The sequence below is a fragment of the Burkholderia sp. Bp9004 genome (genome assembly GCF_003858025.1).
GTDB classification, from domain to species: domain Bacteria; phylum Pseudomonadota; class Gammaproteobacteria; order Burkholderiales; family Burkholderiaceae; genus Burkholderia; species Burkholderia diffusa.
The window spans coordinates 1-56,637 of sequence record NZ_QTQD01000032.1 but is presented as its reverse complement, the minus strand read 5'-3'; the positions used below and the strand labels follow the sequence as shown (position 1 = coordinate 56,637).

General features: G+C 66.7%; 53 protein-coding genes and 1 pseudogene (1 of these 54 only partly in view). 12 read left to right on the top strand and 42 right to left on the bottom strand.

Features of this window, described 5'->3' with window-relative positions:
* A protein-coding gene (gene fdnG / locus DIE08_RS28170; protein WP_148096086.1) for a formate dehydrogenase-N subunit alpha crosses the window boundary here: on the bottom strand, positions 1-726 show its start. Its footprint begins 2,346 nt before the window's first position; the window shows 726 of its 3,072 coding nt (coding positions 1-726); its start codon is at positions 724-726; the stop codon falls past the left edge of the window.
* Between the two features lie 142 nt (positions 727-868).
* Between fdnG and DIE08_RS28160 the strand changes: the two genes are divergently transcribed.
* The 3 genes from DIE08_RS28160 (at position 869) to DIE08_RS28150 (ending at position 4,313) form a co-directional block, all read left to right on the top strand.
* Entirely contained in the window at positions 869-1,789 is a 921-nt protein-coding gene (locus DIE08_RS28160; protein WP_124628458.1) for a YihY/virulence factor BrkB family protein, read from the top strand.
* Between the two features lie 424 nt (positions 1,790-2,213).
* Complete coding sequence (locus DIE08_RS28155; protein WP_124904817.1) at positions 2,214-3,371, top strand: porin; 1,158 nt, start codon at positions 2,214-2,216, stop codon at positions 3,369-3,371.
* 468 nt (positions 3,372-3,839) lie between these two features.
* Positions 3,840-4,313 carry a VOC family protein gene (locus tag DIE08_RS28150; protein ID WP_124904815.1) on the top strand — a complete coding sequence of 158 codons (474 nt, stop codon included), beginning with the start codon at positions 3,840-3,842 and terminating at the stop codon, positions 4,311-4,313.
* A gap of 304 nt (positions 4,314-4,617) precedes the next feature.
* On the opposite strand, the pseudogene DIE08_RS36325 reads toward DIE08_RS28150, so the two are convergent.
* The 3 genes and pseudogenes from DIE08_RS36325 to DIE08_RS28140 all read right to left on the bottom strand — a co-directional run.
* A pseudogene (locus tag DIE08_RS36325) lies at positions 4,618-4,698 on the bottom strand (aminoglycoside adenylyltransferase domain-containing protein); the annotation flags it as partial.
* A 15-nt stretch (positions 4,699-4,713) separates the two neighbouring features.
* The gene (locus DIE08_RS36320; protein WP_260436574.1) at positions 4,714-4,944 is read right to left on the bottom strand and encodes a hypothetical protein; all 231 of its coding nucleotides are present in this window, start codon (positions 4,942-4,944) and stop codon (positions 4,714-4,716) included.
* A gap of 174 nt (positions 4,945-5,118) precedes the next feature.
* Positions 5,119-5,568: an HU family DNA-binding protein gene (locus DIE08_RS28140; protein WP_011548077.1), complete on the bottom strand. Its 450-nt coding sequence runs from the start codon at positions 5,566-5,568 to the stop codon at positions 5,119-5,121.
* A 311-nt stretch (positions 5,569-5,879) separates the two neighbouring features.
* On the opposite strand from DIE08_RS28140, the gene DIE08_RS28130 reads away from it, so the two are divergent.
* Positions 5,880-6,998 (top strand): acyltransferase, encoded by a 1,119-nt coding sequence (locus DIE08_RS28130; protein WP_124904813.1) that lies wholly within the window; start codon positions 5,880-5,882, stop codon positions 6,996-6,998.
* A 323-nt stretch (positions 6,999-7,321) separates the two neighbouring features.
* Here DIE08_RS28130 and galU read toward each other — a convergent pair whose 3' ends face one another.
* Positions 7,322-8,209, bottom strand: coding sequence for a UTP--glucose-1-phosphate uridylyltransferase GalU (galU, locus tag DIE08_RS28125; protein ID WP_047901323.1), 888 nt, complete (start codon positions 8,207-8,209; stop codon positions 7,322-7,324).
* 228 nt (positions 8,210-8,437) lie between these two features.
* On the bottom strand, positions 8,438-8,581 hold the full coding sequence (locus DIE08_RS35770) for a hypothetical protein (RefSeq protein WP_006479318.1): 144 nt from the start codon (positions 8,579-8,581) through the stop codon (positions 8,438-8,440).
* 213 nt (positions 8,582-8,794) lie between these two features.
* Between DIE08_RS35770 and DIE08_RS28120 the strand changes: the two genes are divergently transcribed.
* Positions 8,795-9,970, top strand: coding sequence for an acyltransferase (locus DIE08_RS28120; protein ID WP_124628468.1), 1,176 nt, complete (start codon positions 8,795-8,797; stop codon positions 9,968-9,970).
* Between the two features lie 417 nt (positions 9,971-10,387).
* Here DIE08_RS28120 and DIE08_RS28115 read toward each other — a convergent pair whose 3' ends face one another.
* From DIE08_RS28115 to DIE08_RS35765, 4 genes are all read right to left on the bottom strand, one after another.
* A complete protein-coding gene (locus DIE08_RS28115) occupies positions 10,388-12,853 on the bottom strand; it encodes a glycosyltransferase family 4 protein (RefSeq protein ID WP_170296471.1) in 2,466 nt (821 codons plus the stop codon).
* Positions 12,850-14,316: a flippase gene (locus tag DIE08_RS28110; protein WP_124628472.1), complete on the bottom strand. Its 1,467-nt coding sequence runs from the start codon at positions 14,314-14,316 to the stop codon at positions 12,850-12,852. Before DIE08_RS28110 ends, DIE08_RS28115 begins: the two co-directional genes overlap by 4 nt.
* Before the next feature lie 43 nt (positions 14,317-14,359).
* Positions 14,360-16,552, bottom strand: coding sequence for a hypothetical protein (locus DIE08_RS28105; RefSeq protein ID WP_185715907.1), 2,193 nt, complete (start codon positions 16,550-16,552; stop codon positions 14,360-14,362).
* Between the two features lie 103 nt (positions 16,553-16,655).
* Complete coding sequence (locus tag DIE08_RS35765) at positions 16,656-16,859, bottom strand: hypothetical protein (RefSeq protein WP_174908127.1); 204 nt, start codon at positions 16,857-16,859, stop codon at positions 16,656-16,658.
* A gap of 185 nt (positions 16,860-17,044) precedes the next feature.
* Here DIE08_RS35765 and DIE08_RS28100 point away from each other — a divergent pair, with 185 nt between their 5' ends.
* From DIE08_RS28100 to DIE08_RS28090, 3 genes are read left to right on the top strand one after another with little or no spacing between them, the layout of a single operon-like run.
* A complete protein-coding gene (locus DIE08_RS28100; RefSeq protein WP_124904809.1) occupies positions 17,045-18,109 on the top strand; it encodes an acyltransferase in 1,065 nt (354 codons plus the stop codon).
* A 35-nt stretch (positions 18,110-18,144) separates the two neighbouring features.
* Positions 18,145-19,191 (top strand): GDP-mannose 4,6-dehydratase, encoded by a 1,047-nt coding sequence (gene gmd, locus DIE08_RS28095; RefSeq protein WP_059524769.1) that lies wholly within the window; start codon positions 18,145-18,147, stop codon positions 19,189-19,191.
* Complete coding sequence (locus DIE08_RS28090) at positions 19,178-20,152, top strand: NAD-dependent epimerase/dehydratase family protein (protein WP_124904807.1); 975 nt, start codon at positions 19,178-19,180, stop codon at positions 20,150-20,152. The genes gmd and DIE08_RS28090 overlap by 14 nt, the downstream gene beginning before the upstream one ends.
* 97 nt (positions 20,153-20,249) lie before the next feature.
* On the opposite strand, the gene DIE08_RS28085 is transcribed toward DIE08_RS28090, so the two are convergent.
* The 18 genes from DIE08_RS28085 to leuC all read right to left on the bottom strand — a co-directional run bounded on the left by DIE08_RS28085 (position 20,250) and on the right by leuC (position 38,930).
* A complete protein-coding gene (locus tag DIE08_RS28085) occupies positions 20,250-21,440 on the bottom strand; it encodes an O-succinylhomoserine sulfhydrylase (protein WP_124904805.1) in 1,191 nt (396 codons plus the stop codon).
* A gap of 258 nt (positions 21,441-21,698) precedes the next feature.
* Positions 21,699-23,231, bottom strand: coding sequence for an amidophosphoribosyltransferase (purF, locus tag DIE08_RS28075; protein ID WP_059599539.1), 1,533 nt, complete (start codon positions 23,229-23,231; stop codon positions 21,699-21,701).
* Positions 23,232-23,282: 51 nt separating this feature from the next.
* Positions 23,283-23,777, bottom strand: coding sequence for a CvpA family protein (locus tag DIE08_RS28070; RefSeq protein WP_059524763.1), 495 nt, complete (start codon positions 23,775-23,777; stop codon positions 23,283-23,285).
* Positions 23,778-23,783: 6 nt separating this feature from the next.
* A complete protein-coding gene (locus tag DIE08_RS28065) occupies positions 23,784-24,605 on the bottom strand; it encodes an SPOR domain-containing protein (RefSeq protein WP_124904801.1) in 822 nt (273 codons plus the stop codon).
* Positions 24,606-24,634: 29 nt separating this feature from the next.
* The gene (folC, locus tag DIE08_RS28060) at positions 24,635-25,945 is read right to left on the bottom strand and encodes a bifunctional tetrahydrofolate synthase/dihydrofolate synthase (protein ID WP_059599541.1); all 1,311 of its coding nucleotides are present in this window, start codon (positions 25,943-25,945) and stop codon (positions 24,635-24,637) included.
* A gap of 100 nt (positions 25,946-26,045) precedes the next feature.
* Positions 26,046-26,918 (bottom strand): acetyl-CoA carboxylase, carboxyltransferase subunit beta, encoded by an 873-nt coding sequence (gene accD, locus DIE08_RS28055; RefSeq protein ID WP_044843820.1) that lies wholly within the window; start codon positions 26,916-26,918, stop codon positions 26,046-26,048.
* Positions 26,919-26,982: 64 nt separating this feature from the next.
* Positions 26,983-27,798, bottom strand: a complete 816-nt coding sequence (gene trpA, locus DIE08_RS28050; protein ID WP_059599542.1) for a tryptophan synthase subunit alpha — start codon at positions 27,796-27,798, stop codon at positions 26,983-26,985.
* A gap of 88 nt (positions 27,799-27,886) precedes the next feature.
* Complete coding sequence (locus DIE08_RS28045; RefSeq protein WP_059524755.1) at positions 27,887-28,738, bottom strand: site-specific DNA-methyltransferase; 852 nt, start codon at positions 28,736-28,738, stop codon at positions 27,887-27,889.
* Between the two features lie 9 nt (positions 28,739-28,747).
* Positions 28,748-29,941, bottom strand: a complete 1,194-nt coding sequence (gene trpB / locus DIE08_RS28040) for a tryptophan synthase subunit beta (RefSeq protein WP_124904799.1) — start codon at positions 29,939-29,941, stop codon at positions 28,748-28,750.
* A 55-nt stretch (positions 29,942-29,996) separates the two neighbouring features.
* Complete coding sequence (locus DIE08_RS28035; protein WP_124904797.1) at positions 29,997-30,698, bottom strand: phosphoribosylanthranilate isomerase; 702 nt, start codon at positions 30,696-30,698, stop codon at positions 29,997-29,999.
* Positions 30,695-31,507, bottom strand: a complete 813-nt coding sequence (truA, locus tag DIE08_RS28030; protein WP_185715904.1) for a tRNA pseudouridine(38-40) synthase TruA — start codon at positions 31,505-31,507, stop codon at positions 30,695-30,697. Before truA ends, DIE08_RS28035 begins: the two co-directional genes overlap by 4 nt.
* A complete protein-coding gene (locus DIE08_RS28025) occupies positions 31,507-33,552 on the bottom strand; it encodes a FimV/HubP family polar landmark protein (RefSeq protein WP_124904793.1) in 2,046 nt (681 codons plus the stop codon). Before DIE08_RS28025 ends, truA begins: the two co-directional genes overlap by 1 nt.
* 513 nt (positions 33,553-34,065) lie before the next feature.
* Positions 34,066-35,187 carry an aspartate-semialdehyde dehydrogenase gene (gene asd, locus DIE08_RS28020; protein ID WP_059466419.1) on the bottom strand — a complete coding sequence of 374 codons (1,122 nt, stop codon included), beginning with the start codon at positions 35,185-35,187 and terminating at the stop codon, positions 34,066-34,068.
* An 82-nt stretch (positions 35,188-35,269) separates the two neighbouring features.
* Positions 35,270-35,389 (bottom strand): 3-isopropylmalate dehydrogenase, encoded by a 120-nt coding sequence (locus tag DIE08_RS36315; RefSeq protein WP_124628490.1) that lies wholly within the window; start codon positions 35,387-35,389, stop codon positions 35,270-35,272.
* A gap of 120 nt (positions 35,390-35,509) precedes the next feature.
* Positions 35,510-36,577: a 3-isopropylmalate dehydrogenase gene (gene leuB, locus DIE08_RS28010; RefSeq protein WP_124904791.1), complete on the bottom strand. Its 1,068-nt coding sequence runs from the start codon at positions 36,575-36,577 to the stop codon at positions 35,510-35,512.
* 77 nt (positions 36,578-36,654) lie between these two features.
* On the bottom strand, positions 36,655-37,305 hold the full coding sequence (gene leuD / locus DIE08_RS28005; RefSeq protein WP_059599548.1) for a 3-isopropylmalate dehydratase small subunit: 651 nt from the start codon (positions 37,303-37,305) through the stop codon (positions 36,655-36,657).
* 65 nt (positions 37,306-37,370) lie between these two features.
* Positions 37,371-37,517 carry an entericidin A/B family lipoprotein gene (locus tag DIE08_RS28000; RefSeq protein WP_059450800.1) on the bottom strand — a complete coding sequence of 49 codons (147 nt, stop codon included), beginning with the start codon at positions 37,515-37,517 and terminating at the stop codon, positions 37,371-37,373.
* Between the two features lie 3 nt (positions 37,518-37,520).
* Positions 37,521-38,930 carry a 3-isopropylmalate dehydratase large subunit gene (gene leuC, locus DIE08_RS27995; protein ID WP_057923944.1) on the bottom strand — a complete coding sequence of 470 codons (1,410 nt, stop codon included), beginning with the start codon at positions 38,928-38,930 and terminating at the stop codon, positions 37,521-37,523.
* A gap of 274 nt (positions 38,931-39,204) precedes the next feature.
* Between leuC and DIE08_RS27990 the strand changes: the two genes are divergently transcribed.
* Entirely contained in the window at positions 39,205-39,537 is a 333-nt protein-coding gene (locus DIE08_RS27990) for a cupin domain-containing protein (RefSeq protein ID WP_124904789.1), read from the top strand.
* Positions 39,538-39,664: 127 nt separating this feature from the next.
* Entirely contained in the window at positions 39,665-40,390 is a 726-nt protein-coding gene (locus DIE08_RS27985) for a glutathione S-transferase (RefSeq protein WP_124904787.1), read from the top strand.
* Between the two features lie 14 nt (positions 40,391-40,404).
* Here the strand turns inward: DIE08_RS27985 and DIE08_RS27980 are convergent, their stop codons facing one another.
* From DIE08_RS27980 to DIE08_RS27960, 5 genes are all read right to left on the bottom strand, one after another.
* A complete protein-coding gene (locus tag DIE08_RS27980) occupies positions 40,405-42,102 on the bottom strand; it encodes an NAD(P)/FAD-dependent oxidoreductase (RefSeq protein ID WP_124904785.1) in 1,698 nt (565 codons plus the stop codon).
* Positions 42,103-42,141: 39 nt separating this feature from the next.
* On the bottom strand, positions 42,142-42,624 hold the full coding sequence (locus DIE08_RS27975) for an aromatic-ring-hydroxylating dioxygenase subunit beta (RefSeq protein ID WP_124904783.1): 483 nt from the start codon (positions 42,622-42,624) through the stop codon (positions 42,142-42,144).
* Positions 42,602-43,948: an aromatic ring-hydroxylating dioxygenase subunit alpha gene (locus DIE08_RS27970; protein ID WP_124904781.1), complete on the bottom strand. Its 1,347-nt coding sequence runs from the start codon at positions 43,946-43,948 to the stop codon at positions 42,602-42,604. The genes DIE08_RS27975 and DIE08_RS27970 overlap by 23 nt, the downstream gene beginning before the upstream one ends.
* 156 nt (positions 43,949-44,104) lie before the next feature.
* Positions 44,105-44,503, bottom strand: coding sequence for a DUF4440 domain-containing protein (locus DIE08_RS27965; RefSeq protein ID WP_124904779.1), 399 nt, complete (start codon positions 44,501-44,503; stop codon positions 44,105-44,107).
* 8 nt (positions 44,504-44,511) lie between these two features.
* Complete coding sequence (locus DIE08_RS27960) at positions 44,512-45,894, bottom strand: MFS transporter (protein WP_124904777.1); 1,383 nt, start codon at positions 45,892-45,894, stop codon at positions 44,512-44,514.
* 138 nt (positions 45,895-46,032) lie between these two features.
* On the opposite strand from DIE08_RS27960, the gene DIE08_RS27955 reads away from it, so the two are divergent.
* A complete protein-coding gene (locus DIE08_RS27955) occupies positions 46,033-46,938 on the top strand; it encodes a LysR family transcriptional regulator (RefSeq protein WP_059524728.1) in 906 nt (301 codons plus the stop codon).
* 32 nt (positions 46,939-46,970) lie between these two features.
* Here the strand turns inward: DIE08_RS27955 and iaaH are convergent, their stop codons facing one another.
* From iaaH to DIE08_RS27925, 6 genes are all read right to left on the bottom strand, one after another.
* Positions 46,971-48,392 (bottom strand): indoleacetamide hydrolase, encoded by a 1,422-nt coding sequence (gene iaaH / locus DIE08_RS27950; RefSeq protein WP_124904775.1) that lies wholly within the window; start codon positions 48,390-48,392, stop codon positions 46,971-46,973.
* Between the two features lie 122 nt (positions 48,393-48,514).
* Positions 48,515-50,032, bottom strand: coding sequence for an amino acid permease (locus DIE08_RS27945; RefSeq protein ID WP_124904773.1), 1,518 nt, complete (start codon positions 50,030-50,032; stop codon positions 48,515-48,517).
* A 111-nt stretch (positions 50,033-50,143) separates the two neighbouring features.
* A complete protein-coding gene (locus tag DIE08_RS27940; protein WP_059524722.1) occupies positions 50,144-50,608 on the bottom strand; it encodes an Lrp/AsnC family transcriptional regulator in 465 nt (154 codons plus the stop codon).
* A gap of 101 nt (positions 50,609-50,709) precedes the next feature.
* Entirely contained in the window at positions 50,710-51,468 is a 759-nt protein-coding gene (locus tag DIE08_RS27935) for a dimethylarginine dimethylaminohydrolase family protein (RefSeq protein WP_124904771.1), read from the bottom strand.
* Between the two features lie 228 nt (positions 51,469-51,696).
* On the bottom strand, positions 51,697-52,950 hold the full coding sequence (locus DIE08_RS27930; RefSeq protein WP_124904769.1) for a DUF1479 domain-containing protein: 1,254 nt from the start codon (positions 52,948-52,950) through the stop codon (positions 51,697-51,699).
* A gap of 112 nt (positions 52,951-53,062) precedes the next feature.
* Positions 53,063-53,452: a VOC family protein gene (locus tag DIE08_RS27925; RefSeq protein ID WP_124904767.1), complete on the bottom strand. Its 390-nt coding sequence runs from the start codon at positions 53,450-53,452 to the stop codon at positions 53,063-53,065.
* 72 nt (positions 53,453-53,524) lie between these two features.
* On the opposite strand from DIE08_RS27925, the gene DIE08_RS27920 reads away from it, so the two are divergent.
* The gene (locus DIE08_RS27920) at positions 53,525-54,490 is read left to right on the top strand and encodes an AraC family transcriptional regulator (RefSeq protein WP_124904765.1); all 966 of its coding nucleotides are present in this window, start codon (positions 53,525-53,527) and stop codon (positions 54,488-54,490) included.
* 91 nt (positions 54,491-54,581) lie between these two features.
* On the opposite strand, the gene gltA is transcribed toward DIE08_RS27920, so the two are convergent.
* The 3 genes from gltA to DIE08_RS27905 all read right to left on the bottom strand — a co-directional run.
* Positions 54,582-55,883, bottom strand: coding sequence for a citrate synthase (gene gltA / locus DIE08_RS27915; protein WP_050011289.1), 1,302 nt, complete (start codon positions 55,881-55,883; stop codon positions 54,582-54,584).
* 53 nt (positions 55,884-55,936) lie between these two features.
* Positions 55,937-56,209 carry a succinate dehydrogenase assembly factor 2 gene (locus tag DIE08_RS27910; RefSeq protein WP_011355742.1) on the bottom strand — a complete coding sequence of 91 codons (273 nt, stop codon included), beginning with the start codon at positions 56,207-56,209 and terminating at the stop codon, positions 55,937-55,939.
* An 8-nt stretch (positions 56,210-56,217) separates the two neighbouring features.
* The coding region (locus DIE08_RS27905; protein WP_148096085.1) for a succinate dehydrogenase iron-sulfur subunit at positions 56,218-56,637 on the bottom strand (420 nt) is incomplete at its 5' end.

Here is a 56,637-nt window from a genome sequence, read left to right as displayed (position 1 = left end):
GAAACCGCACGGATGGGCCTCGGCTGCATTGCCGCCCATCACGAGAATCACGTCCGCGTTCTTGATGTCGACCCAATGGTTCGTCATCGCTCCACGGCCAAACGTCGGGGCAAGACCTGCCACCGTCGGGCCATGTCAGACACGCGCCTGATTGTCGAATGCGAGCATCCCCAGACTGCGGATGGTCTTGTGGGTCAGGTAGCCGACTTCGTTGCTGCCCGCCGACGCGGCCAGCATGCCGGTCGTCAGCCAGCGGTTGACCTTCGCGCCGTCTTCGGTCGTCTCGACGAAGTTCGCGTCGCGGTCGGCCTTCATCAGCTTCGCGATCCGGTCGAGCGCGTCGTTCCACGAGATCGGTTCCCACTTGTCCGAGCCGGGCGCCCGGTATTCGGGATGCGTCAGGCGGCTCGGGCTGTGGATGAAGTCGATCAGGCTCGCGCCCTTCGGGCACAGCGTGCCGCGATTGACGGGATGGTCGGGATCGCCTTCGATATGGATGATGCTCGGCTGTGCGTTCTTCGCGCCGTCACCGAGGCTGTACATCAGGATGCCGCAACCCACCGAGCAATACGGGCAGGTGTTGCGCGTTTCGACTGTGCGCGCCAGCTTGTACTGTCGGACCTCGGCGAGCGCTTCCGTCGGAGAAAAGCCCATCAGGGCAAGACTCGATCCGGCAAGCGACGTGGCCGTCACCTTCAGGAACTGGCGCCTGGACATTTGTAGCATGATGGTCTCGGCGTTTTTGTGGGGTGGGGTGAAACTGAAAGGAATTATAGACAGTTCAGGCAACTATGATCGAATCCTCGGATCAATACCGATGTGTCTGATCCCGCCGATGTCCTTGCGTCAAACGCCCAACCGAACCGTCATGAAACGACAGATTACGTCCGAAGCCACCCGTCTCGCACAACAACAGGCCAACTGGGCACTCAACGCGTTCAAGCGCTTCTCGTCCGACCGCTGCTCGGCGATGGCCGCGAGCATCGCGTTCTTCTCCGCGTTTTCGCTCGCGCCGACGCTCGTGATGGTGATCGCCGTGGCCGGCTGGTTCTACGGCGACGACGCCGCACGCGGCCAGGTATTCGAGCAGGCGCATCAGTTGATCGGCGACGACGCGGCGGCCAGCATCCAGACGATCGTGCAGAACGCCCATCGCGCGGGCCAGCGCGGCGGAATCGCGACGCTGATCTCGTTCGCCGCGCTCGCGATCGGCGCGTCGGCGACGTTCGCGTCGCTGAACACCGCGCTGAGCGTGATCTGGCCGAGCACGGAAAGCCGCTGGTCGAGCATGCTCGGGCTCGTGCGCGTGCGGCTGGTTTCGTTCGGGCTCGTGCTCGGCGTCGCGTTCCTGCTGATCGTGTCGCTGGTGCTCGACACCGCGATCACGTTCATCGGCACCTGGCTGCTCGGCGATTCGCCGTACGTCGCGATCACCAACCTGCTGCAGTTCTTCGTCGGCATCGCGGTGCTCGCGGGCGCGTTCGCCGCGCTGATGAAGTTCCTGCCCGATGCGCGCGTCGCATGGCGCGACGCGATGACCGGCGGGATCGTGTCCGCGATCCTGTTCTCGGGCGGCAAGAAGCTGTTCGCGCTGTATCTCGCGCGTGCGGGCACGGCAAGCGCATTCGGCGCGGCCGGATCGTTCGCGGTCCTGCTGATGTGGCTGTACTTCTCCGCGGCCGTGCTGCTGCTCGGCGCGGAATTCGCGGCCGCGCGCGGCGATGCGCATCGGCGCGGCGGCAGCGATGCGGCCGTGTCCGCACAGACGGATCGCGCAAGCGGCGACTGAATCCCCACGTATTGCTTCCCGCGCACCGCGCGCATCGTGTCGCCGCCCTACGCGACCGCCGCCCTTTGCGCAACCACCCGGCCCCGCCGCGCATTCCTGCACGTTGATGCGCTCATTACATAGGCAGGCGATGCGCGCTGCGAAGGCAAACGTTTGCATGCCTCGATTTCCGTGCGCGAACCCGCGAAACTTGCCCTTCTCCTGCCGGGCGCATCACCCGCTGCAACAATCGCAGCGCAGCAATTGTCAACTATTTCAAAAAGAGGAACAGTCCTTGATGTGCTTGATATATATGGACTTTTTCCCGCTGTTACCTTTTCGAGACACTTTATTTTTTAAGCTTTCTTGCATGTATGGCACTGAGCTATTCTCCAATCCGCAACAAATAACGAATGACGATTCATTTGCGTGGAGATACTCAACGATGAAGAAACTCGCACTCTCGACCCTCTCGCTCGCCCTGCTGGGCGCCGCCGGCGCTGCTCACGCTCAATCGAGCGTCACGCTGTACGGCGTGATCGATACGTCGATCGCATGGGTTCACGGCAACAACGGCGAAGCCAACAACTCGTGGCAAATGCTGTCGGGCAACCTGCAAGGCAGCCGTTGGGGCCTGAAAGGCGCTGAAGACCTCGGCGGTGGCCTGAAGGCGATCTTCCAGTTGGAAAACGGTTTTGATCCGGGCACCGGCCACCTGAACCAGGGCGGTCGCATGTTCGGTCGTCAGGCATACGTCGGCCTCGAAAGCAGCCAGTACGGCACGCTGACGCTCGGCCGCCAGTACGACCCGCTGGTCGACCTGGTCCAGGCAGTCACGGCTGACAACTACTTCGGCAGCGTGATGGCAACGCCGGGCGACGTCGACAACAACGACAACTCGCTGCGCGTCAGCAACGCAATCAAGTACACGTCGCCGGTCTGGGCAGGCTTCCAGGTCGAAGGCATGTACGCCCTCGGCGGCGTTGCAGGCAAGACGGGTTCGGGCCAGACGTGGTCGGTCGCAGCTGCATACAACAACGGCCCGGTCGGCGTTGCAGCAGGCTACTTCTACGCAGCCAACCCGTCGCCGACGACGGCTGTCGGCCGCGCAGGCTGGGGTTCGACGACGTCCGACGCGATCTTCGACGGCCCGATCAACTCGGGTTACGCAACGGCCAAGTCGATCGCCATCGCGCAAGTCGCAGGCCAGTATGCTCTCGGCCCGGTGACGTTCGGCCTCGGCTACAGCAACGCACAGTACAAGCCGGACGCATTCTCGGGCTTCGGTTCGACCGAAAAGTACAACACGGGCCGCGCGTTCGTGACGTACCAGGTCACGCCGCCGCTGCTGCTGGGCCTCGGCTACTCGTACACGAAGGCGAGCGGCGACACGTCGGCGAAGTACCACCAAGTCGGCGTTGGCGCAGACTACTCGCTGTCGAAGCGCACGGACGTCTACCTGGTTGGCGCATACCAGCACGCGAGCGGTACGCAGCTCGTCGACGGCGTGCAGCAGAGCGCGCAAGCGTCGATCGCTTCGTACGGCTTCGCCGGCAAGAGCTCGGCCGAGCTGGTCGCGGTCGGCATTCGCCACAAGTTCTAAGAAGTACGTTTCCGGTGTGCATGGCGTCTCCGACGCCATGCCGCCGAACTGCAAAACCAGTCACCGGCTTCGGCCATGGCTGGTTTTTTTTCGTCCGTTGCCGGCGGCGCCGTGGCGGGCGATGGCCGCGGTCGGCACTCTGGGTACGGCAACCGGCCGGGAGCGGTTCCTGAGCCGCCTGTCGCGCGCTGGAAGCCTGTCCGGAGGCATCCGGACACCCCTCGCTGTCCGACGGCTGCATACGGCCGGTCAGGCGCGCGTCACCACGCGGACCATCCCATATCCCTCTTGACGCGTGACAACGGGATCCGGCATCGCAACGGATGCTTGTCCGTGCCCAGCCGATTTCGATGCCGTGACGCGAAGCACTATGCTTCGACGTGTCGATTTCGACGGCCTTCGCCCGTCGTATCGATGGCGGCACGCAGATTGCGCCGTCCCTCATCGACATCCGACAGGAGACGCTCCATGACGATTCAGAAGATCACGCCGTTCCTCTGGTACGCGACGGAAGCCGAAGAAGCCGCGGCCTTCTACGCCGGCATTTTCCCGAACTCGCGCGTCGTGCGCGTCACGGCGGTAGCCGGCACCAGCGGCACCCGGATGGTCGAATTCGAGCTGTTCGGCCAGCCGTTCATCGCGATGAGCCACCCGCGCACCGAGACGTTCAACCACGCGATCTCGCTGATGGTCAGTTGCGCCGACCAGACGGAACTCGACCGCTACTGGAACGCGCTGCTCGACAACGGCGGCACGGCCGACGGCTGCGGCTGGCTGCGTGACCGCTTCGGCGTCTCATGGCAGATCGTGCCCGACGCGCTGATCCCGATGATGGCCGACCGCGACGAGGCCAAGGCGGCGCGCGTGGCCGCGGCCATGATGCAGATGACGAAGTTCGACGTCGCCACGCTGAAGGCCGCCTACGCCGGCACGGCGGGCTGACGAAGCACGGGCGCTGCGGCCTCCTTCGCGCGGGCATCGGCACGCCTGTGGAGCGCGTGCGATACGCGCATGATCGCGGTCGTCGACGCGGTTGCCTCGCACCGCGATGCAATCGCGGGCTGCGGCCGTTCGCGCGCTGCTACGCCGACAACATGGCTTCGACGATCCGTCGCACGGAACGCACGAATGCGGCGACCGGTTCGCCCGACAACAGCGTGTCGGCACCCTCACCGCCGCCGCGCAGATAGACGGTGCGCGCGGCCGACAGGACGGGCCGGTACGTGTCGGGCAGGCGCGCCGGCGCTCACGTCGCGGCGACATCCTTCGACGCGATCCCGCCGGTTGCGGCGCTGTACCAGATGCGTGCGATCGCGAGCACGACGTTGCATTCGTCGCCGCACTAGTCCGGCTCGGCATCCCACTGCGCAACCGTGAAGTCGCTTGCGGGCACCGCGTCGAACCATGCGGCCGCGCGCGACCCGCGCAGCGCAACGTCGTGCTGCCGCACCTTGGTCAACAGAATCGCCAGATCGTGATCGACGCACGCCGGCTCGACGATACCCGCGCGACACACGCACAACGCGTGGCGATGCACGGCCGCGCGCCGGCACGAACACGACGATCCGGCCATCCGTGCAAGCGGCCCGCAACACCGGATGCGCATCACGTCATGCCGTATCCGCGCCATGCGATGCCGACGCGGCGGCGCGATTTGCGCGGCGCAATAAAAATCCCCGCACGCTTTCGCGTACGGGGACCGTCGGACATCGCAACGGCCGCCGCATTCGGCGACCGTTACGCGGCATTACGCAGCCGCGTCCTTCAGCTTCTTCAGCGCACGTGCCTTCACGCGCACGCTGGCCGGCTTTGCCGGGAACCAGCGCTCTTCGCCCGTGAACGGATCCTTGCCGAAGCGCTTCTTCTTCGCCGGCACGACTTGCGCCGTGATCTTCAGCAGACCCGGCAGCGTGAACTCGCCTGCGCCCTTCTTGTGAACCGAGCCCAGCACGACGTTCTCGAGTGCGACGAGCACTGCCTTGACCGCCTTCACTTCGACAGCTGCGCGCTCAGCGATGTGCGTTGCGAGCGATGCCTTCGTGAACTTGTCCTTCAGCGGCGTCGGAGCAGCCGGTGCTGCCTTCGCGACAGCCTTCTTGGCCACTACTTTCTTCGCGGGCGCAGCCTTTTTGGCAGCCACTTTCTTGGTGGCCGGTGCGGCAGCCTTCTTGGCCACCTTTTTTGCGGAAGTCGCCATGTTTCTCCTACCAGGTGTGGTCGTTGGATACACGAAGCGTGCAACGCGCGCGCTTCAACGCCGGATTCTACAAGCGCCTTGACGCTTCGTGGAGTACTTTTATGCGTTTTCGCGGGGTTTCCCGCAGGTTTTGTTGCGCGCGACCGACTTCGACGGCACGCCAGGGTCTGTTTACGCCTGGAACGCGCATGCGCAAACAGACCCTGGCATCGAAAAACGCCTTCACGTATACGTCCAAACGCGTCCGATCGCGAATTACGTTCGATATTTGCGCACCTATACTGACTTCGCTCAGTGCCCCGGATGCCTTCATGCGCGAAGTCAGATACGTCAAAGGACTCGACGGCCTGCGAGCCATCGCCGTCATCCTCGTTTTCCTGTCCCACAAGGGCCACGTCCTCGCTGTCGACGTGGGCAAGCTCGGTGTGTGGACGTTCTTCTTCATCAGCGGATTCCTGATCGTCGGCGAACTGCATCGCAATCGTCAGGCGATCGAGTGCGGCGCGATGACGCGCCGCCATGCGCTGGCGCTGTTTCTCGCGAAGCGCGCGCTGCGGATCTTTCCCGTCTACTACCTGCTGCTCGCCGCGCTCGCGATCGCGCACGCGCTGTTCTACCAGCGCGGCGTCGATCTCGGGCTCGCGTGGCACGCCACGTTCCTGTCGAATTACTGGATCGGTGCCGTCAAGGACGGCTGGCCGGGCTCCACGTCGCACTTCTGGAGCCTCGCGGTTGAGCAGCAGTTCTATCTGATTGCGCCGCTCACGCTGCTCGCGGTGCCGGCCGCACGCCACGTCGTGCTCGGCGTCGCGGCCGTCGCGCTCTGCGCGTTCGCGCATCTCGCGCTCTACGCGGTCGACGCATCGCCGGTGCTGATCTACGCGTTTTCCCCGTGGAATTTCGCGCTGATCGCGCTGGGTGGCGTCGGTGCGATGGCGCTCGCCGATCGCGGCCAGGACGTCGTCCGCCGCATTCCGCCCGGCTGGCTAGGCGCCGCCGGCGTCGTGTTCTTCCTCGCACTGCCCGCGTTCACGATGCTGCCGGACGTCGTCACGGGGCTCGCGGATCTCGGCCTGTCCGCGTCACTCGGCGCGCTGATGCTGTGGATCGTCACCGAACCCGACCATCCGGCCGTGGCACTGCTCGACTGGGCACCGCTCGTCTATCTCGGCACGATCAGCTACGGCTTCTATCTGTTCCACAACCTGATTCCGGCACGTTTCGGGGAGATGCCCGCGCTGTTCGCGCACGTGCCGATGCCCGCAATCGTCCGGGACGTGCTGCCCGAACTGCTGCAGTTCGCGCTCGCCGTGCTGCTTGCCCATCTGTCGTGGCGCTATCTGGAAAAGCGCCTGCTCGACTTCAAGAAGCCGATCGCCGCGATGCTGGACCGGTACTTCGTCGCGCGGCCGAGCACGTCGCCGCGCTGAGCGTGATACCGGCACGGACGCGACGCAGCCGGTAAGCAACCGTCGCTCATCAGGCCGCAAGCGACCGGCGCTTCGGCACCGGTTTCATCACCGCGATGTCCCGCATCCGGCGCACCGTGCAACGCGCTCGAGCCGACGTCGCCGTCTGGCGGCATACCAGAATCGTCGCGCACGCACCCGCTGGAATGCGCCCGAAATCAGTATCGCCGCTCACCCACCGCCGCACGCCCGCGCTTCGTCCACACGCAAAAAAGCCCCGACGCACGAGGCAGCCGGGGCCAACGGAACAACCACCACCTGAAACAACGGAGCAGCGCGACTGCTTATGCGACAGCAGCCAGCGCGGGCAGACAGGTACGCAGGTACGCCTCGAATTCGCGGCTCACTTCCGGATGCTGGAGCGCGAGTTCGACGGTCGCCTTGAGGTAGCCGATCTTGCTGCCGCAATCGAAACGCGTGCCGTAGTAGCGATACGCGAGCACCTGTTCGTTCGCGAGCAGCGTCTGGACCGCGTCGGTCAGCTGCAACTCGCCGCCGGCGCCCGGCTTGAGCTTGCGCAGGTGATCGAAGATCGTCGGCATGAACACGTAGCGGCCGACCACGCCGAGGTTCGACGGCGCGTCTTCCGGCGCCGGCTTCTCGATGATGCCCGACAGCTTGATGATGTCCTCTTCCCACTCGCGGCCTTCGACGACACCGTACGAGCGGCTGTCCTCGCGCGGGATCGTCTCGACCCCGATCACCGAGCTGTGATAGTGGTCGAACACGTCGACGAGCTGCTTGAGCACCGGCTGTTCGCCGTGCAGCAGGTCGTCGGCGAGAATCACCGCGAACGGCTCGCCGTGCACGAGCTTTTCCGCGCACAGCACCGCGTGGCCGAGACCGAGCGCTTCCGGCTGGCGCACGTAGAAGCAGTTCACATTGCTCGGCTTGATGCCGCGCACGAGTTCGAGCAGCTTTTCCTTGCCGCGCGCCTCGAGTTCGGCCTCGATCTCGTACGACTTGTCGAAGTGATCCTCGATCGCGCGCTTGCTGCGCCCGGTCACGAAGATCATCTCGGTGATACCGGCGTTGATCGCTTCCTCGACCGCGTACTGGATCAGCGGCTTGTCGACGACGGGCAGCATCTCCTTCGGGCTCGCCTTCGTTGCCGGGAGGAACCGCGTGCCGAGACCGGCGACGGGGAACACGGCCTTGGTGACTTTCAACATGTTCGCATCCTGGTTGCGTTGACTGCGCCGCGTCACTGGACGACCCGGCGCGATTGTTTTTCGAACGGCATATCGAGAACCGCAGGCACGGCCAATTCCACTCCGCTCATTTTCGATATGGACCTATTGCCCATGTTTCCGGAAAATGGATAATCCGCGCACCCGGTCGATATTGCCGAACCCAGCGCCGAAACATAAACAAATTACCGATTTTCCGGATACAAATTCTTACGATTCGAATTCCTCGATATACGGGACGCCGCCCCGCTCGAGGCCCGGGCGAATCGGCTCGTTCTTCAGCGCCTCGCGGTACGCCGACAGCACGGCCATGACCAGCAGTACTGCCGCGCTCGCGATCCAATGCATGTCCATCTTGCCGCTCCTTGCATCAATCAACTGGAGCTTCAAACTATCAGAAAAAAATCGGCAAATAATTGTGGCGGCGACGGAACCGCTTTCAGACCGGAATAAAACCACCATCTGAAACATCATTATTTCCCGGCGAGATTTTTTTATTCATTCGATCGAATTCTTGCGCATTACGATTGGACCATCCCCTTCATCCGTCGCAAGGAATCGAATCGCATGCAAGCTTTCAGCGGATCGTCTTTGACCGCGCCACCCGTCGCCGACCACAAGGAACACGTGATCGACGCGATGCGCGGGTTCGCGGCGCTGCTCGTCGCCTATTTCCACTGCCGCCAGGTCGTCTGGGTCGGCATGCAGAGCTTCCATCACGCTTACGGTCATGCGCTGAACCCGAGCGTGATCGCCGGCTACCTGACCTTCCCGTTCGCGTGGGGCTCCGCCGGCGTGCCGATCTTCTTCGTGATCAGCGGCTACTGCATCCACCGCAACGCGGCGCTCAAGCTCGCGGCCAACCCGGCGTACCGGCTCGACGCGCCGAACTTCTGGGCGCGCCGCTTCGCGCGCATCTACCCGGTGCTGCTCGCCGCGCTGCTGTTCACGCTCGCGATGGACGCGGTCAGCCTGCAGATCGCGCCGGTCAGCCACAAGATCCGCGACGTGGGCCTCACCGCGTTCCTCGTGAACCTGTTCTCGCTGCAGGGCGTCGCCGGCTACACGTACGGGTCGAACGGCGCGCTCTGGACGCTGTCGCTCGAAGTGCAGTTCTATGCGATCTACCCGCTGCTGTTCGCGCTGCGCCGCAGGATCGGCATGCCGGCCATCGTGGCGGCCGTCGCGCTCGTCAACGTCGCGTCGGCGTGGCTGCTCGAACGGCACGACCTGCAGTTCTTCACGTCCTACTGGCTGTCCTGGACGGTCGGCGCGTGGATCGCCGACCTGCGCGCGCAGCCGGCGCGCGGCACGGCCGCCGTGCCGTCGCGCGCCTGGTATCTCGCGGCCGCCGCGCTGCTGGCCGCGGGCTGCGGCGCGTTCCATTTCGGCCAGTACGGCGCGTTCCAGCTGTGGGCTGCCGGCTTCGCGTGCTTCCTGTACCGCGCGCTCGCCTGCCCGCCGCGCCCGACGCCGCTCTTGCGCGTGCTCGGCTGGTTCGGCGACTTCAGCTACTCGCTGTACCTGATCCATCTGCCGCTGTTCGTCTGCCTCGGCTCGGTGCTGTTCCACTCCGAACTGCAACTGTCGATCTGGCCGTCGATCGCGTTCATGGCCGCCGCGATTCCGGTCGCCTACGTGTTCTACCGGCTGTTCGAACGCCCCGCGATGATGTGGTCGGCCAGCCTGAAGCCGACGCGCGCGGCCCGCGTCGTGGCACCGGCACCCGAACGGGCTGTCTGAGCGCGCCATTACCGGCGCTCCCTGCCCCCGCGCGGCCTCAAGTCGTGCGGGGGCATTTTCATGGGCGTGACGCGCGCGGGGGATGCATTTGCGCGCCAGGTGCGGCTGGTATGACGCACCGAAGTGCACATACGGCGTCACACGCCGCCCGGGCGGCTGCACTACCGTCGCATCGCCCGCCCCCTCGCCGGCCTCACTGCATGGCCTCACGGCGTTCCGTGAAGCAATGCCGATCCAGACGGCGAGGGTTCCCCCAAGGCCCCGTGCGCGAACGCATCACCAGCTCGCCTCCGGCAACCCGCGCCTGACGCGTATCAGGCTCCCGCCCGCCCAAAAAGCGGAACCCTCATGCAGCACACCGCCGCATGAGGGCCCGTTTCCCGGCGCATGGCGTCGATTCGCGCCGCCGCACCGCACCTACCGCTTCTTGGCCTTCGCGGCCTTCGCCGTATCCGCGAGGATCTTCTCGACCCGCTCCACATAGGTCTCGGTGCCGAACCGGCGCACCGCGGTCGCCCGCCCGCTCGCGACGAGCCGCTCGCGCAGCGCGGCGTCGTGCCTCAGCCTGCCCAGCGCATCGGCCAGCGCGGCCGCATTGCCCGGCTCGCACAGCAGCCCGTTTTCGCCGTCCTCGATGATCTCGACGACTCCGCCCGCGCGGGCCGCAACCACCGGCCGCCGTGCGAGCATGCCCTCGACGATCACGCGCCCGAACGGCTCCGGCGTGATCGACGTATGCGCGACCACGTCGACCGCCTTCATGCACGCGGCCACGTCGCGCTGGAAGCCGAGGAAGTGCACGCGATCGTCCATCCCGTGACGCGCGACGATCTCGTGCAGCTGCGCCGCATATTCGTCCTCGCCGAACAGCGGTGCGCCGACCAGCACCACGTGCATCTCGGGATGACGAGCCGCGGCCTCCAGCAGCAGGTGCTGCCCCTTCCAGTGCGCGAGGCGGCTGAACGAGCCGACCAGCCATGCGTGCTCCGGCAACCCGAAGCGCGCGCGCAGCGCGGCCTGGCTGGTCGTGTCCAGCGCGTCGAACGGTTCGGCCGAAATGCCGTTGAACACGACGTCGACGTGCTGCGGCGTGAAGCCCGTCAGCGCACGGAATGCCTGCGCGGACGCGTCGGAGTTCGCGATCACGCGCGTAACGCCGAACCGCGCGCAGTACTTGATCGCCATCAGCTGCTTGCTGCCGAAATGGTCGCCGCTGACGATGTCGCGCAGGTGCCAGACCACCGGCTTGCGCGCGAGCCGCCCGGCCAGCGCCGCGACCACCATCGCGCGCTGCGTGTTCGCGTAGATCACCTCGGCCCGGCGGGCGCGCCGTGCGACGTCCCGCACGAGTGCGAAAAGCTGCTTCAACGCGCCGGCCGACACGCCGCCCTGCTTGCGTACCCCGGCGAGCGCGCCCTGGTCGAGCACGTCGACGCGCGCGCCGATCTCGTCGAGCGCCGCGCGGAACGGGCCGTCGTCGAACAGCACCACGTCGGCGTTCGCGCGCATGTGCTTCATGATCTCCAGCAGAGACAGCTCCGCGCCGCCGAGCACACCGCTCTGGTCCAGCACGAGCGTCGCCGGGCCGCGCGCGGGCGGCATCGGCGCGACGGCCGTGCCGCGCTGCGCGGTCGAGCCTGGCAGCGCCGCCTCCACGTAGTCGAGAAAGCGCCGCCGGAACGTGTCGGCGGAGAAGCGCTCCGCATTCGCGCGGCACGCGTGCGGCGTGAAGCGCTGCGGCGCGCGTTCGAAATCGTCGACCGCCGCGACGATCGCGTGCGGCGTCTGTTCGTCGAAGAACAGCCCGGTCGGATTCGCGTGCGAGCACGGTTCGAGCACCGTCTCGAGCGCACCGCCCTTGCCGTATGCGATCACGGGGGTGCCGCATGCCTGCGCCTCGACCACCGAGATCCCGAAATCCTCCTCGGCGGCGAACACGAACGCCTTCGCGCGTCGCATCCGGTCGTGCAACACCGCGAACGGCTGATAGCCCATGATCTCGACGTTCGGGCCGGCCTTCGCGCGGATCTTCTGCATCTCGGGGCCGTCGCCGATCACCACGAGCTTGCGCTCCGGCGTGCGCGAGAACGCTTCGACGATCAGGTCGATCTTCTTGTACGGGACCATCCGCGACGCGGTCAGGTAGAAATCGTCCTTCGCCTCGTTCAGCGAGAAGCCGTCGACGTCGACCGGCGGGAAGATCACCGCCGCGTCGCGGTGATACACCTTGCGGATGCGTCGCGCGATGAACGCGGAGTTCGCGACGAAGCCGTCCACCGCATTCGCGGTGCGCGTGTCCCAGTTGCGGATGTAATGCAGGATCATCCGCGCGAGCAGCGACTTCGGCCCGTGCGTGAGGTTCGACTGTTCCAGATACTGGTGCTGCAAGTCCCACGCGTAGCGGATCGGCGAATGCACGTAGCTGATGTGCATCTGGTCCGGCCCGGTCAGCACGCCTTTCGCGACCGCATGGCTGCTGGAGATCACGAGATCGTAGTCCGACACGTCGAGCTGCTCGATCGCGAGCGGCATGAGCGGCAGGTAGCTGCGGTACTTGGTGCGCGCGAACGGCAGTTTCTGGATGAACGAGGTCGTCACCCGCTTGCCGCGCACGAACGCGCGATCGTCGAGAAAATCGACGAGGCTGAACAGGTCCGCGTCCGGAAAGCACGCGACGATCTGTTCGAGCACGCGCTCGGCGCCGGCGTACGTGACGAGCCAGTCGTGGACGATCGCCACGCGCAGCGGGCGCGACGCATCGCGTGCGCCCGCCTGTGCGGCCGGTTCGGCCCGGCGCAGCGCGGCGGTGTCGCCGGCTTCGGCCACGGCGGCACCGGCCGTGGCGAGGTTCAGGATGGCGTGTTCCGCCAGATCGCGATTCATACGGTTTTCCTCGCATTGAGACGGACGAACAGGTCGCGCACCAGCGCGCGCAGAGCCGGCGTCATCGTGAACGACCACGCAAGGTTCAGCACCAGCACGACCGCGCAGAGGCCGATCGACTCACCGAGCCCCGACCACGCTTGCGCGAGAAACAGGCTCGCGAGCAGGAAGGCGAGATGCGCGAGCATGTCGAGCACGATCGCGCGCATCCGGATCGCCGACAGGTAAAGCAGCACACCGTAATCGACCAGCGCGCGGGTCGCGACGACCACCGCCGCGCCGATCAGCCCGAAGTGATGAATGCCGAACCACAGGCCGCCGACGAAGAACGGCATCTCGACGAGCCCGGCGAACGCCGCCCGGGCCGGATTGACCTGCGACTGGATCAGGATCCGCGTGACGCTCGCCTGGCCGACGAGCCATACGCTGATCACCAGCACGCGCCCGACGGGCGCCGAATGCGCGGCGAGATCGGCGCCGACCCACAACGTGAGGAACGGCGCGAGCGCGAAGATCGCGATGATGCCGACCGGCGTGAACACGCCGTTCAGGAATTCGAGCGACTGGCGCGCGAGCGTGTCGGCATGCTCGCGGCCGACCGCCGACAGGCGCGGAAACAGCGTGCGCACCAGCGCGTTCGGCAGCATGTTCAGCCGCGTGACGAGGTTCTGCGGGACCGTGTAATAGGTGACGAACTTCGCGCCCATGCCGGCGCCGAGCATCACGCGATCGAGCGTGTCGGCAATCATGCTCGTCGTGCTCGCGATCAGCATCCAGCCGCCGAAGTTGAACAGCCCTTTCGCGGTGCCCCACTGCGGCGGATCGATGCGCCGGATCCCGAGCACCTTGATGCTTGCGTGACCGAGCATCACCGCCGCGATCAGCCGCGCGACGACGGCCGCGGCCAGCACCGTCTGCAGGTTCGGCGCGATCCACCATGCGGCGCCGAGCGGCAGCAACTGGAACAGGAACGTGCCGATCGTCTGGTTCGTGTTGAACACGCCGAACCGTTCGGCACCGTTGATCGCGCCGGCGAACACCCACGACACGTTCGCGAGCGGAATCGCGAGCGCGAGCCACGGCAACGCGAGATACACCTCGTGCTGCATCGCCGCCGACACCTTCGTGAAATACGCGGTGTAGACGAACGCGCCGAAATAGATCAGCAGGCCGCCAACGATACCGGTGCCCAGGTTCAGCCAGAACGCGCTCCAGAAGACCCGCGCGCTTTCGTCCGCGTTTCCGCTCGCGAGCGCCTTCGAGATGTGGTTCTGCGCGGCCATGCTCATCCCGAGATCGAGGATCCCGAAATAACCGATCAGCGTCCACACGAGGCTGACGACGCCGTAGCGTTCGACGCCCAGTGCGTGGATATACGCGGGCACCGTCACCAGCGACACGAAGGTCGGCAGGATCAGCCCGATGAAGTTGATCGAAACGTTCTTGAGTATGCCTTTGTCCATGCTTCTGCCTTGTGTGACGCCAACGACGACGGCGCGCCGCCCGTCACGGTTTCCAGCGATACATCAGCACCTTGCCGCGCGCGTCTTCCTCGACGAACACCAGGTATTCGCCGTTCTCGCGCCGGAACGCGCTGATGCCGAACGGCACGTCGACCCAGCCCGACGCCTTGCCGACCTCCGCGCCCGGGCTCATCACGCCGACTTCCTTGCCGGTTTCCTTGTCGTACACGTGGATCTTGCCGACCGGCTCCACCGTGAAGATGTAGCGGCCCTCGACCGTGATGCCGATCAGGTCGAGGATCGGCTTCGCGTCGAGCTGCCACGGCAGCGCGACCGTGTAGCGCACCACCGGCGAGCCGGTCGACCACTTGTCGAAGCGCACCAGCACGCGGCCGACTTCCTTGTTGATGCCCGGCTGCGGCGGCGCGTCGGCCGTGTAGCCCGTCACGTACAGCGTGTCCGTCTGCGGCTCGTAGATCGCGCGGCGCAGCTGCGTGAACGGCTGCGGCATCGGATAGGTCGTGACCTTGTCGTACGAGTAGATCGGGTTGCCGGCCTTGTCGATGCCGCCGTAACTGAAGCGGTGTATGCCGCGCACGTCGCTCGTGCGCCAGATGTCGCCCTTCGTGTCGACCCACCAGCCCCAGCCGCCCGCCTTCGCCTTGCCCGTCGTGTTGGTCGTGAACTCGTCGTCGTCGAGCCGGCCGTTGCCGTTCGCGTCGCGCCAGATCCAGTCGCCGCCCGGCGGCTTGTTCGGCACCTTGTCGACCGGCCGCGCGCGGCCCGCGATCAGGCCCGACGGAATCGCCACCTCGCCGTCGCGCTTCGCATCGAAGCGGTAGATCTTCAGGTGATCGGCGTACATGTCGGTCAGGTACAGGAACGTGCGGCCGTCGACGCGCCGCGCCATCGGCATGCCCGGATACTGGTCCGTGTGGAACACGGGGTCGTCCGGATACTTGAAGCGGTTCGACAGGAATCCGACATATTTCCAGTCCTGGCCCGGCGGCTTCGACAGGTCGAGCTCGAAGCGCTTGTTGCCCGTATACACGCTGTTCGGCCGCGCGGGGTCGAGCCACGCGCCGTCGACGAACAGCAGCCCCTGCACCTGCCAGCGGAGCTTGCCGTCCGGCGTGTAGCTTTCCAGCACCGCGCCGAGCCCCGCGCCGATCGTGTCGTGGCGCGGCCCGATCCCGTTCATCGACACATAGATGTTGCCGGCGCGATCGACGCCCACGCCCGTCAGCCCGTTGAAGCGCTGCGGCCCCGGACGGCCAGGCACCGGGCCCGCGAAGATTCCGCCGCGCTCGCCGAGCGTGCCCGACGGCGCATAGCCCTTGCCGCCTTTCGAGAAAATCAGGATCTGCTGGCGCGGCCCGTTGTCCGCGACGAGCACGCGCCCTTTTGCGTCGACCGCCACGTCCACCGCATCGGTACCTTCCGGCAGCGGCGGCGCGTCATCGAGCTTGCGGCCGTCCGCGCGCACGTGCACGAGATGCGCGGGCCCGCCGATCGTATCGGTGAGCAGCCACAACGTGCCGTCGCCGGCGAGCGCGATGCGGCCCGGCTCGTGCGCACTCCACGTGGCCTTCTTCTGCATCGTCTCGGCGTCGTACACGTCCACCGCGTCGTGCGACGGATTCGTCGCGAACAGCGTCTTGTCGTCGGCCGCGAGGCCGCCGACTTCCGCCTTCGCCTCGCCCACTTCCGACCGGGCCGGGGCCGGCACCTCGTTGACCATCATGAAGCTGGCGGCCATCCGCGCGCGACCGGCATCGGCACGCCCGCCAGGCGCGACCTGCGGCGCCGCGCGGAACGGCGCCGGCTGCTTCATGTCGCCGATCGTGCGGCGCGAAATGCCGAACCACTGCTTGCCCTTGTCCGGCCAGATGCCGGGCGACTGCAGATGGCCGCGCTCGTTGCCCACGCCGATCGCGACGTACGCATACTTGCCGTTCACCGCGACCGCGTTGCCGCCGAGGTTGCCCCAGCCGTGCGTGCCGCCGGCGAAACCGAGCATCTTCCCGTCCTGGTAGACGCTCGCCTCGGCGCCGCTCTCGTCCCACGGCGCGTTCGTATACACCTTGCCGTCGGGTGTCACCGCGATCGCGCGAATGTCGATCTGCGTCCAGCTGCCGTCGCCATAGCCGAACGTGTTGCCGATCCACGACGTGGTCGCGGGCAACACGGTTTCAGCCGGTGCGGCGCTCGCGGACAGCGCCGCGCATACCGTCATGCCAACCAGAATCAGACGTCGCAATGCGCTCTCCAGACTCGATACGGAAGCGACTGGCGCCGCGGCATGCTGCCTGGCCTGATGCCCTGTCGCTAAATAGGTTTCAAACGTCGCGATGCAGGTTACAAGCAAAAATAATCACAAGAAATTTGGAAATATTTGGGGATGTTTCGAGCTGAAATATCGAGCCGGAACAACGAGAAATTGGCCCGGCAAAGCGGAAATATCGACCGCCTTTCGCGCGGCGATCCGTAGAAAATGCCGCTCCGGCCCGCGCGCCGGGGCGCGTAGCCTGCAAACCTTTCATGTCGCGATTGAAACAACCGGCATTCGAATGTTTTCAGCCGGATAAATGACATGCGTTTTTTTGCCGATTTCTTTTCCCTAGAATCGATTTCGATTCAATATTTCATTTAAACGCATGCATTACGTTCACGCATCGGATGCGCGGCGCGCCGCGGCATCGGCCGCGCGTCGCGAAGGAGCGGCGCGATGACGGGCATTTCGCGCACCACCGACCTCGCCCCGCCGCAACACGGCCGCATCGTGCAGCTCGACGGGCTGCGCGCGATCGCCGTCGGCGCCGTGTTCCTCCAACACGCGCTGAAGGCGCCGCTATGGATGGGCGTCGACCTGTTCTTCGTGCTGAGCGGCCTGCTGATCACCGGCATCCTGCTCGATCGCAAGGCGCGCGGACAGTCGTACTTCAGCCACTTCTACGCGCGCCGCGTGCGCCGGATCCTGCCGCCGTACGTGCTGCTGCTGATCGTGTCGACGCTGCTGTTCGGCGCGAGCTGGCTGCCGCACTGGCCGTGGTTCGCGTTCTTCTCGACCAACATCGGACTGTCGCTCGGCAGCATCGGCCACGACAGCCTGAACGTGCTGTGGTCGCTCGCCGTCGAGGAGCAGTTCTACATCTTCTGGCCGTTCGTCGTGCTGTGGTGTTCGGAGCGAGCGCTGCTGTGGATCGCCGCCGCGCTGATCGTCGCGGCGCCCGTGCTGCGCGCGATCGCGACGCCGTGGTTCGATTCGTTCTGGCCGATTTACTACCTGACGCCGTTCCGCATGGACCTGCTCGCCGCGGGTGCGCTGCTCGCGATCGTGCTGCGCCGCGACCGGCGCGCGCTGGAGCCGTTCTATCCGCTCGCGATCCTCGGCGCACTCGTGTCGCTCGCGATCCTCGGCTGGCTGCACCTGTCGTTCCCGCGTTTCCGCGCGGCGAACACGCCGCTGTCGAACGCCGCGCTCTACAGCATCTCGCTGCTGCTGTGCACGTCGATCGTCGTGATCGCGCTGCGCGGACGCGGCCTCGTGCAGCGCGTGCTGACGAACCCGCTGCTCGTGTACGTCGGCACCGTCAGCTACACCGTCTACCTGATTCACCTGAGCGTGCTGTACGCGCTGTGGCCGTTGCACCTGAACCGCTTCGTCACGGCCGCGCTCGCCCTCGCCATCACGCTCGCGTACGCCACCGTGAGCTGGTACGGCTTCGAGCGGCGCCTGACGCGCGGCCCCGCACGCGCCACGGTGCCCGCCGCCGCGCGCACGACAGCCTGACTTTCTCAATCCATCGATTCGACCAGGACATTGCCATGAGCCAAACTCGCAAGAAGGCCATCATCACGGGGATCACCGGGCAGGACGGCGCCTACCTGACCAAGCTGCTGCTCGACAAGGGCTACGAAGTCACGGGCACCTACCGCCGCACCAGCTCGGTGAACTTCTGGCGCATCGCCGAGCTCGGCGTCGATACGCACCCGAACCTGTCGCTCGTCGAGCACGACCTGACGGATGCCGGCTCGAGCCTGCGGCTGCTCGAACGCACGCAGCCCGACGAGCTGTACAACCTGGCCGCGCAGAGCTTCGTCGGCGTGTCGTTCGATCAGCCGGCGACGACCGCCGAGGTCACCGGCATCGGCCCGCTGAACCTGCTCGAGGCGATCCGCGTGGTCAGCCCGAAGACGCGCTTCTACCAGGCATCGACGTCCGAGATGTTCGGCAAGGTGCAGGCGATTCCTCAAACGGAAACGACCGCGTTCTACCCGCGCAGCCCGTACGGCGTCGCGAAGCTGTACGCGCACTGGATGACCGTGAACTACCGCGAGTCCTACGACCTGTTCGGCTGCAGCGGCATCCTGTTCAACCACGAATCGCCGCTGCGCGGCCGCGAGTTCGTCACGCGCAAGATCACCGACACCGTCGCGAAGATCAAGCTCGGCAAGGCGACCAAACTCGAGCTCGGCAACCTCGACGCCAAGCGCGACTGGGGCTTCGCGCTCGAATACGTCGAAGGGATGTGGCGAATGCTGCAGGTCGACGAGCCCGACACCTACGTGCTCGCGACCAACCGCACCGAGACCGTCCGCGACTTCGTGCAGATGGCGTTCGCGGCGGCCGGCTACCAGATCGAATGGACCGGCAAGGGCGAACAGGAACGCGGCCTCGACGCGTCGAACGGCAACGTGCTCGTCGAAGTGAATCCGAAGTTCTACCGCCCTGCCGAAGTCGACCTGCTGATCGGCTGCGCGGACAAGGCCAAATCCAAGCTCGGCTGGGCGCCGGAAACGACGCTCGAGCAGCTTTGCCAGATGATGGTGGAAGCGGACCTGACGCGGAATCGTCACCATGACACGTACTGATGCCGGACGCTCGTCGCGCCGCGCATTCGTCACGGGCCTGACGGGCTTCACCGGCCGCTACATGGCGCAGCGCCTCGAGGCGGCCGGCTACGACGTGTGGGGCACCGTGGCGCCCGGCGCGGCGCGGCCCGACGATCCGGCGTTCGCGAACTGCACGCTGCTGCCGGTCGACCTGCTCGACGCGCAGGCGATGCGCGCGGCGGCCACCGATGCGCGACCCGATGCGGTCGTGCATCTGGCTGCGCGCGCGCACGTCGCGCAGGACGAGCCGTCGCAGACTTACGCGGTCAACATCGTCGGCACGCGCAACCTGCTGGCCGCGCTCGCGGGTCTCGATCGCCGCCCGTCGGCGGTGCTGCTCGCCAGCAGCGCGAACATCTATGGCAATTCGACGGCCGGCGTGCTCGACGAAACCGTCTCACCCGCCCCCGCGAACGACTATGCGGTCAGCAAGCTCGCGATGGAATACGCGGCGAAGCTGTGGGCCGACCGCCTGCCAATCGTGATCGCGCGGCCGTTCAACTACACCGGCGTCGGCCAGGACGAGGCGTATCTGCTGCCGAAACTCGTGTCGCACTATGCGCACAATGCGCCGCGCATCTCGCTCGGCAATCTCGACGTGAGCCGCGATTTCTCCGACGTGCGCGACGTGACGACCGCCTATCTGAAGCTGCTCGAAACCGCGCCGGCCGGCGAGACGTTCAACGTCTGCTCGGAGCGCGCGTATTCGCTGAAGGAAGTGCTGGCGATGCTGTCGCGGATCGCCGGCTACGTGATCGACGTGACGATCGATCCACGTTTCGTCCGGCACAACGAAGTGAAGCGCCTGAGCGGGTCGCGCGACAAGCTGCGGCGCGCGGTGGGCGAGCTTCCGGTGACGCCGCTCGACGACACGCTGCGCTGGATGATGGAAGCGATGCGTGACGTGGATCGGCCCGCCCAGGCCGGGCACGCCGGCTGATTGCGTCAACGCGCGCGGCGCCTGCAAAAAGACGACGGGCCGCTCGATCAGATCGAGCGGCCCGTCGTCATGTCGGCCCTGTAACCTGCCGCCGCGCTCAGCCCGCGAGACCGCGCGCGAGATCGTTGCGCAGGTCGCTCGCGTTTTCCAGGCCGACCGCGAGGCGGATCAGGCCTTCGGTGATCCCCGCGGCCGCACGCGCTTCCGGCGTGATGCGGGCATGCGTCGTCGTCGCCGGATGCGTGATCGTCGTGCGCGTGTCACCGAGGTTGCCGGTGATCGAGATCAGCTTCGTGCTGTCGATCACGCGCCACGCATTCGCGCGCTGCTGCTCCGGCGTGTCGCCCTTCAGCTCGAACGACACGATCGCGCCGCCCGCCTTCTGCTGGCGCTTCGCGAGTTCGTGCTGCGGATGCGATTCGAGCCCGGGATAAAACACGCGCGCGACGGCCGGATGCGAATCGAGCCAGCGCGCGATTTCCAGCGCGTTCGCCGACTGCTTCTCGACGCGCAGCGACAGCGTCTCCATCCCCTTCAGCAGCACCCACGCGTTGAACGCCGACAGCGTCGGCCCCGCGCTGCGCACGAACGGGAACACCTTGCCCATGATGAATTCCTTCGAGCCGACCAGCGCGCCGCCGAGCACGCGGCCCTGCCCGTCGAGGAACTTCGTCGCCGAGTGCATCACGACGTCCGCGCCGAGTTTCAGCGGCTGCTGCAGCACCGGGCTGCAGAAACAGTTGTCGACGACGAACAGCGCGTTCGCGGCCTTCGCGATCTTGCCGATCGCCTCGATATCGGCGAGTTCGGTCAACGGGTTCGACGGCGTTTCGAGGAAGAACATCTTCGTCTCGGGCCGTACCGCTTCCTGCCATGCGTTCAGGTCGGTCGGATCGACGAAGGTCGTCGTGATGCCGAACTTGCTGAAGATCTGCGAGAACATCCCGAGCGTCGAGCCGAACAGGCTGCGCGAGCTGACGAGGTGATCGCCCGCCTGCAGGGCGGACATCACGACCGACATGATCGCGGCCATGCCCGACGCCGTCGCGATGCAGGCCTCGCCGCCTTCGAGCGCGGCGAGACGATCCTGGAACATGGTGACGGTCGGGTTCGTGAAGCGCGAATAGGTGAAATAGTCTTCCGAATTCGCGAAGCGCTCGGCCGCCTCGGCCGCGCTCGTGAAGCAGAAGCTCGACGTGAGGAACAGCGCTTCCGAATGCTCGTTGAAGTTGCTGCGCAACGTGCCCGCGCGCACGGCGAGCGTGTCGAAGTTGAGGGAGTCGTCCATGTTCCGTTTTCCGTATTCGAGGGTCGCGCCGCTGGTCATGCTTCGGGCGCGAACCCAGCCACAAAATCAGGCCAAAACAAAAAGCCCGCTATGCGTCGGCATCAGCGGGCTTCGGTGCGGTACGACAGCGATCGACTCGGGCCGACTGCCGCCGGCCTTCGCTTTAGCTGTTTTGGGAAGTCGCCCCGCGTCCGCAAGCTGAATCAAATCGACGCACGGCGACATCCTATCACGCTTCGTCGGAAGCGTGCGGCTGCATCACTCGACCGACAGTTGCAGGTTCATCTGCGAACGCGCGGCATCGCCGGCCGTGTCGCGATCAGCCTGCGACGCCGGTGCGAGACGCGCGCGCTCGATCGCATCGAGGTACTCGGGCGTCACGGCGCCGGTGATGTAGTTGCCGTCGAAGCACGACGCCTCGAATTGCTCGAGCTTCGGGTTGATGTCGCGCACCGCGCGGCGCAGGTCGTCGACGTCCTGGTAGATCAGGTGGTCGGCGCCGATGATCTTCGCGACTTCCTCGTCGGTGCGGCCGTGGGCAACCAGCTCGCCGCGCGTCGGCATGTCGATGCCGTACACGTTCGGGAACTTCACGGGCGGTGCCGCCGACGCGAAGATCACCGACTTCGCGCCCGCATCGCGCGCCATCTGCACGATCTCGTGCGAGGTCGTGCCGCGCACGATCGAGTCGTCAACGATCAGCACGTTCTTGTCCTTGAACTCGATGCTCATCGCATTGAGCTTCTGGCGCACCGACTTCTTGCGCACGGCCTGGCCCGGCATGATGAAGGTGCGGCCGACGTAGCGGTTCTTGAAGAAGCCTTCGCGATACTCGACGCCGAGCTTCGCGGCGACCTGCATCGCGGCCGGACGCGACGAATCGGGAATCGGCATCACGACGTCGATCGGCACGTTCGGCAGCTCGCGCTTGATCTTCTCGGCGAGGTAGTCGCCCATGCGCAGGCGCACGTTGTAGACGGGCACGCCGTCGAGGCACGAATCCGGACGCGCGAGATACACGTATTCGAACATGCACGGATTCAGCGTCGGGTTCTCCGCGCACTGCTGGCTGTGGAAGTTGCCGGCCTTGTCGATGAAGATCGCTTCGCCCGGCTGCACGTCGCGCACGAATTCGAACCCGATGCCTTCGACCGCCACCGACTCAGACGCCACCATCCACTCGGTGCCGTGTTCGGTCTCGAGCTTGCCGATGCAGAGCGGGCGAATGCCGAACGGATCGCGGAACGCGAGCAGGCCGTAGCCGGCGATCAGCGACACGATCGCGTACGAGCCCTGCAGGCGGCGATGCACGCCCGCGACCGCCTTGAACACCGCGGCCGGATCGAGCTCGAGTCCCGTCGTCGACAGCTGCAGCTCGTGCGCGAACACGTTGAGCAGCACTTCACTGTCGGAGTTGGTGTTGATGTGCCGGCGGTCGATCCGGAACATCTCGTCCTTCAGCTGTTCCCAGTTCGTCAGGTTGCCGTTGTGCGCGAGGATGATCCCGAACGGCGCGTTCACGTAGAACGGCTGCGCCTCGGCTTCGCTCGACGCCGAGCCGGCCGTCGGATAGCGGACCTGGCCGATGCCGAAGGTGCCGGGCAGGCTGCGCATGTTGCGCGTGCGGAACACGTCGCGCACCATGCCGTTCGCCTTGTACATGTGGAAATTGCTGCCATCCGCCGTCGCGATGCCCGCTGCGTCCTGACCGCGATGCTGCAGCAGCAGCAGGCTGTCATAGATCAGCTGATTGACCGGGGATTGGGAGATAACGCCTACGATGCCGCACATGGCATGTCCTTCAGAATGACAAAATCGGTTCCGTCCTGCCCGGCCGCGTCGTCACACGCGTACGTACTGGGCCATGCCGTCGGGCAGGAGCTGCTTCAGCTCATGCACGCCCTGTTCGGCGAAAGGACGCAATAGCGCATTGCGCCAGAAATCCTGTTTGGGCAATTCGGTCAGCCCGGCCGCCGCGACCAGCAGCACCACCAGCACGCAGCCGCGGACGAGCCCGAACATCATGCCCAGCGAGCGATCGACTCCGCCGAGGCCCGTCGCCTGCGCGATCCGCGACAACAGCGCGTTCGCGACACCCGCGACGAACACCACGCCGATCACGATCAGCGCGAACGCCAGCACCCACTGTGTCAGCGCGCCGCCCGGCCAGTTCGCCGGGATATATGGCACCACCAGTCCGACATAGCGGGCCGCGATCGCAATCGCCGCGATCCAGCCGATCAGCCCGAAAATCTCCGAGACGAAACCGCGCCACGCGCCACGCAGCGCGGACAACGCGATCACCGCCAATACAGCGTAGTCGAAAGCCGTCAGCATCGCACGTTACTGCGTGAGTCCGGCTTCGCGCACCTTCGCAATCGCGGCGGACGCCGCCGCGCGATCCGCGAACGGGCCGGCACGCAGCAGTGTAGCCGTGCTGCCGTCCGCCTGCTTGCGATGCTCGACATATGCGGGCACCCCCGCCGATTTCAACTTGGTGGCCCACGAACGGGCCGTCGTGTCGTCCTTGAACGAACCGAGCTGCACCGCGAAGCGCGCACCGGCCGACGATGCGTCGCCGCTGTCGGCCGCGGCGTCGGCGTTCGCGACCTTCGCGGGCGCCGGCTTCGGCGCGGGTACGGCCGTGGCCGGCTTCGCAGCGGGCTTCGGCGGCGTCACATTCGCCGCGGTCGTCGGAGCCGTGGTATCGGGCTTCGCGGCCGGCTTGGCCGCATCCTTGGCCGCCGGCGCGGGCACGGCCGCCACGGCGACATCGGATGCCGGCGGTTCGTCATGCGCGACGCCTGCCTGCACGTCGGACGCGTCGTCGTCGCGCGGCGCGACCGCCTGATGCGCGGGCCGGTTCGGGATGTCGATCGCGATGTCGTCCGTCACCGGCTTCGGGTGCGAATCGAGCACCATCGGCAGCACGATCACCGCGGCGACGACGAGCGCGATCGCGCCGACGAGACGCCGGCGGGCGCGTTGCTTTTCTGGAAGGGTCGGATCGAGGAGCAGTGCGTCCGATTCCGGACGCTCGGTGCGGCGCGTGCGTCGCTCGACGCGTTCAGTGCGCTCCGTGCGCACGTTCCGGGAGGCCCCGGTACGACCGCCGCGCCGCGGGGGCGCGTCGTCGTCTTTCTTGCCGAACGAGAAAATTCCCATGAATGGCTGAGTCCGAAACTGCCCGTCAGTCAGTGTTGCTGCGATTTCCGGTAGGCCATCACACCTGCCACCGTATGGAAACTGCCGAAAACCACGATTCTATCATTCTCGGATGCTCTTTTTAGTGCATCGCGAAACGCTTCGGCGGGCGACGCGAACCGCGTCACGCTCGAATCGGCCCCCTCCTCCACGCCGACCTTGCGTAGCGCGGCTTCGAGCTGCTCCGCGCTCGCCGCGCGCGGCAGCGGCAGGTCGGTCACGCACCAGTGGTCGACCTCGCCCTTCAGGTGCCGCAACACGCCGTCGATGTCCTTGTCGTGCATTGCACCGAACACCGCGTACGTGTACGGGAAGAAGCCCATGTTGCCGAGATTTTGCTCGAGCACGGCCGCCGCATGGGGGTTGTGCGCGACGTCCAGCACGATCGCCGGCTTGCCGGGCAGCACCTGGAAGCGGCCCGGCAGTTCGACGTTGGCGAGCCCGAGCCGGATGTCCTGCGCGGACACCGGCAGCACCGGGCGCAGCGCCTCGAGCGCGGCCAGCGCGGCCGATGCATTGATCAGCTGATTCGCACCGCGCAGCGCCGGATACGCGAGCGCCGGGTAGCGCTTCTCGCGACCGAGGTAGCTCCACTGCTGGCGCTCGGCGCCCGCCTGCGCCTCGTAGCGGAAATCGCGGCCGACGAGCCACAGGTCGGCGCCGATCGCTTCGGCGTGATCGATCAGCGTTTGCGGCGCGGCCGGATCGCCGCAGATCGCCGGCTTGCCGGCACGGAAGATCCCCGCCTTCTCGAAGGCGATCTTCTCGCGCGTGTCGCCGAGGTATTCGGTGTGATCGATGTCGATGCTCGTGACGATCGCGCAATCGGTATCGATGATGTTGACCGCATCGAGCCGGCCGCCGAGGCCGACTTCGAGGATCACCGCGTCGAGCCCGCGCGACGCGAACAGGTGGAGGATCGCGAGCGTCGTGAATTCGAAGTACGTGAGCGACACGGGCTCGGGCAGCGACGTGCGCGCTGCCTCGACGGCTTCGAAGTGCGGCAGCAGCTCGGCGTCGCTGACCTGCTGGCCGTTCACGCGCGCGCGCTCGCCGAATTCGAGCAGGTGCGGCGACGTGTGGCAGCCGACCTTGTAGCCCGCGCGCACGAGGATCGTCTCGAGGAACGCGCAGGTCGAGCCCTTGCCGTTCGTGCCGCCGACGGTGATGACGGGGCACGCGAATTCGAGCTGCAGCGCCGCCTTGACCTGCCCGATGCGGGTCAGGCCCATGTCGATGCCGACCGGGTGCGCGCGTTCGAGATGCGAAAGCCACGCGTCGAGAGTGGGAAAAGTGCTCATCGGATCAAATCTGGATCGGGACCGCCACTACGCCAAAAAACGAAGCGCGCCGCCTGACGCTGAAGCCAGGCGACGCGCAGTGTTCACAAACTCGCGCCAATCAGGCCAGCGCGTCGGCCGGTTGCCGCTGCAGCAGCGCGAGCAGTTGCGCGATCTCGTCGCGCATCTTGCGGCGGTCGACGATCATGTCGATCGCGCCCGTCTTCAGCAGGAATTCCGCGCGCTGGAAGCCTTCCGGCAGTTTCTCGCGAACCGTCTGCTCGATCACGCGCGGGCCGGCGAAGCCGATCAGCGCCTTCGGCTCGGCGATCACGACGTCGCCGAGGAATGCGAAGCTCGCCGACACGCCGCCCATCGTCGGGTCGGTCAGCACCGAGATGAACGGCAGCTTGGCCTCTGCCAGCTTGGTCAGCATCGCGGTGGTCTTGGCCATCTGCATCAGCGACAGCAGGCTTTCCTGCATCCGTGCGCCGCCCGACGCCGTGAAGCAGATGAACGGCACTTGCTGCTCCAGCGCATTCTGCGCGCCGCGCGCGAAACGCTCGCCGACGACCGAACCCATCGAGCCGCCCATGAACGAAAACTCGAAGCAGGCAGCGACGACGGGCAGCGTATGGATCGCGCCGCCCATCACGACCATCGCGTCGGTCTCGCCCGTTTCGTCCATCGCTTCCTTCAGACGATCGGGGTACTTGCGGCTGTCCTTGAACTTCAGCGAGTCGACCGGCACGATTTCCTGGCCGATTTCATAGCGGCCTTCCGGATCGAGCAGCCCGTCGAGACGCTCGCGCGCACCGATGCGCATGTGGTGATCGCACTTCGGGCACACGTGCAGGTTCGCGTCCACGTCGTTGCGGTACAGCACGGCCTCGCAGGACGGGCACTTGACCCACAGGCCTTCCGGAATGCCCTTGCGGCTTTTCGGGTCGGTCTGCTTGATCTTCGGCGGCAACAGTTTGTCGAGCCAGCTCATCGTATGGTTTCCTGTTCCGTGGCGGGGCGGGCCGACCGGCCCGTTCCCGCTTCCTGTGTTGTGTTTATCGCGCCGTCTTGCCGGCGCCGTCCAGGGCGGCGCGCAGCTCGGCGATGAAAGTCTTCAGCGCGGCGACGGCGCCTTCCGGCGCGGCGCTCTCGAGCAGTTGCACCAGCCGGCTGCCGATCACGACGGCGTCCGACACTTCGGCCACCGCGCGCGCCGTTTCGGCGTCGCGGATGCCGAAGCCGACGCCCACCGGAACCGGCACGCGCGACTTGATGGCCGGGATTTTACCCGCAATGCTCGAAACATCCAGATTTCCGGCGCCGGTCACGCCCTTGAGCGACACGTAGTACACGTAGCCGCTCGCGATCTTGCCCACGTCGGCGATGCGTTCGTCGGTCGACGTCGGCGCAAGCAGGAAGATCGGATCGATCTGCGCGGCGCGCATTTTCTCGGCGAACACGCCCGCTTCCTCGGGCGGATAGTCGACGACGAGCACGCCGTCGACGCCGGCCGCCTGCGCCTCGGTCGCGAACGTGTCGACGCCCATCCGCTCGATCGGGTTCGCATAACCCATCAGCACGACGGGGGTTTTCTGGTCGGTCTCGCGGAAGCGCTTCACGTCGGCGAGCACGCTCTTGAGCGTGACGCCGCGCGCGAGCGCACGCTCCGACGAGCGCTGGATCACCGGGCCGTCGGCCATCGGGTCCGAGAACGGCACGCCGAGCTCGATGACGTCGGCGCCGCCTTCGGCGAGCGCGTGCATGAATTCGACGGTTTTCGCGGGATCGGGGTCGCCGGCCGTGATGAACGGGATCAGGCCCTTGCGGCCTTGTTCGGCGAGTGCGGCGAAGGTCTGCTGGATACGATTCATGGCAATTTTCCTTTGTCGACCGGAGTTAGCGCTTCAGCGCTTACTCCGGTCCCATGCAAAGCAGCGATCGGCACTGCGGCGGCGCGACTCACGCGCACGCCGGCGTGGCGAGCGCGTTCACGCGCTCGTGCGCGATCGCGCAATAACTTTCGTTGATCTCGTAGCCGACGAAGTCGCGCCCCTGCCGTGCGCAGGCCACCGCGGTCGTGCCGCTGCCCATGAACGGATCGAGCACGCGGCCGCCCGGCGGGCAGCTTGCGAGCACCATCCGCTCGATGATTTCCAGCGGCTTCTGGGTCGGATGATCGACGCGCTCCGCGTGCTGCCGGTGCAGGCGCGAGACCGACCAGACGTCCTTCGGGTTGTAGCCCATCTCCAGCCACTTGCTGCCTTCGAACAGCTTGCGCGAGCGGGCCTTCTTCGTGTCGGCGTCGTACGGGATGCGGACCGGATCGAGATCGAAGTAATACGCCTTGGAAACCGCGAAAAAGCCGATGTTGTCGTGCACCGACGTGAAACGGCGCGTCGTGCCGCCCATGCTCGGCACGCGCCGGTCCCAGATGATCTCGTTGACCATCGTGAGCTTCGTCTTCAGGAAGCTGAAGATTTCCGGCGCGTACTGCCACGTGCAGAAGATGTACATCGACCCGCTCGGCTTGAGCTTCGGGATCGCGAGTTCGAGCCACTCGCGCGTCCACGCGAGAAAATCGTCGCCCGAGCGCTTGTCCGAGTCGTTGCCATAGTCCTTGCCGAGCCCGTACGGCGGATCGGCGACGATCAGGTCGATCGACGCATCCGGCAGGCGCGCGGCTTCGGACATGAAATCGCGGTTGTGCAGCTCGATCCCGGACGGCAACGCGCACGGCACGGCGACGGCAGACTGCACCGCCTCCGCTTCGCTCGCGGCGCCGCCGCCCGGTTGTTCGATCAGGTCACGCATCGGTCGGGGTCAGAGCGCGATGCCCGATCGCTCGGCGACCGTGTGCATGTCCTTGTCGCCGCGGCCCGACAGGTTGACGAGGAGGATCTTGTCCTTGGACAACGTCGGCGCGAGCTTCACGGCGTACGCGATCGCGTGACTCGACTCGAGCGCGGGGATGATCCCCTCGATCCTGCAGCAGTCGTGGAACGCCTTCAGTGCCTCTTCGTCGGTGATGCCGACATACTGCGCGCGGCCGCTGTCCTTCAGCCATGCGTGCTCGGGACCGACGCCCGGATAGTCGAGCCCGGCCGACACCGAATGCGTCTCGATGATCTGGCCGTTGTCGTCCTGCAGCAGGTACGTGCGGTTGCCGTGCAGCACGCCGGGGCTGCCGGCAATCAGCGACGCCGCGTGACGGCCCGTGTCGAGGCCGTCGCCGGCCGCTTCGACACCGATCAGCTGCACCGACGTGTCGTCGATGTACGGATAGAAGATGCCCATCGCGTTCGAGCCGCCGCCGACGCACGCAATCACCGCGTCCGGCTGCCGGCCGGCGAGTTCCGGCATCTGCACCTTGCACTCGTCGCCGATCACGCGCTGGAAGTCGCGCACCATCGCCGGATACGGGTGCGGGCCCGCGACCGTGCCGATGATGTAGAACGTGCTTTCGATGTTCGTGACCCAGTCGCGCATCGCTTCGTTCAGCGCGTCCTTCAACGTGCGCGAACCCGATTCGACCGGCACGACCGTCGCGCCGAGCAGCTTCATCCGGTAGACGTTCGCGGCCTGGCGGCGCACGTCCTCGGCGCCCATGTAGACGATGCACTCCATCCCGAAGCGCGCGCAGATCGTCGCCGTCGCGACGCCGTGCTGGCCGGCGCCCGTCTCGGCGATCACGCGCTTCTTGCCCATCCGCTTCGCGAGCAGCGCCTGGCCGATGACGTTGTTGATCTTGTGCGCGCCGGTGTGGTTCAGGTCCTCGCGCTTCAGGTAGATCTGCGCGCCGCCGAGCATCTCGCTCCAGCGCTGCGCGTGATAGATCGGCGACGGACGACCGACGAAATACTTCAGTTCCCGCTCGTACTCGGCGACGAAATCGGGGTCATTACGGAATTTTTCATACGCCGTGCGCAGTTCGTCCAGCGCGTGAATCAGCGTTTCGGCGACGAACACGCCGCCATACGGGCCGAAGTGGCCGTGATCATCAGGAAGGTTGTACATGGTGTCACTCTCGATCGGTCGGCGCGCCCCGCTGTCGGGGCCGCACCGGCTTGCATCACCCGGCGTCCGCTTCGCGCACCGCGCGTACGAACGCCGCCATCCGGGCGTGATCCTTCACGCCCTTCGCGCCGTCCACTTCGATGCCGCTCGAGACATCGACAGCAAACGGACGCAACTGGCGGATCGCATCACCGACGTTTTGCGCGTTCAAGCCACCACTCAAAACGGCCCGATGCGCGAGCTCTGCGGGAATAAGTGACCAATCGAAGACCTTGCCGCTACCGCCGTAGTCCGGCACCAGGGTGTCGAACAGGAGGCCGCGCGCTTTCGAATAATGAAGAGCCGATTCTACCAAATCGGCCGGCTGCGTCGAGGGGCCGACGCGCACCGCGCGCAACCACGGCAGGCGTGCCGCGCGGCCGAGGGCGTCGCACTGCGCGGGCGTCTCGTCGCCGTGGAATTGCAGCATCGTGAGCGGCACGTCGCGCACGACCGCGTCGATCTCGGCTTCGGTCGCGTTCACGAACAGTCCGACCACCGACACGAACGGCGGGGCGAGGCGTGCAAGCTCGGCTGCCTGCGCGATCGACACCGCGCGCGGGCTCTTCGGATAGAACACGAGGCCGATCGCGTCGGCGCCGAGCGCGGCGGCTTGCAGCACGTCCTCGGGGCGCGACAGGCCACACAGCTTGATGCGCGTACGCGGGGCGAGGCCGCCCGCGGCGAGAGTCGAAGAAGACACGGCGTGATTCGTCATGGTTGTGGGTCCAGGTCGGCCCAGACGCTGCTCCACGGCACGCTGCCGAGCTGCGCGGGCGGGACGGCGAATTCCGCCGGGTAGCCGACATGGGCGAGGTACAGCCCGTCGGCCATGAACGTGGGCGCGGCGAGATTGCGGTCGCGCCCGGCCAGCACGTCGGCGAGCCAGTCCGCCGGGTAGCGGCCGCGGCCGACCGCGACGAGGCAGCCCATCAGGTTGCGCACCATGTGGTGAAGGAACGCGTTCGCGCGGAAGCGGAAATGAATGAAGTGGCCCGCACGCCGCACGTCGATCTGGTACAGGTGTTTGACCGGCGTTTTCGACTGGCATTCCGACGACCGGAACGACGAGAAGTCATGCTCGCCGATCAGGTACGCGGCGGCGGCGCGCATTGCGTCGTCGTCGAGCGGCGTGTGGATCCAGCCCGCCCGGCCAGCCAGCATCGGCGAGCGCACGGGATGTACGTACAGCGCGTAGTAGTAGGTGCGTTCGAACGCCGAGAAACGCGCATGGAACGTGTCCGGCATCGGCTTCGCCCACTGCACGGAAACGGTCGGCGGCAGGAACGCGTTGGTACCGCGCACCCACGAGAAATCCGCGCGGTCGAGGTCCGTGTCGAAATGCGCGACCTGCCCGAGCCCGTGCACGCCCGTATCGGTCCGTCCCGCGACCGTCGTATGCAGCGGCACGCACGCGAATTCGCCGAGCGCGCGCTCGAGCGCGTCCTGCACGGTCTTGCCGTGCGGCTGCGCCTGCCAGCCACAGAACGCGACGCCGTCGTACTGAATCCCCAGCGCGATCCGCATCACGCCTCGTCCGCCAGTTTCGCGAGCAGCGCGCGCGCATCGTCGCGCGTCGCGGCGTCGTTCGCGTCGACGACTTCCTGCAGCAGCGTGCGCGCGCCGGACAGGTCGCCCAGCTCGACGTACTCGGATGCGAGATCCAGCTTGTTGCGCGCGATGCGCGCAAGCTCCTCCGGTGTCAGCGCGGGCAGCACGGCGCCCGGCGCGGACGGCAGGTCGAGATCGAAATCCAGTTTCAACGCACCGAACTGCGCGCCGCCGAGCGGCGGCAGCGACGACGGCGCGGATGCGCCACCCGCGTGCGGCGCGGGCGTTGCCGCATCCGGATCCCAGTCGAACTCGTCGTCCTGGTCGGCCGGGTGTTCCGGTGCCGGATCGTTCGCACCAACGGGCGGGTGCGACGCGGGTTGACCGTTAGTTGCGATTCGATCGCTTTCGGCTTGATCTTCGGGGGCGGCCGGCTCTTCCGCCGTACGCGGCGGCAGCGGCATGTCGAGGCTGTTCAGCGCGCTGATCGCGTTCTGCATCAGCGCCGCGTGCTGCGCGTCGTGCATCGCCGGCGCGGCAGGTGCTTCGATCGGCTCACCCGGGGGTGTCTCCGCGATGGGCTGCGCGTCGTGCGGTGCCGCCTCTGCGGCGCCCGCCAGCGCGGCAGGCGCTTGCTTTTGATCGTCTTGCGTCGTTGCCGCTTCCGGCGACGAAGGCACGTCGAGATCGCGCGTTTCGGCCACCTCTGCCGCTACCGCGGCGGCCGAAACGAGATTCACATCGGCGGCTGCGTCGCGTGCGACCGGCGTCTCGGGAAGAATCGGCGGCACGGGTTCGACGGACGACGAGGCGCTGGTATCCGAAGCAGCCGCCCCGCCGGATTCCGGAGTGAGCGCATCGGCGCGCCGCGCTTTCCGGCGCTTGCGCCACGCAAACCCGGCCGCGAGAACGACCACGGCCGCGCCGGCCGCCGCGGCCGGGCGCCAGTCGATCTGTTCGGAACCACGCACGGACGGCGTCGCCACCACGGGCACGGCCGGCTGCACGGATGCCGATGCCGGCTGCGCCGCACTGGCGGCCACGCCGGACGCCGCCTCGCTCGCGGCGGGCGACGACGCGGCAGCAGATGCGCCGTCATTCGCAGCGGGACGGGGGGCAGCAGGCGCCGGCGCGGGTGCAACGTTGTTCGTCGCGGCCGGCTTGCCAATGCCGTGTTTCTGCAGCTCCATCAGCACGCGGTTCTTCAGCGCGAGCAGTTGCTGCAGGCTCGACGGCCGCGGCTGCGATGCGCCCGCGATGGGTGCTGCCGCGGACGGTTCGTGCATGCCTTGAGCCGGGCCGCCCTGCGCGGGCGGGATGGCGGCATCGCTCGCGGACGACGGGGTCGCGGACTGAATCGCGCCGCTCCACACGTGCGGCCCGCTTGCACCGGCCGCAGGCGCGGCCGGCTGAACCGGTTCGACCGTCGACGCGCCATGCGCGGCGGATGCTGCGGACGCGCCGGTCGAAGCCGACGCCCCTGCCACGACCGCCGCCGCGACGCTTGCGCCGCTGACCGGTGCCGCGTGCGCAGCCGGTGCGGCCGGCGCCGTTTGCACGGCCGACCCCGGATGCGGCGCGGACGCACCATGCTGCGCAGCCGCGACCGTACCCGACGCGGCGGCCACCGCGGACGCTGCCGATGCACCGGAAGCGCCGGCCGCCGCGAGCGCCGCGCCCGTCGCGTCGAGCGCCGGCACCGTCAGCGTCGCGCCGACTTTCAGGCGGCTCGGATCGCGCTTCATGAATGCCTGCGGGTTGGCGTCGAACAATGCGCGTCCGGCGCGCGCGAGCACGCCCGGATCGTGCGACTGCGTGGCCGCCTTCGCGAGATCGTTCAACGACTGGCCCGGCTGGACCGTCACGGTAAGCGGCGCGGGACCGCCTGCGGCGGAAGCCGGCAGTTCGACGGCGCCGGTCGCCCAGGCCGACGCGGCCGCGCCGAGTGCCAGGATCGCCAGCGCGCCACGCACGGCGCGCGACAGACGGGACTGACGCGGAAACAAGGAAATTCGGGACATCGTAGACTCAATCGCCGCGCTCGGGCGCGGCTCGGATTCGCGTAGGGAAGCGTCAATAAAATCGCCGCAGAAATGCAAAAGCGTCGCGCTGAACGCGACGCTTTTGGCGACTCCGCGCGTCGTAACCGCATAGTTTACTTCACGCGATCGGGTTCCGGCCGAATTCGTCGCCGGCGGATGCGGCCGTCCATGCCGGCGCATCGGCGCGATCGCTACCCGCACCGCGCCGCCGGCGCGCGAATCGCGCGACGGCCACGCCGATCCTCACCGTCAATCGCGCACGGCAGTTTTATCAAAAATGGATCATCAATCAATGAAAATTGTGGCAACCGCATCGCCCCCGACATGAATTCATGTCCGTATGGATCGCGTCCAGTCCCGCTCACACGCGTCTCGGGGTTTTCGCGCGTATGCCGCGGCGCCGACCAATAAAAAAACGCCTGCCGCCCCGCGAAGGGCTGGCAGGCGTTTCGCGTCGCGCGCCGACGGGGCACGCGCGGCGCAGCCCGATTCTTACTTGTCGAGCAGGATGCGCAGCATGCGGCGCAGCGGCTCGGCCGCGCCCCACAGCAGCTGGTCGCCGACCGTGAACGCCGACAGGTATTCGCCGCCCATCGCGAGCTTGCGCAGGCGACCGACCGGCACCGTCAGCGTGCCGGTGATCTTCGCCGGCGACAGGTCGCGCATCGACGCTTCGCGCTCGTTCGGCACGACCTTCACCCAGTCGTTCGCCGACGCGAGGATGCCGTTGATTTCGTCCAGCGGGACGTCCTTCTTCAGCTTGATCGTCAGCGCCTGCGAGTGGCAGCGCATCGCGCCGATCCGCACGCACAGCCCGTCGACCGGGATCGAACCCGGCTCGCCCATGGCCGGCTTGCCGAGGATCTTGTTGGTTTCCGCGCCGCCCTTCCACTCTTCCTTCGACATCCCGTTGCCGAGATCCTTGTCGATCCACGGAATCAGCGAACCCGCGAGCGGCACGCCGAACTGGCTCGTCGGCATTGCATCGCTGTTCATCGTCGCGAGCACGCGGCGGTCGATGTCGAGAATCGCGGAAGCCGGATCGGCGAGCTGTTCCTGCACCGAACCGTGCAGCGCGCCCATCTGCGACAGCAGTTCACGCATGTTCTGCGCGCCCGCGCCCGATGCGGCCTGGTAGGTCATCGCCGTCATCCAGTCGACGAGGTTCTCGCGGAACAGGCCGCCGAGCGCCATCAGCATCAGGCTGACCGTGCAATTGCCGCCGACGAAGTTCTTCGTGCCCTTGACGAGCGCGTCCTTGATCACGTCGAGGTTGACCGGATCGAGGATGATGACCGCGTCGTCCTGCATCCGCAGCGACGAGGCCGCGTCGATCCAGTAGCCGTTCCAGCCGGCCGCGCGCAGCTTCGGGAACACGTCGTTCGTGTAGTCGCCGCCCTGGCACGTGATGATCACGTCGCACTTCTTCAGCTCGTCGACGTTGGTCGCGTCCTTGAGCGTAGTCTCGTTTTTCGCGAACGACGGCGCCTTGCCGCCCGTATTGCTGGTGCTGAAAAACACCGGCTCGATCAGGTCGAAATCACCTTCTTCCTGCATGCGCTGCATCAGCACGCTGCCGACCATGCCGCGCCAACCTACGAGACCTACGTTCATGACTAACCCTTTGAATGGAGCTTCCCCGCCATTTCCGCCCCCGGCGTGACCGCGCGGGGAAACAGGCGGGCACGACGGACGATCAGCGTTTAATGATCGTTTTCGTGGTAATGGTTTTCGTGATGACGATGGCGCGCGTACCCACACGGGCAGTGTTGCCGTGGAGTTTCAGGACCGGGGAGATCAGGGAAATCAGCGCCATCGTTCGAGTCTACACAAAGCCGGTTGGCCGCACAACGGCCAACCACGCGCGAACCGGCCGATTTCGCGGCCCGTTCGCGCCCTTTCCACAATTCACTGCATTACTGCATTGCCGTGCGCGTTACAGCGCAGCGACCACCGCGTCGCCCATCGCCGCCGTGCCGACCTGCTTGCAACCCGGCGTCGCGATATCGCCCGTGCGATAGCCTTGTTCGAGCACCGCTTTCACCGCGCGCTCGATGCGATCGGCCTGCTCCGCGCGATTCAGCGAGTAGCGCAGCAGCATCGCGGCCGACAGGATCGTCGCCAGCGGGTTCGCGATGCCCTTGCCCGCGATGTCCGGCGCCGAACCGTGCGACGGCTCGTACAGGCCCTTGTTGTTCTTGTCGAGCGACGCCGACGGCAGCATGCCGATCGAGCCCGTCAGCATCGACGCTTCATCCGACAGGATGTCGCCGAACATGTTGCCGGTCACGATGACGTCGAACTGCTTCGGCGCCTTCGCGAGCTGCATCGCCGCGTTGTCGACGTACATGTGCGACAGCTCGACGTCAGCGTATTCCTTCGACACGTCGATCATGATGTCGCGCCAGAACTGCGACGTTTCGAGCACGTTCGACTTGTCGACCGACAGCAGCTTCTTCGCGCGCTTTCGCGCGGCCTGGAACGCGACGTGCGCGATGCGGCGCACTTCCGGTTCCGAATAGCGCATCGTGTCGAAGCCTTCGCGCTCGCCGGCGAACGGGCCGTCGGGAGCAGCGCGCACGCCGCGCGGCTGGCCGAAGTAGATGTCGCCGTTGAGTTCGCGCACGATCAGGATGTCGAGGCCTGCGACCAACTCGGGCTTCAGCGGCGACGCGTCGACGAGTTGCGGATAGCAGATCGCCGGACGGAAGTTCGCGAACAGCTCGAGATGCTTGCGCAGCCCGAGGATCGCCTGCTCGGGGCGCAACGCGCGCTCGAGCGAGTCGTACTTCCAGTCGCCGACCGCGCCGAACAGGATCGCGTCGGCTTCCTTCGCGAGTTTCAGCGTCGCGTCCGGCAGCGGGTGGCCGCTCGCCTCGTAGCCCGCGCCGCCGACCGGCGCCTGTTCGAGTTCGAACTTCTCGTCGAGGGCGTTCAGCACCTTGACCGCTTCGTTGACGATTTCCGGACCGATGCCGTCGCCGGGCAGCACTGCAATCTTCATGCGTTATTCCTGACTGGGTAGGTATGAATGGCAGGTCGGCGAGCGCGCCTCATGCGCGCGCCCGCCCGGAGGCAATCTCAGCCGACCAGCTTGTTGTTGAGCCACGGCTGCTTCGCGAGCCGCTCGGCTTCGAACTGGCGGATCTTGTCCGCGTGACGCAGCGTCAGGCCGATGTCGTCGAAACCGTTCACCAGGCAGTACTTGCGGAACGCGGTGATGTCGAACGCATACTCGCGGCCGTCGCCCGTGCGCACGACCTGCGCGTCGAGGTCGATCGTCAGCTGATAGCCGTTAAACGCGTACGTCTCGTTGAACAGGTGATCGACCTGCTGCTCGGTCAGCACGATCGGCAGCAGCCCGTTCTTGTAGCAGTTGTTGAAGAAAATGTCGGCGAAGCTCGGCGCGATGATCGCGCGGAAGCCGTACTGCTGCAGCGCCCACGGCGCGTGCTCGCGCGAGCTGCCGCAGCCGAAGTTCTTGCGTGCGAGCAGCACCGATGCGCCCTGGTAGCGCGGCTGGTTCAGCACGAAATCCGGGTTCAGCGGGCGCTTCGAGTTGTCCTGGCCCGGCTCGCCGTGATCGAGGTAACGCCATTCGTCGAACGCGTTCGGACCGAAGCCCGTGCGCTTGATCGACTTCAGGAACTGCTTCGGGATGATCGCGTCGGTGTCGACGTTCTCGCGATCGAGCGGCGCCACGACGCCGGTATGCACATTGAATTTTTCCATGATCCGTCTATCCGGTTGAGGGGCCGGCATTCAGCCGGCGCACATCGACAAATTCTCGGCGGATGTCACTCCGCGGCGCGCTGCAGCGCGTTGCCGGCGGCATTGACGTCCTGGCCGAAGCCTCGGACGGTATTGCAGCCCGCAAGGCCGAAGCCCAGCCCCGCGAGCGCCAGCGCGGCAACCAGCCGCGCGATGAGCTTCGATGCCGTCACGCGTTACCCCAGCTTGCGAATGTCGACGAAATGGCCTTCGATCGCCGCCGCCGCCGCCATCGCGGGGCTCACCAGGTGCGTGCGGCCGCCCGCGCCCTGCCGGCCTTCGAAATTGCGGTTCGACGTCGATGCGCAGCGCTCGCCCGGATCGAGCCGGTCGGCGTTCATCGCGAGGCACATCGAGCAGCCCGGCTCGCGCCATTCGAAGCCCGCATCCGTGAACACCTTGTCGAGGCCTTCGCGCTCGGCCTGCGCCTTCACGAGGCCCGAGCCCGGCACGACCATCGCGAGGCGCACGTTCGACGCGATGCGGCGATTCAGCTTCTTCACGACGTACGCGGCCGCGCGGATGTCCTCGATGCGCGCGTTCGTGCACGAACCGATGAAGATCTTGTCGACCTTGATCGACTCGATGGGCGTGTTCGGCTCGAGCGCCATGTAAGCCAGCGCGCGTTCCATCGCGTCGCGCTTGACCGGATCCTTCTCGCGCTCGGGATCGGGCACGCGACCGTCGATCGACGTGACCATCTCCGGCGACGTGCCCCACGTGACCTGCGGGACGATCTCGGCCGCGTTCAGCTCGACGACGCGGTCGAACTGCGCGCCTTCATCGGACTTGAATTCGCGCCAGTACTCGACGGCCTGATCCCATTCCGCGCCGGTCGGCACGAACGGACGGCCCTTCAGGTAGTCGATCGTCGTGTCGTCGACGGCGACCATGCCCGCGCGCGCACCGGCTTCGATCGCCATGTTGCAGACGGTCATCCGGCCTTCCATCGTCAGCGCACGGATCGTCGAGCCGCCGAATTCGATCGCGTAGCCCGTGCCGCCGGCCGTGCCGATCTTGCCGATGATCGCGAGCACGATGTCCTTCGCGGTACACCCGCGCGGCAGGGCACCCTCGACCTTCACGAGCATGTTCTTGCTCTTTTTCTGCAGCAAGGTTTGCGTCGCGAGCACGTGCTCGACTTCCGACGTGCCGATGCCGTGCGCGAGCGCGCCGAATGCGCCGTGCGTCGACGTGTGCGAATCGCCGCAGACGATCGTCATGCCCGGCAGCGTCGCGCCCTGCTCCGGCCCGATGATGTGCACGATGCCCTGGCGTACGTCGTTCATCTTGAACTGCGTGATGCCGAAGGCGTCGCAGTTCGCGTCGAGCGTGTCGACCTGCAGCTTCGAGACCGGATCGGCAATGCCGTGGCTGCGATCCGTGGTCGGGACGTTGTGGTCCGACACGGCCAGGTTCGCGCTGATGCGCCACACCGGGCGGTGCGCGACGTTCAGCCCTTCGAACGCCTGCGGGCTCGTGACTTCGTGCAGCAGCTGACGGTCGATGTAGAGCAATGCCGTGCCGTCGTCCTCGGTGTGGACGACGTGGGTATTCCACAGTTTGTCGTAGAGAGTCTGTGCCATGGGTATGCGGGGTCGTTGTGACTACAAGCCTTGCGGATGCGGTCGATTATGCCACGCAGAACGCGCCACGGCGCAGGCCAGACGCGAAAAAACCCATTAAAAACAGTGGTTTGGCTGGTAGTGCCAATACCTGTATCGGCATTACCAGCCAAACGGCGGCATCGGACGCCGCGACGCCCCGCGCTCGCGATGTTCGCCTCGAGGCCGGTTCCGGCATACGATGGGACGACGTGCATTCGCACGTCTCAACGGTCCGGACCCGGAGCCCACGACGATGAAGCTCGGCATCAACCCATCGCTTGCCCGCCTGGACGACGAAGGCACGCTGTTCACGACGCTGTTTCGCCACGGCACGCTCGACGTCGAGCTGTACCGTCCGCGTGGCGAGGACCTGCAGACGCCGCATACGCGCGACGAGGTCTACGTGATCGCCGCCGGCACGTCCCGCTTCGTCGTCGATGGCCGCGAATGCAGCGTCGAGACGGGCGACGTGTTGTTCGTCCCCGCCTTCGCGTCGCACCGTTTCGTCGGCTTCTCCGACGATTTCGCGACCTGGGTGTTCTTCTACGGCCCCGAAGGCGGCGAACGCGACGAGCGCGGTGCGTGACGCGCGGCAAGCGCCGCGCTTCCCGCACGATCTCCTAGACTGTCTATTCGCAACGGGCGGCGCGGCCGCCCTCCCCGCCATCACGATGCGCGCATCGCCCGGCGCATCGACCGGACAGGAGCACGGCATGCGATACGAACTTTATTACTGGCCAGAGATCCAGGGCCGCGGCGAATACGTGCGGCTCGCGCTCGAGGCGGCCGAGGCCGACTATGTCGACGTGGCGCGCGAATCGGGGCGCGGCATGGGCGTATCGGCAATGATGCGGCTGATGGACAGCACGAAGACCGAGTGCGTGCCGTTCGCGCCGCCGTTCCTGAAGGCCGGCGATGTGCTCGTCGGACAGACCGCGAACATCCTGCTGTTTCTCGGCGCGCGGCTCGGGCTCGCGCCCGACGACGAAGCCGGACGGCTGTGGGTGCATCAACTCCAGCTGACCATCGCCGATTTCGTCACCGAGATCCACGACACGCATCACCCGATCGGCAGCGGCCTGTACTACGAGGACCAGAAAGCCGAGGCCGCCGAGCGCGCGGCCGATTTCCTCGCGCACCGCCTGCCGAAGTTCCTCGGCTACTTCGATCGCGTGCTCGAGCAGAATCCGCACAAAGGTGGCTATATCGCCGGCGGCGCGCTCAGTTATGCGGACCTGTCGATCTTCCAGCTGATCGAAGGGCTGCGCTACGCGTTCCCGAAGGCGATGAAGCGCGCGGAGCGCAAGGTCGAGGGGCTCGTCGGCCTGCACGACCGCGTTGCACGGCATCCGCCCGTCGCGCGCTATCTGGCGTCCGCGCGCCGCATCCCGTTCAACGACATGGGGATCTTCCGGCACTATCCGGAGCTGGACCGGTAGCGCCGGACGCCACGTCAGTCGCCGTAGCGATAGCGGCTGCGCATCGCGTCGAGCGGATTGCCGTCGGCGAGCGTCCCGCCGAGACTGCGGATCACCGCGCTCGCCGCGTTGATCGCGGTCTGCACCGCGCCCTCGATCCAGCCGCCCGTGAACGAGCAGCAGCAGCCGGCCAGGTAGATGCCTCGGTCCGACGACGGATCGGCGGCCGTCTGGAACTGATAGAACAGCGCCTGCGAGTGAATGTCCTCGCCCGGATAGTTCAACTTGAATGCCCCGAGCGCATAGCGGTCCGACAACCAGTCGTGGCTCGTGACGTTGCGCGCGTAATCGTCGTCGAGCGGACGCAAGTGTGCGGCGAACGCCGGCGAAACAATGCCGATCTCGGCCACGAGACGCTTGAACCGCTCGACCTTGTCGGTGAGCGACAGGATCTTGTGCGAATCGTCCTCCCACGTGTAGCTGATCAGCACGACGCCGTGCGCGTCGGGATCGTCGGGCGCGTAGTCGAGACAGTAGATGCCGCGCGCCAGCGTGTCCGTCTGAATGTTGTGCGGCAGCCCGTGCTTGAGCCAGAACTTGTCGCGGGTCAGCACGAACAGCTTCGACGAGCTGACCATGTGCGTCTCGTTGATCGCGCGAACGACGTCCGGTGCGAACAGGTTCGCGATGCCGGTGATGCCCATGCCGACCTGCATCGCCCGCGTCGTGGTCGCGACGATCACGCGGTCGAATATGTGCGTCGCGCCGTCGTCGAGCGTGAGCGCAAAGGTGTCGTCCGGCTGCTTCGCCACGTGCCGCACGGCCGCATGGACGATGCAATCGCGTACCCGCACGCCGTGCCCGCCATCGTCGAGCAGTCCCTGCGCGAGCGCGAAGATGCCGGCCGGGATAAGTCGCTGGTCGACTTCGAGCTCGTTGACCACGATCCGCAGGATTTCGAGGAACGATGCGCGATAGACCGGCTGGAAGCCGCCCGAGCCGATGCCGAGCGTGCCGAACAGGCGCAGGTCCTCGCCCTTGCGCCAGCGCGCGCCGCCCGGCGGCGTCGCGCCCGTGAAGATCTTGACGATCGCCGAGTAGAACGACTCGTCGCCGAATCGGTCGATGTACTGCTGCCAGCCATGCCGCGCGTCGTCGTAGCGATGCGCGCGCAGCAGCGCTGTCAGTTCGGCCGGGGCGGGCAGCTGCGTGCCGTCGTCGAGCCGCACGCCGTCGCGAATGAACGCGCGCCAGCCGCGGTCGACGCGATAGAACAGCGCGGGAGGCGCATCGCCCGCGGGCCAGCGGTACGCACGGCCCTGATAGTGGATCTCGGTGTCGACGATGCCCGGATCGGGAAACGCGGAAGCACTGTCGACGCCGAATCGCTCGAGATAGTGGTAGAGCGCGGCCTGCGACGGCGGGAAACGCATCGCGCCCATTTCGGCGAGCAGGTGCGGATGGTCCGGATTGATCGACTGCGACAGCAGGCGCCCGCCCACGCGCGCGCGGTTCGCCTCGAACACGACGACCTGCCGTGCACCCGCGCGCAGCAGCTCGCAGGCGGCGACGAGACCGCCGACGCCCGCGCCGACGATCGCGATCCGCGCGTCGCGTGCGCACTGCGCCGGCAGCGTGCCGAGGTGCCCGCCGGTGCGCGACAGGAAGGCGCCGTAGTCGTACAGCGTGTCGATGTACGGCAACGTGTGCGTCAGGAATTCAGGAGCATTCATGTGGTCGGGAACGAAAAAGGACGTGCTGGCCGCACGCGGTCAGACAGGCAGGTGGATGCTGCCGTGCGGCGCGTCGGCATTGACGAGATCGACACGCTTCACGCGGATGCGCAATGTGTCGTCGCATACCGCGAGTTCGTGCGTGTACCAGCCGGCGAACAGCGTCTGCTCGTCGCGTCGCGTTTCGACGTAGTGAAACGGCGTGCGCAGCACATAGGCGCCGCGCCCGTGGTCGGCCCGATCGACATGCGGCTGCTGGAGCAGATGATGACCGCGACTCGCCGGCTGCTGCGAGAACGTCCGGCGCCCGGCCAGCCGCTCGATGCGGATGCGCAGCAGCAGCCGATCCTCGTCCATCAGCGCGCCGTGCAGCCCGGTGTCGGGCTGATCCGGCGACAGCGGCATCCAGTAACGCGCGTCGTCCGCGTAGAGCGCGAGCCATTCCTCATAGCGCCGCTCGTCGAGCAAGCGTGCCTCGCGATAGACGAACGCGACGAGCTCATCGTGCGGAAATGCGCGCATCTGCGGCCTCCTGCGTCGATACGGGCGCGATGTACTGCAGCCATGCCCGGAACTGATTGCGGATCTGCTGCTCGCTGGTGCCGTTCGTTTCCGACGTCGGCTGCACGAATTCCTGGGGATCGAACAGCCGCCCGACATGCACCCAGTCGCGCGCCTGCGTGGCGAGGCCGCGCTGTGCGCGTTCGTACATTTCGAGATCGTCGTGCGCGACGATCGACGTCGGCGCGTTGATGAGGCGGTTGTAGGCGAGCGTGCGCTCGAACAGCGAATCGGGCGCGCCGACGAGACGAAACGACCACGACTCCACCAGCGTGCGGTCGACCGCCAGCGGCTTGAATACGCGCAGGATCTGGATCGGCCCTTTCACCATCGCATTCGGAAACAGCACCGTGTTGTGACGCACCTCGCCCAGAATCCGCGCGGCGCGCGCTTCGCCGTAGGCCGCGGTCATCTTCTCGTGATAGCCGGGAATCGGCGTGTAGCGCGCGTGAATCGAATCGGCGGTGCCGGTGTGACCATGTCCGTTGGGCCATACGCGCAACCCCATCTGCTCGAAGAACGCGTGCGGCTGGATGAACGGCTCCAGCAGCTCGACCGCCATCGGCTTCGCCTGCTGCGTGCTGTCACGCTCCCACACGCGCACGGCCGTGCCGGCCGACGACTCGTGCGCGACCATCGGATGACAGGTGTCGGTCTGATTCTCGACCAGCATCTTCCAGTTGCATCCGTGCACGTAGCGGAACACGCCGCCCGCGACTTCCACGCGCCCTTCCGGCGAACGATCGACGAGGTTGTCGAGCGACGACAGCGCGTTGCCGAAGTACGCATCGAAATCGACACCGGACTGACTGAGGCGGCAGAACACGAAACCGCGATGCTCATGGCTCGCGCCGACCGCCTGCATGCCCTTGCTCGCCTCGCACGATTCGAAGCCCGTGTTTTCGTAGCCGCGCCGCAGCGGAATCGCGTAGAGGCTGCCGTCGGTCCGGTACGACCATGCGTGGTACGGGCACCGGAAGAATGTGCCCGTGTTGCCGCAGGCATCCGTTACGAGCTGCGTGCCCTTGTGCGAGCAGCGGTTGTGCAGCACCCGCACCGAACCGTCGACGTGGCGCACCATCACGACCGGCTCGGCGCCGATCGTCGTCGTCACGTAGTCGCCCGTGGCCGGAATCTGGCTGACGTGGCCGACATAGACCCAGGTGTTCCAGAACAGATGGCGCATCTCCAGCTCGAAGATGCGCGGCGACAGATAAAGGTCCTTGTGCACCTCGGTATCGCGCACGAGCGAAGCCACCGCATCGGTGAACGATGGTGCCGTCATGCGCGCCCCCGACTGCGGACGCGATGCGGCCGCGCGTCCTCGCGACGCGCAATGTCGATTGCTTTTATTGTCATCTCTCAGGTTCTGGTTGGTATGCCGCTCGGAGGAGCGTGTGCCTGCCGCCGCGCGACGGGCGGCAGGCGTTACGGGTAACGGTCAGCCCGTCACCGGCGTCTCATGCAGGCGCAGCCAGCCGATGCGGCCATCCGTGTCGCGCTCGAACACGACGGTCGAACGGCGCACGGTTCGCCGCCCTGCTGCGTCGGTCTGCGTCTCGCGATAGGCGATCGTCGCGCCATCCTGCCACGCGCTCACTTCGTGCAGTTCGTCGATCGCGATCCGCAGGCCGGGCCGCGCGCCGAAGCCGCGCGAGAACAGGATGTCGATATCCGCGTAGTCGAGCGCATGCCCGTGCAGCGAGATCATCGAGAAGTCCCGCGAAAAGCGCGCGAGCAGCGGCGCGAGCCCGTCGCGCGCCGCGCTGCCGGACAACCATTGCTCGATGTCGACGTGTGCGTCGACCACTTCCTGGAAAAACGGGTTTGTCGAATTCATCTCGAAACTCACGAACGTTGAGAAGCCGCACGCCCGGCGGGCGCACGGTGCGCGGCGAGGCGCGCGACGAACGGCAGCGGCAGCAGCGTCGCCAGGGTGGCCAGGCCGAAACATTGCCGGTACGGCAGCGGCCCGTCGTCCCCGTGCATCGACAGCAGGAAGTTCAACGCGCTGCCCAGCACCGCGACGCCGAGGCAGAAGCTCAGTTGCCGGTTGATGTTCCAGAGCGCGCTCGCGTCGCCCATTCGCGCGGCGGGGACATCCAGAAACGCCGCGCTTTGCGACGTGCTCGTGCACATGCTGGCGCCAAGCCCCATCGCGACGAACGCGAGCACGCGCCCGGCCTCGAAACCGGCAAGCGGAGTCGCGAGCAACACGATCCCAAGCGCGTCGATCGCGATCCCGCACATGAACAGCGGCTTCGGCCCCCACTTCGGGAAACAGCGGCGCGTCGTCGCGATCGCGACGAACGACGCGATCGCCCACGGCACCATCAGCGCGCCCGTGTGCGTCGCGCTGAGCCCGAGCGCGTTCTGCAGATACAGGGCGGCGACGAGGTTCACGCCGGTGAACACGCCCGGCACGCACAGGTAGACGATCAGCCCGATCCGCAGCAGCGGCTGCGCAACCAGGCGCAGGTCGAGCAGCGGCGCAGCAGACCGGCGCGCGTGCGCGGCATACGCACCGCCGGCGACGAGCGCGATCGCGAGCGCAACGAACGTGTCGCGACCCGCGCCCGGCTGTCCCGCGAACGTCAGGCCGAGCAGCAGCGCAACGAGCGCCACGACGCTCAGCCCGAGGCCGCGCACGTCGAGCGCCGGCGGGCTGCCATCCGGTTCGTCGGCCGGCAGCCACGCGAACGCGAGCATGCTCGTGACCGCGGCGAGCGGCAGCATGCCGAAGAAGATGGCCCGCCACGACACGCGATCCACGACCACGCCGCCCAGCGCCGGCGACAGCGCCGGCACGAGCAGCGCGACCATCATCACGATCGACGTCAGGTGCGCCCGCGCATCGGGCGGATACGCGCGATAGGCCATCGTCTGCCCGACCGGGATCAGCAGTCCGCCGCCGAGCCCCTGGATCAGCCGCCATGCCAGCAGTGCGCCGATCGACGCCGACAGGCCGACGCCGAGGCTGCCGAGCGCGAACAGCAGCAGCGACGCGATCAGCAGCCGGCGCTCGCCGAAGCGTCGCGCGAGCCACGTGCCGAGCGGGATCACGACCGTCAGCCCGAGCACGTACGTGTTGCCGATCCACGCCAGTTGCGCGATCGACGCGTGCAGCTCGCGCTGGATCGTCGGATAGGCGGCGTTGATGACGAACATGTTGGCGAGATCGATCGCGAACCCGAGCAGGTAGACGGCGGCGATTTTCGAGCGATCGGTCATGGCGGCGGAAAACGAACGAAACGCCGCAGTGTAAGGTTCGCCGCGCACGTCGATAAGCCCGGCCGGACGGCAAGACTGGTCGAAAAATTTTGACAATCAGGGCACCATGTCGGTTTTCCGTCTCGTATCCGACACGCCATGGTGAGTCTCGATCGTTTCGCCGTCTTCCGCGCCGTCGTGGAAGCAGGGTCGTTTACGGCCGCCGCCGCCCAGCTGAACCAGGCCCGGGCCGCGGTGAGCTTCAACATCAAGCAACTGGAAGCCGAGCTCGGCGTCACTCTGCTCACGCGCACCACGCGGCGCGTCGAGCTGACCGACGCGGGCGAGCGCTTCCATGCGCGCTGCCTGCGCGTGCTGGAGGAAGCCGAAAGCGCGATCGAGGATGCGCGCAGCGAGCATGGCGGGATGCACGGCGTGCTGCGAGTGACGTCGACCGTCGAGTACGGGACGATGGTCGTCGCCCCCGCGCTGCACACGTTCATGCAGCGGCATCCCGCGCTGCGCGTGCGGCTCGAAACGCATGCATCGCAGGTCGACCTGGTGCGCGAGCGCGTCGACGTGGCGATCCGGCTCGGTCGCCTCGAACAGTTCCAGGATCTGCCGTACCGCGGCGCGTGCCTCGCGACGTACGAAGTGCGACCCGTTATCGCGCCGTCACTGCTCGCCGCGGCCGGCCTGTCGCACATCGATTCGCCGGACACGCTCGCCCGGCTGCCGCAGCTCGGCCATACGCGGCTCGAGCGCATCGCCACGTGGCCGCTCGCCGATCGCGACGGCAACCCGCACGCGTTCCGGCCCGGTGCCAAGCCACGCGTCGTGGTCGACAACGCGTCGGTCCTGCGCGTGCTCGCGCGGCAGGGCAGCGGTGTCGCACTGCTGCCCGAATGGCTCGTGCGCGACGATCTCGCGAGCGGCGCGCTGGTCGATGCGCTCCCCGGCTACCGGTTTCCGCCGCAGGCGGTCTATGCGCTGTACCCGTCAACCCCGCACGTACCGCAGAAAGTACGTGCATGGGTCGACTTCATGAAGGCATATCTCGCCTGAACGCGGCGTGAACGTGGCAGGAGCGCGGCGACTCACGCGCGCGCCGCATCGTCCCGCAGCAGCGCATCGATCCGCCGGGCGATCGCGAGCAGACGGCGATCACCGCCCCATGGCCCTTCCAGCATCAGCCCGACCGGCAGCGCCGTTTGCGCGGAGCGTCCGGCCGGGATCGAGACGGACGGCACGCCGGCGAGCGTCGCTGGCGAAGTCTGGCGTACGACGCGCGCGAATAGCGCCGCATCCTGCGCAGCGGTCATCGCGGCCGTGTCGTCGAGCGACGGCGGCTCGCCCGGCACCGTGGGCATCGCGATGCAGTCGACCGGCGTATCGAACGCGTCGTCGTACCAGCGCACGAGACGCTGACGGCACGCGATCGCGTCCGCATAGGTCTGCGCATCGACCGGCGCGGACACGAACGAACGGAAGATCGCGCGCACGTCGTCGCTCGCGATCCGCTCGACGAACATGTCGAACGGGATGCCGAGCCGTTCCGTCGCGAAACGGCGCCAGTATCGGTTTGCCTCGTATCCCACGAGCGGAAAGCCGCATGCTTCGCTGGCGTCGTGCAGCGGCATCGCCGGCAACGGCACGAGCGTCGCGCCGGCCGCCGCGAACGACGCGAGCGCACGCTCGATGCAAGTAGCGACGCCCGGATCGAGCTCGTCGAAGTACGGTGCACCCGGCACGCCGATGCGCAACTGCGGCCATTCGGGTGCGGTCGCCGTGCTGTCGTCGCGCGTCAGCACCGCGTCGAGCAGCAGCAGATCGTCGATGCCATGACCGATCGGCCCCACCGTGTCGCGCGTGGGCGACAGCGACAGCACGCCGTGCGCCGAATAGCGCTGCGCGGACGGCCGCAATCCGTAGACACCGCAGAATGCGGCCGGAATCCGCACCGAGCCGCCCGTGTCGGTACCGAGACCGAACGGAATACCGGCCGCGACGGCCGCCGCCGTGCCGCCGCTCGACCCGCCGGCGATATGCCGCGGATCATGCGGATTGCCGACTGCGCCGAAGTGCCGGTTGCCGCTCGTGATGCCGAACGCGAGCTCATGCATGTTCGCCTTGCCGAGCGGCACCGCGCCGGCGTCAAGCAGGCGCCGCACGGTCAGCGCGTCCGCGGCCGCCTGGTAGCCTCGCACCGCCGGGCTCGCGCCGAGCGTCGGCATCCCGGCGGTATCGAGGTTGTCCTTGATCACGAAAGGCACGCCGGCAAGCGGCAGCGCGGCGCCTTGAGCGACGCGCGCATCGACGTGCTCGGCCGTGCGGCGCGCGAGTTCGCCATCGACGTGCACCATCGCATTGAGCGGCGCGATCGCCGCGAGACGCGCGAGCGCGTCGTCGGCGAGGTCGACAGCGCGGCGCTCGGCCGTGCGCACGGCATCGGCAAGCTCGTGCACGCAGGCGGCGGAAACGAATGAAGGGGAAGAAACGCGGGTCGGCTGTGTTGTCATGTTGTGTGCTGGACGCGGAATCGATCGGGAAACGCGCAACGTGCCGGAGGCCCTCTCCGACACGCTGCGCGAACGCGATGGTATCCCGGCCCGCGGCCGCACGCACACGATGCGCCGCGCGCCTACCGCTCGCGCGTTTCCTCCGCGTCGCCGACCGGGCGCGTCAGCCACGGCCCGATCTCCATCTCCTCGTACCGCACGAGCCGGCTCTTGCGCGCGCGGCGATACGCCCACCAGATCGCGACGAACAGCGGGATCCATACATAGATCGACAACACTTCCATCCAGTCGATGCGGGCGGCGAAGAACGCCTGGTAATCCTGCCCGAGCGAGATCACGATGCAGATCGCGATCGCGAACAGCGGCCCGAACGGGAACCACTTCGCGCGATACGGCAGTTGATCGAGCCGGTAGCCCTGCTTCAGAAAGCCCTTGCGGAACCGGTAGTGGCAGACTGCGATGCCGAGCCACGCGATGAAGCCGGTGATGCCGACCGTATTGAGCAGCCACAGATAGATGCGCTGGTTGTTGGTCAGCGACGTGAGGAAGCACAGCCCGCCCACCGCCATCGTCGCGTAAAGCGCGTTGCGCGGCACGCCGCCCGGCGACAGCGTCGCGAACATCGCGGGCGCACGGCCTTCCGCCGCGAGGTTGTACAGCATCCGCGTGGCCGCATACGTGCCGGAGTTGCCTGCCGACAGCACGGCCGTCAGGATCACGAGGTTCATCGCGCCCGCGGCGAGCGGAAAGCCTGCATGGCTGAACACGAGCGTGAACGGGCTCACGCCGATGTCGGTCACGTCGCTCTTCAGCAGGTTCGGGTCGGTGTACGGCACCAGCAGGCCGATCACGAAGATCGCGAGCACGTAGAACAGCATGATCCGCCAGAAGATCTGCTTCACCGCGCGCGGGATCGTCTTGCGCGGGTTTTCCGATTCGCCGGCCGTGATCCCGACCAGCTCGGTGCCGAGAAACGAGAAGCCCGCGATCAGCGCGACGCTCATCATCGCGTGCACGCCGCCGACGAACGGCGCATCACCGGTCCTGAAGTTGCGCCAGCCGACCGGATGCCCGTTGCCGAGCAGGCCCGCCGCGATCAGCAACCCCGCCGCGATGAACGCGATCACGGTGACGACCTTGATCAGCGAGAACCAGTATTCGGATTCACCGAAGCCGCGCACGGACAGCGTGTTCAGCAGGAAAATCAGCACCAGGAACCCCGCGCCCCACCAGATGCCCGGCACGGCTGGAAACCAGTAGCGCATCACGATCTGCCCGGCGACGAGTTCGATCGCGATCGTCACTGCCCAGCTGTACCAGTAGGTCCAGCCGAGCGCGACGCCGAAGCCTTCGTCGACGTACTTCTCGCCGTAGATCGCGAACGAGCCCGACACCGGCATCAGCGCCGCCATCTCGCCGAGCCCGGTGACGACGAAGTAGACCATCAGCCCGATCGCGACATACGCGGCGATCGCGCCGCCCGGCCCCGCCTGCGCGACCGACGCGCCCGACGCGACGAACAGCCCCGTGCCGATCGAGCCGCCGATCGCGATCATCGCGATGTGGCGGCTCTGCAGCCGGCGCTTCAGCGCCGTCCCGGACGGCGCGGCCGTCTCCACTGCCGCTTGCAAAGCATCCATAGTGTTCACCCTGATTGGATTCGGGCCGCTCCAATTGATTCGGAATACCAATCGATCGACCCGGTTATTCGCGTCGAAAACCAGTCCTGCACGCCGGGCCCCACGGCCGAGTCAGACGACGCTGCGCTTGATCGCCTGCAACTCGGCCGTCGTCACGATCTTCTCGATGCGGAACCGCTGACTCTCCAGCCACATGTTCGCGATCCGCCGGTATTCGTCGAGATCCTCGCATGCGAGCCGCACCAGAAAATCGAACGTGCCGCTGACGAGCCAGCAGTCGAGCACCGCCGGGTTGTTCCGCATCTCGTCCTCGAAAGGCGCCTGCGAACGCCCGTGGTCGGCCAGCACGATCTGCGCGATCACGACGATCGGCTTGGTCGCACGCGGCGCCTTGATCACCGCGCGATAGCCTTCGATCACGCCGAGCGCCTCGAGCCGCTCCACGCGGGCCTGGCATGGACGCGGCGTGAGGTTCACGAGCTCCGACAGCTTCCGGTACGAGATCCGTCCGTCGGTGCGCAGGATGTCGAGGATCCGGAGGTCGATCTTGTCGAGCTGCATCTTCTTGTCGGTCATCGGCGTTCGCTCCGGTCGGGTCGTGGCTGGTGCGCGGAGCATCTCCTCCAGTTCCGCGCGGGGGCCACATTATCCGGCTGAAGCGGCCGCGCGCCAATCGGCTAGAAGCGCAGCGACAGGCAGGTCAGGCCGCCGTCCATCTTGCGGAACTCGCTCGTGTCGATCACATGCAGCGGCAGTCCGAGCGAGCCGATCGCGTCGTGCACGCGCGGATAGCCGGCCGGTGTGATCAGCGTGCCGTTCACGCGCAACGTGTTGCCCGCGTATTCATCGGCGGCCGAGACGGCGATCCGGCGGTAGTCCGCGAACGCCGGATGCTCGGCCAGCGCCTCGGTCACGAGCAGCGTGTCGTCGCCGAGCGCGTTGACCACCGATTTCAGATGCAGGCCGGCGCCGACCGGCACCGCGACGACCGCATAGCCGTAGCGCGACACCAGCGACTCGAACGCGGCGATGCCCTCGGCATCGGTGCGGCCCGTCAGGCCGATGTAGAAGCGCTTGCCGACCTGCATCACGTCGCCGCCGTCGAGGCGGCCCGCCTGCATCGGCAGCAGATCGCGATGCGCGCCGAGCGCGGCTTCGATGTGTGCCGTCTCGCCGCGCCGTGCGGGTGCTCCGGGGCGCGTGATCACCGCGAATTCGGGGGTGACGACGGCGACGTCCTCGACGAAGTGCGAATCGGGGAACGCTTCCAGCGGCGGCAGTTCGGTCAGTTCGACGCCGAGGCCGCGCAGCGCGTCGCAGTAAGCGTGGAACTGCGTGAGCGTCTTGTCGTAGTCGGGCGCGCCGAGCGCGGCGGTGGTGAGACCCGCGCCGCAGGACGGCGCGGGACGGCGAACGATCGCTTGCGTGAATTGCATCGACTCCTCCATGATCACGCTCCCCCCGTGCGGCGCACGGGGCAGCTGCGTTGTGTCCGGACCATTATCGGAAGCCAAATTGCGCAATTCGCGTCGAATTCGGGCGTGCCCGCAGCCGATCGCGTCGAATTGCAGGCGGGACGCAGCGGATTCGGCAGACGGCTGGCGTGCGCGGCGCAAACGCGCCGTACGCGGGTAGCGGAGCGGCTGACTCGTCCGCTGCGTCCGTTATGCAGCGACAGGCACGAACCCCATTTGCGCACGCCCCAGCGCCGTCAGATTGCCCTCGCCGCCTCGTCCGTCGAAATCGACCTCGAAATGATCAGCCGGGAAATCGGGCGGGCTGTCGCCGCGCAGGAACGCGAGCCGCTGGCGCTGCAGGTACGCGTCATTCTTCGCGCAACCGGGCGCCGCCGCGATGTACATCACGTTGCTGTCGCCACTGCCGCGATGCGCATCCTCGACGGCATGCACGACGTCGCCGTGCCAGAACACCGCATCGCCCGGCTCCATGTGCGGGATCGGCACCAGCGCGTCGAGCAGCAGCGCATGCCATTCGGGCAAGATCGACAGCGCGCGCCCCGGACGCGCCCCGCACAGGTCGTCGTCGGCGACGTCGTCCTGCAGCGCACGCAGCACGACGTACGCCATTGCGTTCGAGACCGGGATCAGCTGCAGCGTGCCGTCGCCGGGCCCTTGCGGCGTCAGCGCGGTCCAACCCTGGAACGTGCGGAACATCGAGCACACGGCCGGCGACGGAATTTCCTCGACGTCGGGGCGGAACGCGGCGTCGAACGGATCGTAATCGCGCCAGCGGCCGGCCAGCACGTGGCGATAGACCTGCCGGAAATTCGCGCCGAGCCAGCGTTCGACCGAGCCGCCGTCGACATGCGGCGACAGTCCGAGCGACGTCGAGCCCGGCGGCCGGCGGCGGATCCGGTCCGCGTAGGCCGGCACCTGGTCGGGATCGAAATGCCTGCGCGGGCCGTCTGCATGACGCCACAGGCGGTTCAGGAACACGCGTGCCTGCGTGAGGGCCGGCGACTGGCGCGCGGCCACCTGCGGCTTCGACCAGTAGACACCGTAGATCTGCGGCTTGCCCGACGCGAGGTTGCCGAAATAACGGTCCTCGGCACGTGCATGCAGCCGCTCGGCGAAGCGGTTCGCATCGAGATAGGCGCCGATCTCGTCGTTCCAGTCGCGCGCCTGCTGCGCGTCGAACACACCGCGGATCACCGCCGCGCCATGCGTACGGATCGCGGCGATCGCCTGCGGATCGACGGTGTCGTTCGCGATATCCGCGAATCGCAGCACCGGAATCACGTCGCGGCCTTGCGCGTGCGCGCGGCGGATCGCGTCGACCTGCCGAGCGATGTCACCCTCCAGCTCGCGGAACGTGGCCGCGTAACCGGGCAAATCGGCGCGCAGCGCCCTTTTTGCCGTGCGGATCGCGGCCGGCAGATCGTCAATCGTCAGGTGCATCGTCGTCTCCTCGCTGAATCGTGTGTCGTGATGAGCATTCAGCGTACGGCCGACGCGTCGCCGTCATCGACACTATCCGGTCAACTATCGATACAATCCTGACAATCACTCGCTACTCGGGACGATGGCAGACCACGCACAGCTTGTTGCCGTCCGGGTCGCGGAAATACGCGCCGTAGTAGTCGGGGTGATAGTGCGGCCGCAGGCCCGGCGGCCCGTCGCAGGTGCCGCCCTGCTGCAGCGCGAGCGCATGACAGCGGTCGACCTGCGCGCGCGTCGGAGCGGCGAACGCGATCGTATGGCCGTTGCCCGGTTCGGGCGCGAGGCCGTCGAGGGGCGGGCCGAAGAAGAACAGCGGCCGGTCGGTATCGGCCGGCATCCAGCCCGACCAGCCGTCCGGCTCGCTGAACTTCAGACGCAGCCCGAGTTCCGCGAACAGCGGCGCGTAGAAGTCGTACGCGCGCGCGGTATCGCTGACGCCTACGCAAACATGTGAAAACATGGCATCGCTCCCGTCGTGACGATCGATCACGATCATGCCACGGCGCGTTGCCTCGCTCGACCGGAGATCGCGATGAAGCCGCAATACGAGCATGTGACGTTCGCCACCGGCTGTTCGATCCGCGTGTATCACCGCCAGCTCGCGCGCATCCCGTTCGAATGGCATCGCCACCCGGAATACGAACTGACGCTGACGCTCAACAGCCGCGGCCAGCGCTTCATCGGCGATCACGTCGCGCGCTACGCGGACGACGATCTGGTGCTCGTGCCGCCGAACCTGCCGCACACGTGGTCGTCAAATGCGCGCATCGATCGCGATGCGCCCGAGGTCGCGCTCGTCGTCTGGTTCGACGGCGACTGGGTGCGACGGCTCGCCGACTGCTGCCCCGAATACGCGCCGCTGCGCTCGCTGCTGCGGCGCGCGGCGCCGGGCCTGCGCTACGACACCAACACGGCCCGCGCGATGCGCGCACGGCTGCCGCAGTTGCTCGATCCCGCTCCGCGCGTAAGACTCGCGGCCGCGCTCGACACGCTCGCCGATCTCGCGGAAGCAGGCGGCGAGCCGCTCGCCACCGCGCATGCGTACGGCCGGCCCGACGGCACGACACCGCGCGCCGACGCGGCCGCGCCCGAAGCGGAGCGCCTTGATCGCGTGCTCGATGCGATCGACCGGCGCTTCCACGAACCGCTGCGCATCGATGCGCTCGCCGCTGCCGCGCACATGTCCGAGCGCACGTTGCAGCGCCTGTTTGTCCGGCATCTCGGCGAAAGCGTCGGCCGCTACGTTCAACGGCTCAGGCTCGCGCACGCGTGCCGTCATCTCGTCGGCACCGATTGGCCGATCACGACAGTGGCCGCGCGCTGCGGCATTCCGAATGCCGCGAACTTCAACCGCCAGTTCCTCGCCGCGCGCGGAATGACGCCGGGCGCGTACCGGCAGTTCTTCCTGCAGCACGGCCACGCGCCCGACGAAGACGCGCCGGCGCTCGACACGCGGCCGCCGTCGCTGGAGCGTCGCGCAAATCCGGCGCACAAATGAAAACACCCCGGCGGGATAAACCCACCGGGATGTCGGGGCGTTGCGATTGCCCGGCGCTAGCGGCCTTGCGGCCGTTCGCGCCGCGCACGACTTAACGTGCGTTGAGCGGCTTCGCTTCGCGCGGCGTGTCGCCGATGAACAGCTGACGCGGACGGCCGATCTTCTGTTCCGGATCCGCGATCATTTCGTTCCACTGTGCGATCCAGCCGACCGTACGTGCCATCGCGAAGATACACGTGAACATCGACGTCGGGATGCCCAGCGCGCGCTGGACGATACCCGAGTAGAAGTCGACGTTCGGGTACAGCTTGCGCGACACGAAGTATTCGTCTTCCAGCGCGATCTTCTCGAGCTGCATCGCGAGCTTGAACAGCGGGTCGTCGTGCAGGCCGAGTTCGTTCAGCACTTCGTAGCACGTTTCGCGCATCAGCTTCGCACGCGGGTCGTAGTTCTTGTACACGCGGTGACCGAAGCCCATCAGCTTCACGCCCGAATTCTTGTCCTTCACCTGCTTGATGAATTCGGGGATGTTGTCCGGCGAACCGATCTGCTCGAGCATGTTCAGCGCGGCTTCGTTCGCACCACCGTGCGCCGGGCCCCACAGACATGCGATACCGGCAGCGATACACGCGAACGGATTCGCGCCCGACGAGCCGGCCAGGCGGACCGTCGACGTCGATGCGTTCTGCTCGTGATCGGCGTGCAGGATCAAGATACGGTCGAGCGCGCGGACGAGCACGTCGTTGACCTTGTACTCTTCGCACGGGTTCGAGAACATCATGTGCATGAAGTTCGCGCTGTACGACAGTTCGTTCTTCGGATAAACGAACGGCTGACCAATGCTGAACTTGTACGCCATCGCGACGAGCGTCGGCAGCTTCGCGATCATGCGGATCGCCGACACTTCACGGTGACGCGGATCGTTGATGTCGAGCGAGTCGTGATAGAACGCCGACAGCGCGCCGACGGCCGCCACCAGCACCGCCATCGGGTGCGCGTCGCGGCGGAAGCCACGGAAGAAGAAGTGCATCTGCTCGTGCACCATCGTGTGCTTCGTGACGGTGTCGACGAATTCCTTCTTCTGCGCCGCGTTCGGCAGTTCGCCCTTCAGCAGCAGGTAGCAGGACTCGAGGAAGTCTGCGTTCTGCGCGAGGTTGTCGATCGGGTAGCCGCGGTACAGCAGTTCGCCCTTGTCGCCGTCGATGTACGTGATCGCCGAATTACAAGCTGCCGTCGACATGAAGCCCGGGTCGTACGTGAACTTACCGGTCTGGCCGTACAGCTTGCGGATGTCGATCACGTCCGGGCCCATCGTACCCTTGTAGATCGGCATTTCGACGCTCGGCGAGTTGTCGCTGAACGATAGCGTGGCTTTAACATCAGACGGAGTCATGGCACATCCTCAATCGAAATAAAGAAACGGGATTCGATAACGGGCGTAACGCGTTACACGTTGCGCAGCATCTCCAACAGCCGGTGAATGTCCGGGCTGTCTAGGTCGCCTTCTGGTTCCTTGCGCGCGAGGAGCAAGTCCATCAGGTCGTTGTCGCTCAGATCGAGCAGGCGCGACAACGCGCCTACGTCTGCATCGGTGAGGTCATGCTCGTATCTGCTGAAGAAACGCTCGAAGATGATGTCGTTTTCCAGCAGACCCCGCCGCGCGCGCCAGCGGAGGCGCGCGCGACGGTGCGGGTCGGATTGATGCGAATCGTCGCTCATCACAAACGTCAAACCGCGCGACGGACCATCAGTTCCTTGATCTTGCCGATCGCCTTCGTCGGGTTCAGGCCCTTCGGGCAAACGTCGACGCAGTTCATGATCGTGTGGCAACGGAACAGACGGTACGGGTCTTCCAGGTTGTCGAGGCGCTCGCCGGTGGCCGTGTCGCGGCTATCCGCGATGAAGCGGTAAGCCTGCAGCAGGCCGGCCGGGCCGACGAACTTGTCCGGGTTCCACCAGAAGCTCGGGCACGACGTCGAGCAACTCGCGCACAGAATGCACTCGTACACGCCGTCGAGCTCGTCGCGCTCTTCCGGCGACTGCAGGCGTTCCTTCTCCGGCGGCGGCGCATCGTTGATCAGGTACGGCTTGATCGAGTGATACTGGTTGAAGAAGTGCGTCATGTCGACGATCAGGTCGCGCACGAC

Bases quoted from the DNA above. Each gene is read 5' to 3' on its own strand.
- DIE08_RS28090 (WP_124904807.1), top strand. From the start codon at position 19,178: ATGACACGTACTGATGCCGGACGCTCGTCGCGCCGCGCATTCGTCACG.
- leuB (WP_124904791.1), bottom strand. From the start codon at position 36,577: ATGAAGATTGCAGTGCTGCCCGGCGACGGCATCGGTCCGGAAATCGTC.
- DIE08_RS35770 (WP_006479318.1), bottom strand. From the start codon at position 8,581: ATGGACATGCATTGGATCGCGAGCGCGGCAGTACTGCTGGTCATGGCC.
- gmd (WP_059524769.1), top strand. From the start codon at position 18,145: ATGAGCCAAACTCGCAAGAAGGCCATCATCACGGGGATCACCGGGCAG.
- DIE08_RS28100 (WP_124904809.1), top strand. From the start codon at position 17,045: ATGACGGGCATTTCGCGCACCACCGACCTCGCCCCGCCGCAACACGGC.
- DIE08_RS27910 (WP_011355742.1), bottom strand. From the start codon at position 56,209: ATGAGCGACGATTCGCATCAATCCGACCCGCACCGTCGCGCGCGCCTC.
- asd (WP_059466419.1), bottom strand. From the start codon at position 35,187: ATGAACGTAGGTCTCGTAGGTTGGCGCGGCATGGTCGGCAGCGTGCTG.
- accD (WP_044843820.1), bottom strand. From the start codon at position 26,918: ATGAGCTGGCTCGACAAACTGTTGCCGCCGAAGATCAAGCAGACCGAC.
- DIE08_RS27920 (WP_124904765.1), top strand. From the start codon at position 53,525: ATGAAGCCGCAATACGAGCATGTGACGTTCGCCACCGGCTGTTCGATC.
- DIE08_RS28115 (WP_170296471.1), bottom strand. From the start codon at position 12,853: ATGAATCGCGATCTGGCGGAACACGCCATCCTGAACCTCGCCACGGCC.
- DIE08_RS27930 (WP_124904769.1), bottom strand. From the start codon at position 52,950: ATGCACCTGACGATTGACGATCTGCCGGCCGCGATCCGCACGGCAAAA.
- DIE08_RS28110 (WP_124628472.1), bottom strand. From the start codon at position 14,316: ATGGACAAAGGCATACTCAAGAACGTTTCGATCAACTTCATCGGGCTG.
- DIE08_RS28085 (WP_124904805.1), bottom strand. From the start codon at position 21,440: ATGGACGACTCCCTCAACTTCGACACGCTCGCCGTGCGCGCGGGCACG.
- DIE08_RS28130 (WP_124904813.1), top strand. From the start codon at position 5,880: ATGCGCGAAGTCAGATACGTCAAAGGACTCGACGGCCTGCGAGCCATC.
- DIE08_RS27925 (WP_124904767.1), bottom strand. From the start codon at position 53,452: ATGTTTTCACATGTTTGCGTAGGCGTCAGCGATACCGCGCGCGCGTAC.
- leuC (WP_057923944.1), bottom strand. From the start codon at position 38,930: ATGGCACAGACTCTCTACGACAAACTGTGGAATACCCACGTCGTCCAC.
- DIE08_RS27945 (WP_124904773.1), bottom strand. From the start codon at position 50,032: ATGGATGCTTTGCAAGCGGCAGTGGAGACGGCCGCGCCGTCCGGGACG.
- DIE08_RS28035 (WP_124904797.1), bottom strand. From the start codon at position 30,698: ATGACGAATCACGCCGTGTCTTCTTCGACTCTCGCCGCGGGCGGCCTC.
- iaaH (WP_124904775.1), bottom strand. From the start codon at position 48,392: ATGACAACACAGCCGACCCGCGTTTCTTCCCCTTCATTCGTTTCCGCC.
- DIE08_RS28140 (WP_011548077.1), bottom strand. From the start codon at position 5,568: ATGGCGACTTCCGCAAAAAAGGTGGCCAAGAAGGCTGCCGCACCGGCC.
- DIE08_RS28160 (WP_124628458.1), top strand. From the start codon at position 869: ATGAAACGACAGATTACGTCCGAAGCCACCCGTCTCGCACAACAACAG.
- DIE08_RS27985 (WP_124904787.1), top strand. From the start codon at position 39,665: ATGCGATACGAACTTTATTACTGGCCAGAGATCCAGGGCCGCGGCGAA.
- DIE08_RS27965 (WP_124904779.1), bottom strand. From the start codon at position 44,503: ATGAATTCGACAAACCCGTTTTTCCAGGAAGTGGTCGACGCACACGTC.
- DIE08_RS27975 (WP_124904783.1), bottom strand. From the start codon at position 42,624: ATGCGCGCATTTCCGCACGATGAGCTCGTCGCGTTCGTCTATCGCGAG.
- DIE08_RS27980 (WP_124904785.1), bottom strand. From the start codon at position 42,102: ATGAATGCTCCTGAATTCCTGACGCACACGTTGCCGTACATCGACACG.
- DIE08_RS36320 (WP_260436574.1), bottom strand. From the start codon at position 4,944: ATGGCCGGATCGTCGTGTTCGTGCCGGCGCGCGGCCGTGCATCGCCAC.
- truA (WP_185715904.1), bottom strand. From the start codon at position 31,507: ATGCGGATCGCGCTGGGGATTCAGTACGACGGCGTCGCGTTCTGTGGC.
- trpA (WP_059599542.1), bottom strand. From the start codon at position 27,798: ATGAATCGTATCCAGCAGACCTTCGCCGCACTCGCCGAACAAGGCCGC.
- DIE08_RS27940 (WP_059524722.1), bottom strand. From the start codon at position 50,608: ATGACCGACAAGAAGATGCAGCTCGACAAGATCGACCTCCGGATCCTC.
- DIE08_RS27970 (WP_124904781.1), bottom strand. From the start codon at position 43,948: ATGACGGCACCATCGTTCACCGATGCGGTGGCTTCGCTCGTGCGCGAT.
- DIE08_RS28155 (WP_124904817.1), top strand. From the start codon at position 2,214: ATGAAGAAACTCGCACTCTCGACCCTCTCGCTCGCCCTGCTGGGCGCC.
- DIE08_RS36315 (WP_124628490.1), bottom strand. From the start codon at position 35,389: ATGGCGCTGATTTCCCTGATCTCCCCGGTCCTGAAACTCCACGGCAAC.
- DIE08_RS28045 (WP_059524755.1), bottom strand. From the start codon at position 28,738: ATGCGTGACCTGATCGAACAACCGGGCGGCGGCGCCGCGAGCGAAGCG.
- DIE08_RS28120 (WP_124628468.1), top strand. From the start codon at position 8,795: ATGCAAGCTTTCAGCGGATCGTCTTTGACCGCGCCACCCGTCGCCGAC.
- DIE08_RS28065 (WP_124904801.1), bottom strand. From the start codon at position 24,605: ATGGGAATTTTCTCGTTCGGCAAGAAAGACGACGACGCGCCCCCGCGG.
- DIE08_RS27990 (WP_124904789.1), top strand. From the start codon at position 39,205: ATGAAGCTCGGCATCAACCCATCGCTTGCCCGCCTGGACGACGAAGGC.
- DIE08_RS35765 (WP_174908127.1), bottom strand. From the start codon at position 16,859: ATGAAAGGTTTGCAGGCTACGCGCCCCGGCGCGCGGGCCGGAGCGGCA.
- DIE08_RS27935 (WP_124904771.1), bottom strand. From the start codon at position 51,468: ATGCAATTCACGCAAGCGATCGTTCGCCGTCCCGCGCCGTCCTGCGGC.
- galU (WP_047901323.1), bottom strand. From the start codon at position 8,209: ATGTTGAAAGTCACCAAGGCCGTGTTCCCCGTCGCCGGTCTCGGCACG.
- gltA (WP_050011289.1), bottom strand. From the start codon at position 55,883: ATGACTCCGTCTGATGTTAAAGCCACGCTATCGTTCAGCGACAACTCG.
- folC (WP_059599541.1), bottom strand. From the start codon at position 25,945: ATGAGCACTTTTCCCACTCTCGACGCGTGGCTTTCGCATCTCGAACGC.
- DIE08_RS28150 (WP_124904815.1), top strand. From the start codon at position 3,840: ATGACGATTCAGAAGATCACGCCGTTCCTCTGGTACGCGACGGAAGCC.
- DIE08_RS28070 (WP_059524763.1), bottom strand. From the start codon at position 23,777: ATGCTGACGGCTTTCGACTACGCTGTATTGGCGGTGATCGCGTTGTCC.
- leuD (WP_059599548.1), bottom strand. From the start codon at position 37,305: ATGGAAAAATTCAATGTGCATACCGGCGTCGTGGCGCCGCTCGATCGC.
- DIE08_RS27955 (WP_059524728.1), top strand. From the start codon at position 46,033: ATGGTGAGTCTCGATCGTTTCGCCGTCTTCCGCGCCGTCGTGGAAGCA.
- DIE08_RS28025 (WP_124904793.1), bottom strand. From the start codon at position 33,552: ATGTCCCGAATTTCCTTGTTTCCGCGTCAGTCCCGTCTGTCGCGCGCC.
- trpB (WP_124904799.1), bottom strand. From the start codon at position 29,941: ATGTACAACCTTCCTGATGATCACGGCCACTTCGGCCCGTATGGCGGC.
- DIE08_RS27960 (WP_124904777.1), bottom strand. From the start codon at position 45,894: ATGACCGATCGCTCGAAAATCGCCGCCGTCTACCTGCTCGGGTTCGCG.
- DIE08_RS28105 (WP_185715907.1), bottom strand. From the start codon at position 16,552: ATGACGGTATGCGCGGCGCTGTCCGCGAGCGCCGCACCGGCTGAAACC.
- purF (WP_059599539.1), bottom strand. From the start codon at position 23,231: ATGTGCGGCATCGTAGGCGTTATCTCCCAATCCCCGGTCAATCAGCTG.